This is a genomic window from Nodularia chucula CCY0103 (genome assembly GCF_963923915.1).
GTDB lineage: Bacteria > Cyanobacteriota > Cyanobacteriia > Cyanobacteriales > Nostocaceae > Nodularia > Nodularia chucula.
In genome coordinates this window covers 1-52081 of record NZ_CAWUOL010000025.1, presented here as the reverse complement: position 1 = coordinate 52081, position 52081 = coordinate 1, and the positions used below count along the sequence as shown (strand labels likewise).

Sequence of the window (52081 nt, the reverse complement as noted above, 5' to 3'; positions counted from 1 at the left end):
AAAACTACTATACCTGAATATGTAAAGTTTTGTAACGAGATTCAACATTTCTGTTACCCTATCAGCATTTATCTGCGTCCATCCTCTACCATCTGCGGTTAAATCTTATTTATTTCTAACCTCACACTACAAACTACATCCGTAGGCAAAATTTTCTATAGATATAGATGACCTGATTTGATATGCAGAGTATGATGTTCATAAATAGATAATTTAATGATATGTTGCCCAATATTCAGCAAGTTATAGAACACCTAAATATTGATATTGATCTATTTTGGGAAAAATTAGAATCAAGTGACTATAAAAAGCAACTTAGTCACATTGATAAAATTATTATTTGTCAATCTCTCTTAGGTGATTCTCGGCAAGAAATCGCCAGTAAATTGAATTTATCTGAGCAAAATATTAGAGACAGACTAAGTAAATATATTTATCCCAAAATTGCAGCCGCATTGCAACTTGAGCAAGAAAACATTGCCGGAAACTGGGTATTAATTCTAAATTGTTTACTTGATCCAAATAATATCTATAAATTAAATCCAGCACCCCAATTAAATAATGATAACTTCCAAGGAAGTTTTGGCAGACAAGTATTTTTATATCCACCTCACCAAGAAATTGTCAAATTACAAATCTCCGGCACAAAATTTTATCAACAAGGACTATATTATCAAGCTGCAAAGTGTTTTATTTGGTCTTGGAAGCAAGAAAGAGAAATCTATCAAATTGGTAATCCTGAAATTTTAATTTACATTAATAACAGTTTACTTGAATATAAACAAGCTCTTTTAAAATCTAGAAATATTAAAATTTATACTGTAGCTGTGGTTGTACCATTTCATCACAATCAAGGTCATATCGCTGCGGAAATTTTGCGAGGAATTGCCCAAATTCAATTACAAGTCAATTTACCAATTTTTGATAAACTTTCTTTAGATCAAGAAATAAATTTAGATGATATTAAACCAGAGATATTTTTTAATCTCAATCAGACAAATAGTCCCATAGCCTTAAAAATTCTCATTGTCAATGACCCGAATAATTTATATAATCCATACAACCAAACAGCAGAGACTTTAGCCACTTTAGCCTCTAAATTAAATTTAATCGCTGTGGTTGGTCATTACTCCAGCGAAATGACGGAAAAAGCACTACAATTTTATTCTCAGCAGGGGTTGGTTTTAGTCAATTCTAGTAGTACATCTAATCAACTTTCTCACATATCTCCTGGTGAAAGTTTATCTTTTTTTCGACTGACTACTCAAGACAATATCAATGCTTTAGGTTTAGCTAGTTATTTGCAAGCCACATTTGCGGTAAAAGGTGTAAAAAAAGTCGCAATTATATATAATCAAAATAGTAGTTATAGCCGTTCTTATAAAAAGAGTTTCCAATCAGAGTTAAGCAAATATCCAGAACAGTTTCTATTTTTGGCAGAATGTGGCTATATTAGTGAAAACTATTATCAAATTCAAAGTTATTTAGAAAATCTCGCAGCCAATGATGTAGATATCATTATTGTGATTCCTGATGGTGGTTTAGAGCCTAATTCTTTAGATAATGCTGGGTTAATTAGTCGCTTAAATCTCAATCAATGTCTAATAGCAGGTTCAGCTACTTTTTACCAAGAAAATATTTTATATTGGCTACACGAACGACAGCAATATAATTTAATTAATCCTGATAAATGCCAAATTATTGCTTGTATTCCTTGGCATTGGCAAAGCCACGAAAATGGTTGTCATAGTGACAATAATATTTCCCAGCAGTTTTGTCAAATAGGGACTCAATTATGGGGCGAGGAAAATTTAACTTGGCGCAGTGCGACGGCTTTTGATTCTGTATTAATAATTATGAGAATTTTAGAAAGATATCCTATAGAAGATAGTCACTCTTTATTAGTACATAGCAATCAATATTTCAAAGAACAGCGTCAACAAGTCCAGGGAGTTACAGGAATTATAGCATTTCATGCCAATGGCGATCGCATCCAGCCACCCACAGAAATAGTCGGTGTCCAATGGAATGCACAACAGCAAAAATGGCAATGGAATTTAATAGTTCACAGATGTAGTTAAAAGATTCTACAGATGAAGTAGAAACATTCTTAATACCCTTGCTATGGTAAGTTTACAACATTCAGGAAATAAATGATGCTGAAATTTTTTGCAGACAGAGGCGGTACATTCACAGATATAGTTGCTGTCACCGATGATGAGCAAATTATTACTCAACTAGCCCAACATCCCCAAAGATTCTTAATAGTTCCCATACCCAACCAACAATGGGTAATAGTTTATAAACTGCTATCTGAAAATCCCGAACAATATCAAGATGCAGCCATCCAAGGTATTAGGGATATTATAAGTTTATCCAGTCAGGAAACCATCCCTACTACAGCCATAGAAGTAGTGAAAATGGGGACAACAGTTGCTACAAACGCCCTTTTAGAAAGAACGGGCGATCGCGTAGCACTTCTTATTACCAAAGGGTTTAAAGATGCCTTAAGAATTGGCTATCAAAATCGTCCTGATATCTTTGCTCGTCATATTATATTACCCACAATGTTATATGAGCAAGTCATAGAAGTAGATGAACGTTATAACGCCCAAGGGGAAGAATTAGAACCTGTAAATATTGCTCAAGTAAAACAGGATTTAGCCACAGTTTACCACACAGGTATTCGCAGTTGTGCCATAGTTTTCATGCATAGCGATCGCTACCCCCAACACGAAAAACAAGTAGCCCAAATAGCCGCAGAAATCGGCTTTACCCAGATATCCGTATCCCATCAAGTTAGCCCCTTAATGAAAATAGTTAGTCGAGGCGATACAACCGTAGTCGATGCCTATTTAACCCCAATTTTGCGGCGTTACGTCAACCAAGTAGCCAACCAATTACCCCAAGTCAAATTAATGTTTATGAAATCCGACGGCGGATTAGTAGCAGCCTCACAATTTCAAGGAAAAGATAGTATATTAAGTGGTCCTGCGGGGGGAATAGTCGGTGCAGTGCAAACTAGTAAAAGAGCCGGATTTGAATTAGTAATTACCTTTGACATGGGGGGAACCAGTACAGATGTTGCCCACTTTAAAGGAGAATATGAACGTCAACTAGACTCCGAAATTGCCGGCGCGAGAATGCGAGTTCCCGTATTAGCAATAAATACCATAGCAGCAGGTGGTGGTTCCATACTCTTTTTTGATGGTTCCAGTTACCGAGTCGGACCAGAATCAGCAGGGTCAAATCCTGGGCCAGCTTGTTACCGTCGTGGTGGTAAATTAACAGTAACAGATGCCAATGTCATGTTAGGTAAAATTCACCCCCAATACTTCCCCGCAGTCTTTGGAATTGAGGGAAATTTGCCCTTAGATAAACAAATTGTTCTGCACAAATTTAGCGAATTAGCCCAAGAAATTGCCCAAGTTACAAAAAATCAACGTACACCCGAACAAGTAGCAGCCGGATTTCTCGCCATAGCAGTAGAAAACATGGCCAACGCCATTAAAAAAATTAGTTTGCAAAGAGGTTATGACGTGAGTCAATATACCCTTTGTTGCTTTGGTGGTGCGGGGGCGCAAGTAGCTTGTTTAATAGCCGATACATTAGGCATGAAAACCATATTTTTGCATCCTTACGCCGGGGTTTTATCCGCCTACGGAATGGGATTAGCTGATATTAGGTCAATGAGAGAAGCCGGAGTTGAACAACCCTTAACTCCAGAATTAATTCCCCAATTACAGCAACTAATGAACACATTAGAAACCCAATCTCGAAACGAACTCACCTCAGAAGGTGTAAATGGTGCAGAGTCAATAGTGCAAAAACTTAACTTAAAATATGCAGGTACTAACTCCACCTTAAATATAAACTTTGCCTCAGAAATAGCAATCATGCGCCAAGAATTTGAAACAGAACATCAAACACGCTACGGCTTCATTCAACCAGAAAAAACCTTAATTATCGAATCAGCCTCAGTAGAAATAATTCAGGAAATGGATACACCAGAAGAACCCTTAATTAAACGTACCCGCCCCTTAAATCAACCACCCCAACCTGTAGAAACCGTAAAAATGTTCAGCGCCAATCAATGGCATCATGCACCAGTTTATCAGAGAGAAGACTTACAACCAGAAGATATAATTCCAGGTTCTGCCATCATCGTCGAAAAAATTAGCACAATTGTTGTAGAACCCGATTGGCAAGCTAGATTAACAGAACGCAATCATTTAATTTTACAACGTAGACATAGCATTTCCTAGTCGAAGAAAGTACACAATTATCTGCGTCCATCTGCATTTAATTATCACTGCTTTTCCCTCATTTGAATGGGAATTGCTATAAACAACTGCAACGATACCAAAAAATAAATACTGTGAGGAAATAATAAATGTCTAATTCTGCATCATTCCGCCAGCTTTGTCGCCAAGGTAAATTAGATACACCCACACCTGGATTAGCATTGGGATTTGTGCAAGCAAACTTAGTAGTCTTACCATACTCTTTAGCCTTTGAATTTTTACTTTTTTGTCAAAGGAATCCCAAACCTTGTCCCATACTTGATGTCACAGAAGTGGGAGACTTTGAAACTAAACTCATCGCTCCTGGTGCTGATATTAGAACCGACTTACCCCGCTACAAAATTTTTCATCATGGGGAACTAATTACAGAAACAACAGATATCCGTTCATATTGGAGAAATGATTTAGTGGGGTTTCTCATTGGTTGTTCATTTTCATTTGAAAACGCCATGCTAAATGCTGGTTTATCAGTTCGACATATAGAAGAGAAAAAAAACGTCCCCATGTATCAAACCAACATTGAATGTATTCCCACCCAGAAATTTTCTAGCCCTTTAGTAGTTTCCATGCGTCCCCTTCCAGCTAATCAAATTGTGCGAGCTGTAGAAGTAACTAGCCGATATTATAAAGCACATGGTTCTCCTATTCATATTGGCAATCCCGAAACCATAGGAATTAAAGACTTAGGCAAACCTGATTACGGAGATGCTGTCACAATTAAAGATAATGAAATCCCCGTTTTTTGGGCTTGTGGAGTCACCACACAAACTGCAATTCTCAGAGCCAAACCCGAACTAGCAATCACCCACTCACCCGGATATATGTTCATTAGTGACCTACAGGATGAATCACTAACATTTTAAGAATAGAAAATCCCCACTTTCCGCGTACCTTTGCGTTAAAAAAAACAACCATGTACACTACAAACCAACCCGATCCCGTCCGCCTAGAAATCTTCAAAAACCTCTATCAATTCATCGCCGAACAAATGGGAATAGTGCTGCAAAACACAGCCACATCAGTAAACATCAAAGAACGCCTCGATTTTTCCTGCGCCATCTTTGACACCTCCGGCTTATTAGTAGCCAACGCCCCCCATATTCCCGTACATTTAGGCTCAATGAGTGAAAGTGTCCGCAGCTTAATTAACGATAAAGGCGACACAATTAAACCCGGAAACGTATATCTATCCAATAATCCCTATAACGGCGGAACTCACCTTCCAGATGTCACCGCCATTACCCCGGTGTTCCTAGAAAATAATTCATCCCCTACTCCCCACTCCCCACTCCCCACTCCCCTCTTCTACGTCGCTTCTCGTGGACACCAAGCCGATATCGGTGGTATTACCCCTGGTTCCATGCCTCCCCACAGTACCACAGTAGAAGAAGAAGGCATTCTATTTGATAATTTCCTGTTAGTAAATCAGGGAAACTTTCAAGAAAATGAAGTAAGAGAATTACTGTTAAATCATCGCTATCCGGCGCGAAACCCTGACCAAAATCTGGCCGATTTTAAAGCTCAAATTGCCGCTAATACCAGAGGAGTCCAAGAATTAACAAAAATGGTAGCTCAATACGGTATTGAGACAGTGCAAGCTTATATGCAATTTGTCCAAGATAATGCCGAAGAGTCAGTCAGACGTGCTATCAATCTTCTTAAAGATGGGGCGTTTAGTTATGCAATGGATAACGGTGCAACTATTCAAGTTAATGTTATCATTAACAAAGAAAATCGCAGCGCCATTATTGATTTTACTGGCACATCTTCACAGCTAAATAGTAACTTTAATGCTCCCAAAGCAGTCACTCAAGCAGCAGTTTTATATGTGTTTCGGACTTTAGTGGATGATAATATTCCTCTGAATGCTGGCTGTCTTAACCCTTTAGAAATTATTGTACCGGTGGGCTGTATGCTTAACCCAATCTACCCGGCCGCAGTTGTAGCTGGTAATGTGGAAACTTCCCAAACCATTGTCGATGCTTTATATGCTGCGTTGGGTGTGATGGCTGGTTCTCAGGGAACCATGAATAATTTTACCTTTGGCAATCAGCGTTATCAATATTATGAAACTATCTGCGGTGGCTCTGGTGCAGGTGTTAATTTTCATGGTACTGATGGAGTGCATACCCACATGACTAATTCTCGCTTGACTGACCCAGAGGTTTTAGAAACCCGTTATCCTGTATTAGTAGAAAGTTTTAGTTTGCGTGCTGATAGCGGTGGTGAGGGTAAATATTGCGGTGGTAATGGGGTAGTTCGCCGTATCCAATTTTTAGAACCGATGACAGCCAATATTCTCTCTAGCCATCGTTTGGTTCCTCCTTTGGGGTTAGATGGTGGGAAACCGGGAAAAGTCGGACGGAATTGGATACAACGTCATGATGGTACGGTGGAGGATTTAAATAGTACGGCCACTGTGGAGATGGAACCTGGGGATGTGTTTGTGATTGAAACCCCTGGTGGTGGCGGTTTTGGAAAAGAATAGGGGGAAATTTAAGCAAGGAAATAACAATTACGTCCCTGGCTTTTGGCTTGATAAAGGGCTGCATCGGCTACGGAAATCAAATCTAAAGGAAGCATATCAGGTGTAGGGATGAATGTAGCGATTCCTACACTAAGGGTGACATATTCCAGGACAGCTGATGCAGTGTGGGGAATTTTGAGATTTTGAATGGCTTGATGAATTTCTTGGGCAATTTTCACAGCGCCATGAGTGTCAGTCTTGGCTAAGATGATGGCAAATTCTTCACCGCCATAACGGGCGGCTAAATCGCTACTACGTTTAACACTTTGTTGCAATACTTGAGCAACCAGACGCAAACAATCATCTCCGGCGGCATGACCATAGGTGTCATTATATTGTTTAAAATAGTCAATGTCGCATAAAATTAGTGATATAAAATCTTGTTTTGTGAGATGTTCTTGCCATAGAGAATCTAGTTTTTGATCAAAGCTACGGCGGTTAGGAATCTGAGTTAATTGATCGATCATTGCTAAGTTTTCTAGTTTCTGGTTGGCAATTTGTAATTGTTGATGAATTTCCGATTGCTGAATGGCAATACCAATCTGAATTGCTAATTGTTCTAGTAGTGAACTTTCCCAAGTTTGCCACTGGCGTGGGGCGCTGCAATGATGAGCAATTAATAACCCCCAAAGGTTATAACTTTGCATTATTGGTACAACTAATTTGGCTCTGACTTGGCATTTTTCTAATAACTTTAAATAACAATCACTAAATGCCATTGTGTAAATATCGGGAGTGACTTTAATCCTACCTTGTTGATATGACCCTTCTTGGGTTTCAACAAGGTAAGTGTCTGTAATTTCCATACTTAATATTGGTTTATATTCGGGGGATACAGACTCTGTGATAATTACACCACTCCAATCTGATTTAAAACGGTAGATGATGACTTGATCTGTTTGCAAAAAGTCGCGGACTTCGGCTACGGTGGTGTTTAAGATTTTATCTAAGTCTAAAGAATCGCGGATTTTTTGGGCGATCGCATAAATCATCCGTTCCCTTTCTACTTGCTGTTGCAGTGCTTGTTGAGCTTGTTTGCGAATGGTGATATCTGTAAATGATGCTAATACTGCATAGGGTGTTGATTGATTGGGTTTAAATAATGGTTGGGAATTAATGGACATCCATATCAGAGTCCCATCAGGTTTATGTACTCCCATGATCACGTTATTTTGGGGCTGGCCTGTGCGTAAGGTGACAATGGTGGGGTGGGTTTCACTGGGAAAAGGGCTACCATCTTCATGAATGCTGCGCCATCGGGGATCGATGGCAGTGCGCCCGATAATTTGCTCAGTTGTTAACCCTAAAATCATTTCAGCACTGTGGTTACAGGCGGTGATAGTACCATCGGCTTGATGTACGATAATCCCTTCTGTCATGGCTGTAATCACGGAGCGATAGCGTTCTTCACTTTCTCGAATGGCGATTTCTGCTTGGATGCGTTGGCTGATATCTTCAAAAATATACAGTCGCCCCCAATAGCGGTCTTGATGACCACGAATTTGGTTAGAAAAAAGACGAATTGTTCGCCCATCTACAAGTGGAATATGCTCCTCAATAATGGCACGATTTTCTAAGGATTGTAATGATTTACAGGTTTTAGTAAATGCTGGCAAATCAACTATTAATTTCAGACAATTAAGGATAACATCATTGTTATTAATTGCTCCTAATCGCATTTGGGTTTCTAAATGTTTAATGCCCCAAATTTCACAGAAGCGGTGATTAAAATAGAGAATTTCGTCGGTACGATTATCGACAACGAAAAATGCTAGCAAAGAAGTATCAGTCATGGCACGTAATAAGGCTTCTTGCCAGCGCAATTCCTCTTCTGCACGCTGTTGTTCTTCTAGGGCTACTTTTTGTTTGGTAATATCTTTTTCATTGACTAGGAGTAGAGATTTGCCTGTGATCGGGTCGAGGGTGCAACGGATATCTATACTATGCCAGCGTATTCCTTGGGTTGTACAAACTTGGGTTTCTACACTAAAAATTTCATTTAAATTCATGGCGGCGATCGCCTGTTCTCCGACATTCTGATCCACAAAATGGCGCACAAAAACGTTATCCCTATCACTGTGGGGTTGCTGGGTGTCTCCATAACAATTCAGGGCGGCCGCGTTTTGCATCAAGGGGACACCATCCATTGTGTAGAGAGAAATCATCAAGGTGGTGTGATGCAGTGCTTGTATACCTCTGAGAGTTTCTGGAGCGATATCATGACGCAGTTGGGGTGTGGCTTCTACTAGCATGGCCATGCGCCCATTTTCAATTTGCACTCCCGAAAGTAGACAGCACATCGCCACAGGTTTCCCTTGGGGATAAAATGTCCAGTTTTCCTTGATGGTTTTGCCTTGATGAAATTGATTCAGATAACTTTTGAGGCGAATTTGGGTAGCTTGTGAAACATCACTAAAATCTCTATTAAGTAATTCCTCTTGGTTGGCTGCATTCCATATATGCACAGATGCTTTGTTACCCCACCACATTTGCCAATTTTCAATATCATAAATCCAAATGGGTGTTTGTAATCGGTCAAATGCCATTAAATCGGCAACTGAGATATTATTTAATAATACTGGTGTGGCTGTGAGAATATGTTGATGATTTTGGGTTAAGTCTATTTTTTGGTTCGGAGAAATTGGCAAGTTTATGACTTGTTGATGCAGTTGTTTCTGGCTTTGGGCAATTGTTCGATGTTGTTTGAGTTGCTGGATAGCCTTAGCAATTTCTCTAGCTAAAAGTTGCAAAAACTCAATTTCTAAGGAACTCCATTCGCGGGGACTACTGCACTGTTGAGTAATTAGCAAACCCCATAGATGAGAAGGTGAAACGGAATTATCGTTACTTTTCGGATTATTCAGTAAAATAGGTACTACTAAGTTAGCTTTAACCTTAAATTTGGTGAATAATTCTTGGAAACAGGGATCAATGGGATGAGTATCAATATTATTAATAATACTCAACTGTCCAGCTAGATATTTCTGGAGCCATTTGGTTTGAAAACAAGAGTCATAAATTAATTGTCCTTGAATGGGTGTCCATTGAGGAGGGACAGATTCTGCTTCTACTATGCCATCACCATCTGGTAAAATACGATAGATAATCATGCGATCGCTTGCTACGGTATTTCTCGCTTCCTCGACAATCATTTTGAGGATTTCGTTCAATTGAGATGATGGGTAAATTCCCACAGATAGCATCCGCAGTTGAGACATGATTGACTGAAAGTTAACTTGACCACCAGGTAAGCGATTGAACATCATTAACAATGTAATTTATTTACCTTAACAATTGCGAAATTATTTATATAATTATTTTATAATTATATAAGTATGAATAACCCAAATATTATGGAAAGGCAAGCTAAACTTTACTATTTAATTACAACTTTACAACAAAAAATGGAGCGGTAAACAGGGCTTGCCTGGTCACCACTCCCTATTGACATTCCCGATTCCCCATTCCCTAAGCTTGAGGAGAAATTTGCTGTTCTTGCTGTTGTCCTGGTAACTGAACAGTGACAACTCTGGTTTTTTCTTCTTCGGCTTTAGGCATGGTGAGGCATAAAAGACCATTATTAAAATCAGCTTGGACTTGATCGTTTTGAATCCGACATGGTAGGGGAATTATTCTTTGAAATCTGCCATAGCGAAATTCAGAACGGCGCATCCCTCTTCTTTCTTGTTCCTTAATTTCCGATTTACGCTCACCACTGACAGAAACTGTGTCTGCGGCAACTTTTACATCTAAGTCTTGGGGATCAATACCGGGAATTTCCATCCGCAGTTTGATATGATCGGAGGTTTCTTCTAGTTCTGCTGGGGGTACAAATGTGAGTCTATCACCGATGATATCGCCAGTTTCACTAGTAGGTGTTATTTGCTCAAGTAGGCGATTCATCTGGCGTTGGATGGTTTCTATTTCTCTAAAAGGTTCCCAACGACTTAATACCATGATTTTTATCTCCAATTAATTAATGAGGTTTGTGAAATAATGCAACTCCGGGGGCAAACAGCCACAATAAAGCGCAAAATACGGTAAATAATACCTTCAGAAACTAGAATCTAGAAAATACTCTCAGGCTGATAGACTTAGCTTAAAAATCTTAATGTCTGTTTCCATCTGGCTCAGGTTGCATGATACTAATCAGATGAATCTCTCTCAAGAAGGAGTCAAAAATTGGCATAATAGGGACTCATTCTCGAAATCAATTAATGTCTGATCCAGTTTGGTTATCACAGTTGCAACAAAACCGGGCGATCGCAGTTATTCGCTCCGCAGATATGGGATTAGCTCACAAGATGGCGATGGCTGTGGTGGCTGGGGGAATGCATCTGATTGAAATTACCTGGAATAGCGATCGCCCAGGGCAATTAATTAGTCAATTACGGGCAGATTTACCACACTGTCTCATTGGTACAGGGACGCTGTTAAATGTCGCACAACTGGAAGATGCGATCGCCGCAGGGGCGCAATTTCTCTTTACTCCCCACGTTGACAGGTTGATGATTCAAACCGCAGTAGCCGCAAATATCCCCATTATCCCCGGTGCTTTAACTCCCACAGAAATTGTCACTGCTTGGAATTATGGTGCAACCTGTGTCAAGGTGTTTCCGGTGCAAGCTATGGGCGGTATTAATTATATTAAAAGTTTACAGGGGCCTTTGGGTAATATTCCTGTGATTCCCACCGGGGGAGTGACTTTAGAAAATGCTGAGGAATTTATCCAGGCTGGGGCGATCGCCGTGGGTTTAAGTGGTCAATTATTTCCCCAACATCTTGTCAAAGAAGAAAATTGGCAGGCGATCGCATCCCAAGCCCATATGCTTATGCAAAGATTACAACGAATTAGTAGGTAGGGAGTGGGAAGTGTGGGGAGTGTGGGAAGTGTGGGGAGTGTGGGAAGTGTGGGAAGTGTGGGAGGTGTGGGAGGTGTGGGAGGTGTGGGAAGTGTGGGAAGTGTGGGAAGTGTGGGAAGTGTGGGAAGTGTGGGGCGCAAGATTTTTAGTTTCCAATACCCAACTTGCACTGAGCGTAGCCGAAGTGTCCCCAGTCCCCAATCCCCAATCCCCAATCCTCAACACAAAAATACCAAGACAGTTTAATGTAGTACGAATAAACTATAAAAGATGTGAAATGTCTGAGTTAATTTTATTTTGGCATCGGCGAGATTTACGTATTTCTGACCATACAGGACTAACTGCCGCCAGAGAACAAAGTTCAAAAGTGGTGGGGGTATTTTGTCTTGATCCGCAGATTCTCAAACCAGATGAAGTCGCCTCAGCAAGAGTAACCTACATGATTGGCTGTTTACAAGCTCTACAACAGCGATATGCAGAAATAGGTAGCCAACTATTAATTTTGCGTGGCAATCCTGTAGAAGCTATACCAGCTTTAGCAGAGGCATTAAAAGCCAAAGGCGTATTTTGGAGTTGGGATGTAGAACCCTATGCTCAAACACGCGATTGCACCATCATTGATATCCTCAAAACAAAAGGTATTCAATTTCTAAAGGAAAATTGGGATCAGCTCTTACATTCCCCAGCAGAAATTTATACAGGTGGTAAAAGTCCTTACACAGTTTATACTCCTTTCTGGAAAAATTGGAGTAGCAAACCCAAAGCCCCAGCAGTCCCAACCCCCGAAAACCTCACCGGATTAACAGAGACAGAACAAAAAATCGCCCAACAAGCAGGAGTTATTCCCTTACCCACTGCCCAAGACTTAGGATTTATCTGGGATGGAGAATTAATTATTGCCCCAGGAGAAGCCGCAGCCGAGGAACAATTAGAGGAATTTACAGCCCGTACCATCACCGAATACCAAGAACAGCGTAACTTTCCCGGCGTTGATGGCACATCTAGACTGAGTGCAGCTTTAAAATTTGGCGTGATTGGGATTCGTAGAGTGTGGCAAGCCACTTTAGCAGCCCAAGAACAGAGTCGCAGCGAAGAAACAGCAGCCAGTATCCGCACATGGCAACAGGAATTAGCCTGGCGGGAGTTTTATCAACACGCCATGTATAACTTTCCAGCATTGGCTGAGGGTGCTTATCGGGATACCTTCAAAAACTTTCCTTGGCAAAATAACCCGGAACATTTCCAGGCTTGGTGCGAGGGTAAAACTGGCTATCCCATCGTTGATGCAGCCATGCGCCAATTAAACGAACTGGGTTGGATGCACAACCGTTGTCGGATGATTGTTGCCAGTTTTTTAACCAAAGACTTAATCATCAATCCTCAATGGGGAGAAAAATACTTTATGCAGAAACTCATTGATGGAGATTTATCTGCTAATAATGGCGGTTGGCAATGGAGCGCTTCCAGTGGGATGGACCCCAAGCCTTTAAGAATTTTTAACCCTGCTAGTCAAGCCCAAAAATTTGACCCGGAAGGTGAATATATTCGTCAATGGGTATCAGAATTGCGTTCTGTAGATACACAATATTTAGTTACAGGGAAAATTCCCCCATTAGAACTGCAAGGTACTGACTATCCTGCGCCAATTGTAGATCATAAAGTTCAGCAAGCCTTATTTAAAAAAATCTATCAACAGCAAAAAGAAATAGTTGACCTTTAACAGTTGGGTACTGGGGATTGGGGATTGGTTACTGGGTACTGGGTATTGGGTATTGGAAACTAAAAAATTTTCCCCCCACACCCCCCACACCTCCCACACTCCCCACACCTCCCCCACTCCCCTCTCCGAATGGGCATTAAAAATAACTGTCATAGCGATCGCATCAAGTCACCGTTGAGGAATAATCATAGAAGCATCTACCGATACCTTAGCGGCTTATGTCATCTCCACTTGACCGCCCATTAACAATTATACTTAAGCTCCCTTCCTCCCACCCAGAATTACTTACAGGATTGGATATCTGGCTAGGACTGGGTTTAATCTCGGATGCCCAGGTTAAACAACTATGCGAACAGTTTCTTTTCTGTCCAGTGGTATTAGAACCTGTATCTCTGCCTCAACGAAAGATATCTGTAACAGTTTCTGACCCTGTAAAAGCCGTACCTGTAATGGCCTTTGCATCTAGTAGCCCCGAACCAACTACCCCAGAACCACCCCAACCCAACTTTGTTTCCTCCATGTTGCAGTCCTTGGGGGCAGAGTTGAGTGTGCGTTGGCTACTGTTTTTAGGTTTATTTCTGGTTATCCTTTCCTCTGGCGTATTAGCTGCAAGTCAGTGGGATAGGTTCCCGGCGGCGGCACAATATGGCATTTTATTTGCTTATACCTTAAGTTTCTGGGGTTTTAGTGCTTGGGCGCAGAGACAAGATAATCTCAGGTTAACGGCTCAAACTTTGCTGATTGTGACTCTGTTGTTAATCCCAGTTAACTTTTGGGCTATGGACAGTTTTCGACTATGGCACAATCCCCTAGACTGGTTAACAGTAGCGATCGCATCTCCGACTCTGACATTTCTTACCGTTTTACTCTGCAAAAATCACCGTGTTTTTACCAACTTACCCACAGGGAAATTACCTTTCATTAATATTATCGGGTTAAGTTATTTACATTGGGGTTGGCAATTATCCCAGTTTCCCATAATTGCCATTTACGTGGCTATGATTGGCACAACTATTATTACTATTTATCACCATCGTCATCCACAGCAGCCCCCCACCATCTCACAAAATCCTGATACACCACCGCAGCAATTAGGTATCAGCTTATTTGGGGCTGTGATGGTTTATGGTTTGGCATTACTATTAATCCGCGCCATTTTTGTCCATCAGGTAGATGTGACTCAGTTAGGTTTAGCTATTGGCATTTGTGGCTGGTTGGTAACTTGGTTAGCACAACACAGAGATGCTGCATCCCCTTGGCAAACTTTGGGCGGGATTTTACTATTCATCGGTTGGTTAGTAGCGGTATTTACGCAACCTGCACAAGCCATACTTGTGAGTGCATTGGCTTTTTGGTATGTGGGTAATCGCTTAGAAAGATATAGTTTACCCCTTGACTTGTTGGCATTTTTTGCCCTTGGTTTACAAGCAGTTTGGCTGGGTTGGCGGTTAGTCCCCGCACAATTACAAAAGCAAGCAATATCTCTGGCTAGTCAAGTTACCCAGTTAGAAAATTCCCCTTCGATGTTACTGAGTGTAGTTTTATTCCCTTACTTAATTTTTATGGTGGTAATCACTGAAAGGTTACGTCACCAGCAAAAAACAGAATTAGCTAAATTTGGCGATATTCTTTGTCTGTTATTTGGGAGTTTTTTAACCACAATTTCCCTGGATAATTCCATACTGCGATCGCTCAATTTAATATTTTCTACCATCACTCTCGCCGTCATCACTCAACGCCGTTCCCCAGTTCCCATTCCCTTAGTCTATTTCACTCACATCATGGGAGTGTTGACACTGGGTTCCACAATTCATTGGCTATTACCTAATTTACCTTTACACATCTGGGCGGCAATTTTACTCGCTGTCATGATGGCAGAATGGGTATTTAGTCTAGGTGATGGTATCTGGCGACAAAGTTCATGGTACATCGGCTATGGCTTGGCTGCGCTCAGTTTTTATCTCCTATGGATGAATAACCAAATAGCTTGGGTTAACGATGGTATTCTGAATGATTGGGGAATATTATGGCTAACTACACCTTTAACTCTCACAGGTTTAGCTAGTCGCACCACTGGAGAACGCCGCAACATCAACACTTGCGCCAGTGCGATCGCTGTCTGCATGACTCAGTTATTAACTTTAGCACTGCCTGGAACCAGATTAATTAGTCTGGCTGTCGGGACGGCGTTGATGTTCGCCAATACTTATTATTTGCCATACAAAGCTAATGCGGGAATTACAGTAGGGTTTGGGTTGAGTTTAATAGCTGGTTTGCTGTGGGAGGGGATACCGGGAGTTCCTCAACTTACCTTGGCTGGGTGGTTAATTGTCGGTGCGATCGCCACATTCAGTTTATGGTTAGCCAGAACAGCCTTGAACCGCCGGAATAACCAGTTAGCAACAATATATGCAGTAGCCTGTAACCGATGGGCGATCGCATTATGTAGCACCGAATTATTAGCCATTACCATCCGTTCCACCTTACTCAATTCTTATATTGATCCCAACTTTTTATACATAATTTCCACAAGCATCATCTTAGCAGCAATTATTTATCGCAGTTGGCAAACCCCCACAAATTGGGCATTTTATGCCATTGGTTGGTGTGTAGAATTAATCATTGCCGACATCCTCACCTTTGGAGACAATTCCAGCCTCAAAATAGCCATAGCTAACATCGCCTTGGGTTTAATCACCCAACTTTTCGGAGAATGGTGGCGACGCAAACATCAATTACAAACCCTTCCCAGCAGCTTGCACATTTTACCCTTAATCTATGGTGCAATCAGTGTAGTCTTCCGCTTAGATAGCTTTACCGCCTGGACTGGTTTGTTTACCTTGGGTGTATCATTCATCCTCATTGGTGTAGGACGACGTAACACATCCCTGCAACCCCTGCTGTATTTAGGACTGATTGGCGTATCACTTTCCGCCTATGAACTGCTGTTTTATCAAATGTTTCAAAGCACAGGGGAAGCATTCGGTGATGCTTTTATAGCTATGTCAGCATTAGGCGCAAGCATCATGTATGCTTATCGCATCCTCACACCCTGGATCATCAGTTACTTAGGTTTGACACCCCAACAACTGAAAAACATCGCCCATCTCCATTGGTTTTGGAGTAGTAGTTTATTAATGGCCGCTATTTTCCTACCCATTGAAGTTAACCGTTTAGTAGGGTTAGGAACGGGAGCATTTTTAATTAGATATGCCGTTTTTCAAGGAAGGAACGCACCCCCTATTCCCAGCATCTTCCCGATGATTACCATAGGAGAACTGTGGGTTTACATCGGATTATTAGAAGTAGCCGCCATGCGAATTTATTGGCGAGAAACAGCAGTGGGACAGTGGTTAAGTGGTCCCTTAGTGCCTTGGAATGGTGCGATCGCCTGCGTTATAGCTTATATTTTATACATCTTACCCTGGGAAAATTGGGGATGGTCAAAAAGACCGTGGCAACAAGCAGCATATATTATTCCCATAGTAATTTTATGGGAAACCAGACTAGCAGTTTCCCCCATCACCTTACTCATCGCAGCAGGGTTTTATATATTCCTCGCCAAATTAGCTGAAAACATCCGTTTCACATACATCAGCATCGGATTAATTAATTGGGCATTATGGCGCTGGTTGAATAGCCTCAACCTCACTGATGCTTTATGGTACATCACAACCATCGGATTCTCACTACTATATATAGCCCAAGTAGATCCCCTATTGAAACTACCCCAAAATAAAACAACTCGCCACCTTGTACGCATACTAGCCACTAGCTTAATTTGTGGCTGGGCAACTTTCTTTAATCAACAGACACCCTTCATTCCTGGAATCTTCAGCCTAATTAGCATATTTGCCGGATTAGCCTTAAAAACCAGAGCTTTTCTCTACATTGGCACAGCCACCTTCCTCATCACTAGTAGCTATCAACTGATCATATTCAGCTTCAGCTATCCCTTCTTAAAATGGATAGTCGGCTTACTACTAGGTATTGCCTTAATTTACATCGCCGCCAACTTTGAAACCCGGCGCACACAAATCAACACTCTACTTCGCAGCATCAGTGATGAACTGCGAGAATGGCAATAGTGGGATTAGGGATTGGGGATTGGGGATTAGGGATTAGGGATTGGGGATTGGGGATTGGGGATTGGTAACAAATTTCTTCTCCCTGCACCCTGCAACCCTTTATCACCTAAAAATCCAGTTCCCCTCCTCGCTTGCGGTGAACCAGCGCTGCAGGCGGGTTTCCCACCGTAGGCGACTGGTGAACCCGAAGGGGGAGGGGTTAGGGGTGGGGTCTTATGTATGACACAAACGAGAATTTATCGACTTATATGTACACCATAGCCTTTACAAAGGGAGGGTTAGGGAGGATTCAAGCAATATTTCAATCAACTTTTTGAAACGAAAAAAGCATTAGGTGATAGATAACCAACTAACTTATAATCATGGCTAGATAAAAATGTGTATATCGGGTTGACATTGGCTTGAAGTATATCAAACTTATGAATTTCTACCAGGATTAAACGGGGTCTGTAACGAGTTATATTCAATGAATTGAGTATATTTAATTCCTCACCTTCAACATCTATACAGAGAAAATCTATTTTTTCTGGACATTGATTGTCATTTAAGATTTCTTCTAACTTTTCTGCTTTTATCTCAACTACCTTTGAGTTTTCCTCAGTTCGTTTATTACCTTCTAGTTTTGCATCTACCCCACTTATCAAAGTAGATTTTTCAGAAAAGAAAAACTTCACTATTTTATTTTCATCAGATACAACTTTCGCTAGAGATATATCTTTAGGACGAATTTTTTTGAAAGTTTTAATTAGTTCTGGATTAGCATCTATAGTAATTCCTTGCCATCCTCTTAAATACAACTTCCAAGTATTAGAATAAGCAATGGGATGATTGCAGCCAACCTCAACATAAAATCCTTGTTCTTTGTTTCCAAAGTAATTATCAAGGAATCTATCCTCACCAAATTGAGAAAAGCTAGATATTAAATATGGGTTAAATATTTTTTTGATAGCTTTGAAAATAACATGAGATAAGAAAATTGTTTTAGGAACTCTATTAATAAGCAGTTGTAATTTATGAGAAAGCATAGTATCTTATCTAATTTCCTACTACTAATCAAATAATATGGGGATATTGCTATGTAATTCTTTAGAGGATGTTTCAAAGGTCAAAGTGAGGCAAAAATTATGCGCGTCATCTAACCGCAATAGATATTATAGCAATATATAGCAACGTTAGGGTTTCAGTCCCCTTGCGGGGATTAGTTTAGCGGAAAGTTTAGGCGCTGCATGGGATGATTTAAATGATTGGTGTTTCAGTCCCCTTGCGGGGATTAGTTTAGCGGAAAGATAAAATTGTGATGTAATCAATTACATCTTCAAGGTGTTTCAGTCCCCTTGCGGGGATTAGTTTAGCGGAAAGGATAATGGTTTTTCCCCTCCGGTTCCCCTCCCTCATGTTTCAGTCCCCTTGCGGGGATTAGTTTAGCGGAAAGCTTTATGAATTTGTTTGTGAGGATTTGAATAATCCTCGGTTTCAGTCCCCTTGCGGGGATTAGTTTAGCGGAAAGTAAGATGTCGTAGTTTAAGTATAAATAGTAAGTAGGTTTCAGTCCCCTTGCGGGGATTAGTTTAGCGGAAAGTTTTTCTCAGCCTGGAACCTTAAATGTATCTGGTCAGGTTTCAGTCCCCCTGCGGGGATTAGTTTAGCGGAAAGTATAGGACACGTAACTTGGAAGGTGTCTATGCGCTGTTTCAGTCCCCTTGCGGGGATTAGTTTAGCGGAAAGAACGCAGCAGCTTCTAGTTCATAATCTAGATTAAGTTTCAGTCCCCTTGCGGGGATTAGTTTAGCGGAAAGGAGGACATCAAACTACAAGCCCAAGAGTTGCAGCGTGTTTCAGTCCCCTTGCGGGGATTAGTTTAGCGGAAAGTTTCAACCCGAACTTTGAGCCAAGCTCCGGATCTGGTTTCAGTCCCCTTGCGGGGATTAGTTTAGCGGAAAGATTGATTACTGCTTTCAAACAATTCTTTCTCTGCGTTTCAGTCCCCTTGCGGGGATTAGTTTAGCGGAAAGTCACTAGTCTTATTGTTGTTAGCTAGTGGTTGTGGTTTCAGTCCCCTTGCGGGGATTAGTTTAGCGGAAAGACCGCCATCTGAAACATAGTCTAGAAGGGGATTCTAGAACCGATTTTGGCAAAGGTGATCTAAAAACCTTGTTTCAGGATTCGGGAAATTGCCAACTGAAACTGATGAAACGCTGTAACTATTGAATTGTCAAGGTTCTGGGAATTTGGCAAACCCCCCAGGGTTTTCGACTTTACTATAGGTCTCCCAAAAATCCTAATAAACCAATCATATAATAGTTACTTCCTCTTGTCTAGTTAAGCATACAAGCCGCAAACCCATTGCCACTCTTGGATCAAACCTTCTCGCAAAGCAACTTGCGGCTGATATCCTAAAACTTGCTTCGCTTTAGACACATCAGCAGCAGTGTGACGCGCATCTCCCATCGCCCTAGAGATATAATTCTTATTAATGGGTTTCCCGACAATTTCCGCCATAGTATCCAAAACCTCAGCCAACACAACCCGGCTACCACCACCAATATTAAACACTTCCCCCACAACTTCCGGTACAATAGCCGCAGCTAAATTAGCAGCTATGACATCACTGACAAAAGTAAAATCCCGCGTTTGCAGTCCATCGCCATAAATGGGAATTGCTTCATCCTGCAATACAGCTTTAAAAAACTTATGAAAAGCCATATCTGGGCGCTGTCTGGGACCATAAACCGTAAAATAACGTAATGCCACAATGGGAACCCCAAAGTTTTTGTGATACAGCATACACAAACGTTCCGCCGCTAGTTTAGTAATACCATAGGGAGAAACTGGTTGCGGCGGTATTTTTTCATGGGTAGGTAAGGTTTCCGCATCCCCATAGACGCTGGATGTAGAAGCAAATACTAGTCTTTTCAGGTTTTCCGCATTCTTAGCAGCTTCTAATAAAACCTGTGTGCTACTAATATTCCGTTCTGTGTAATTCCGAAAACCTTCCCCCCAACTGGCCCTGACTCCCGCTTGTGCTGCTTGATGGTAAATCACCTCAACATCTTTGAGCAGTTCCTGTAAATCTAAATCCTGGATATCTCCGGTAATTAAAGTAAATTTAGGGTGAATCTGCAAATGTGCAATGTTTTTGTGCTTTAATCCAGGATCGTAATAATCGTTAAATTGATCAATACCAATTACTTCTTGTCCTTGTTGCAGTAATGCTTCTGCAAGGTGAGAACCAATAAATCCGGCGGCTCCAGTCACGATAGTTTTAGTCATAATTTTTATCTATAGAAATAATCAAAATATATAACCTTGAAATTGATCTGCGATCGCCACTAAAGTCCACTAGGATGTCATAATTTTATCAGGGACGCACGAGGAAATCAGTGAAAGTTTTAGTTGTCGGTAATGGTGGGCGGGAACACGCTCTAGCCTGGAAGTTGTTGCAATCTCCGCAAGTTCAACAAGTTGTCTGTGTACCAGGAAATGGCGGTACTGCAAGTTTAGAACGTTGTCATAATTTGCCCTTGGCTGTAGATGATTTTGCAGGAATTAGTACATACGCTCTGGAAAACAGTATTTCCTTAGTGGTAGTGGGGCCAGAAGTACCATTAGCCCAGGGAATCACAGATTACCTCCAAAGTCAAGGACTGATGGTATTTGGCCCTAGTAAAGCCGGAGCGCAAATAGAAGCGAGTAAGGCTTGGGCAAAATCCTTAATGGCAGAAACTGGCATTCCTACAGCCAAAGCTGCGGTATTTACGGAAGCTACAGCAGCTAAATCTTACCTAAAAACACAGAAAATCCCCATAGTGGTGAAAGCCGATGGTTTAGCAGCCGGCAAGGGAGTAATAGTAGCCACAACTATGGCACAGGCGGAAACTGCCATTGATACAATTTTTCAAGGAGAGTTTGGTACTGCCGGTAATGTGGTAGTCATAGAAGAATTTTTACTGGGGCAAGAGGTATCAGTTTTAGCCCTCACCGATGGAATTACCATTCGCCCATTGTTACCAGCCCAAGACCACAAGCGTATTGGAGAAGGTGACACAGGGGAAAATACCGGAGGGATGGGAGCTTACGCCCCTGCGCCCATTGCTACCCCAGAGTTAATGACTAGGGTACAAACAGAAGTTTTGGAACGGGCGATCGCCGGCTTAACAGCTAGAGGTATCGATTACCGAGGTATACTCTATGCAGGCTTAATGATTTCCCCCGACGGCGACATCAAAGTTTTAGAATTTAACTGTCGCTTTGGTGATCCGGAAACACAGGTAATTTTGCCATTATTAGAGACACCCTTAGAAGAGTTAATTTTAGCCTGTGTAGAGCAGCGTTTAGGTGCAATGCCCCCTATAGCTTGGAAATCAGCTACAGCTGCAACCGTAGTGGCCGCCTCCGGTGGTTATCCGGGGAAATATGACAAAGGCAAAGTAATTACTGGTATCCCGGAAGCAGAAACCGCCGGAGTCACAGTATTTCATGCCGGCACAAAATTACACCAAGAACAAATAGTCACAGATGGGGGCAGAGTATTAAACGTCACTGGTATAGGGGCAACTTTTCCCCAGGCGATCGCCCAAGCCTACAATGGCATAAAATCAATTCAATTTGACGGTATATATTATCGGCAAGATATTGGCCATAGAATCCTCTAAGGAGTGGGGAGTGGGGAATGGGAAGTGTGGGGAGTGTGGGAAGTGTGGGGAGTACAGGTAGGGTGGGGAGTGTGGGGAGTGTGGGAAGTGTGGGGAGTACAGGTAGGGTGTGTTAGGCGTAAGCCGTAACGCACCAAAAGCCTTGGGGAAGGTATATGAAGATGAAATTTGTCACGCCACTACAAATATTAATCCCATTAATCCCATCTGAAAATATGAGCGATCGCCAAGACTGCAAAGATCACTAAAACCACAGTATGATTAAGGTGTTGTATGTACCAGGGGTGAAATTACATCCAGATCATCGACCATCCCTGACTTCAACTTGCAACTAACATATTTATCGAAATAACTGTTAATTTTTTAGTTGTTGGGGTTGAACAACCGAAACTACTAACAACTGTGTTTAAAATGCTGGCTCCTTTAAAAACAATCCAAGAAGCAATTGCCAACTGGTGGTCAGAATTTACCCTCCAGACCAAACTTTTAGCCGTCGCCACCTTAGCAGTATCCTTGGTCATGAGTGGTCTTACCTTCTGGGCTGTGAATACAATTCAGCAAGATGCCAGAATGAACGATACCCGCTTTGGCAGTGACTTAGGACTACTACTAGCCGCTAACGTCGCCCCCCTCATCGCAGATCATAATCTCACCGAACTTGCCCAATTTTCCCAACGCTTCTACAGCAGCACCTCCAGTGTGCGTTATATGCTGTACGCCGACGAAACAGGTAAAATATTTTTTGGCATTCCTTTTTGGGAACCAGAGGTAGAAAACTCCCTCACCATTAAACGCCGCATTAAGCTACCAGAAGACTACAGCAACGACCGGGAAAAGCCAATGGTGAGGCAACACACCACCCCAGATGGCATAGTCACCGATGTCTTTATCCCCCTCATCGTTAATGAACAATACCAAGGCGTATTAGCCCTTGGCATCAACCCCAACCAAACCGCAGTTATATCTACCAATTTTACCCGTGATGTCACCATTGCCGTTTTTATCACCATTTGGGTCATGGTAATTTTGGCAGGAGTCATTAACGCCTTAACCATTACCAAACCCATCAAAGAACTACTCGTAGGGGTAAAACAAATAGCAGCTGGTAACTTCAAACAGCGCATTGACTTACCACTAGGTGGCGAACTGGGAGAAGTAATTCTCAGCTTTAATGAAATGGCGGAACGACTAGAACGCTATGAAGAACAAAATATAGAAGAATTAACCGCCGAAAAAGCCAAACTAGAAACCTTAGTTTCCACAATCGCTGATGGTGCTGTATTAATAGATAACAGTATGCAAGTGATTTTAGTTAACCCCACCGCCCGACGCATTTTTGGCTGGGAAGGCATAGAAGTTGAAGGGACTAACGTTTTACATCATTTACCCTCAGCAGTCCAAATAGAAATTACTCGTCCCTTATACGAAATGGCCGCAGGGGAATGTGAAAGCGCCGAGTTCCGGATTCATTTAAACGAAGCCACCAAACGCACCATCCGCATCCTCTTAACCACTGTACTCAACCTACAACGAGAAAGCATTAAAGGTATTGCTATTACCGTCCAAGATATCACCCGTGAAGTAGAACTGAATGAAGCCAAAAGCCAATTTATCAGTAACGTTTCTCACGAATTACGCACACCTCTATTTAACATCAAATCCTTTATTGAAACCCTGCATGAGTATGGGGAAGACCTGAGTGTAGAGCAAAGACAAGATTTTCTGCAAACTGTTAATAACGAAACCGACAGACTCACCCGTTTAGTTAATGATGTTTTAGACTTATCCAAACTCGAATCTGGACGCAGCTACAACTTTGGTGCAGTAGATTTAGCCCAAGCCATTGAACAAACCCTGCGAACTTACCAACTAAATGCTAGAGATAAAGGTATTGAACTAATTCAAGAAGTAGCCATTGACTTGCCATTAGTTCTGGGAAATTATGACTTATTATTGCAAGTTTTAGCTAACTTAGTGGGTAACTCCCTGAAATTCTCCGAATCTGGTGGTCAAGTAGCAATACGCGCCTACCAATTAGATCCTCAGTCTCACTCACATCTAGCCTCTGGAGAAGTGCGGGTGGAAATTTCTGATACAGGTATTGGTATCGCCCCAGAAGACCAACAAGCAATTTTTGACCGTTTTTTCCGGGTAGAGAACCGAGTTCACACCCTGGAGGGTACTGGCTTAGGCTTATCCATAGTCAGAAATATCATGGAAAGACATGGTAGTCACATGCATCTAGTGAGTGAGGTAGGGGTAGGTACTACCTTTTGGTTTAATTTAAATGTATTTCAGGAAGAATCCCAAATTTTAGTTGAATCTCCATCTGAAACCTTAACCAGACAAAGCTATCAGCAAGCAAACGCACAATAAACCTGCTAGCAGCAACCAAGACTGATGGCGTTGACTCCAGCTTTTCATCGTTCCAGTCCAACTGCTGGCTTGACGTTGCGTCTCTAATCTTAACTGGGTATCTGCTAAATTATCGTACAGGGTGCATTCTTTAGCATAAGGGCGTTGGGGAAAGTTGCAAGTATTATCAGCATGATATGTGCAGCTGTCACATAACGAGTCTTCCCCAGTCGCCCGGTGTAGGGGGATTCCTGGATGACCGTAAGCTTTCAGGGTAGTACGACAATAAGGACAACTAATCGCTTCACGATCAACCAGTTGATGGCAATGAGGACAAGATATTATAGCCACAACTTCAGCATCAATAAATAAACATCTTCATTTTATCTATTTATTACCCCAGTCCAGTAGGGTGGGTTAGACGGCGATTCATCATTAACCCGGATTTCTCACAAAGAAATCTAAAAAAGGGGTAAAAAACTGCCAAAATGTATATATACAAAGCATTTCAGCAGTTAAAAAGCATGACTAGGGTTATAACAGCTTGTATACTAAAAAACTTCACTTTTGAACAAGGAAATTTACCGCTATGAATAGAGAGTATTTAATAGATTTCTTGAAAGACAACTTATCCACAATAAAAAGTTATGGTGTAACTTCCTTAGCTTTATTTGGTTCTTATGCAAGAGATGAAGCAAAAAATACTAGCGACCTTGATTTACTGGTAGAATTTCAAGGAAAAGTTACCTTTGATCAATATATGGACTTAAAATTTTTTTTAGAAGATAATTTATCTTTATCCGTTGATTTAGTCACTAGAAAAATGTTGAAACCTCAAATTATTAGCTCTGTAGAAAAAGACGCTATTTACGTCGCGTAACTTAAAACTTTATTGTGATGATATTTTAATTAATTCTGATAAAATTCTCCGTCTTATTTTTCCTTAGAAGACGAAATTATTTAGGATATTATTAAAACTTAGTCCTTTAAAATCAGCAATTGTAAGCAGCCGAAGTAAGCCGAAGTGTCCCCAGTCCCCAGTCCCCAGCTTACTCTTCTAACTCAAAAACAGGACCAATAGGTTTACAAGTCCATTCGATTGTGTGCCAAGGATCACCACAGGTTGTACAACCACCAGAAATTGAGGATATCTCTTCATCATTAAGTTCCACAAATTCAACTGGGTTGGCTGGGAGCTGTTCTCGTTGTTCAGGACTTAAACTGTGGCGATATTCCTCGTCTTTCCAAGCGCGAATGATATCTGTAATCGACATATTGACCTCTTTGTACTGAAGATGGACACTCAAAACTTCTCCGTCTTCCTGAGATATTCCCTTGATTTAATTGGGGGCGGTTTTGACTACCTGGGATCACAGTCTGTTGACGTTCCACCCGCATAGTATCTGTTCCTACCTGCAATAATTTCGGGACTTTATCCGGTGTTAACTGTCCTTTCGCACCCCCCAACCCACTTAAATCTACTCCGGCTACTTGCGTATTTCCCCAGCTAATCTGCGGTAACAAACCAACGTGCAATACTGAATCTGCAACCATATCTCTATTGAGAATATCTGCTGCTGTCATTGATATCTGACTGTGCGGATGAAATAAAGATTCTAAATCAATTAAAATTGGATGTTCTCCAGCAGCAATCAAGTTTTCAAAGTGAAAATCTGTGGCTTCTAAGGCATATAATAAAGCTAAATAACCACCTTGACGCTGATAAAATCTCACTACTGCATCTGCGGAATCGCATGATTGGGGTTTGATAAATTCTACCCAACCATAATTATCTCGGTTGAGAATTTTTAAAGTGGCGAAAGCTGGTGCAAAACCTTTGTGTGCGTAAGTCCTAAGAGGTTGTTTGATAAGTTTTTAGCGGTAATTTTTATCACATTTTTACCCCCCTTAATCCCCCCTCCGCGCTTGCGGGGTTGGGGGTGGGGTGATATTATTCTGCTAATCGTAACTAATTAACCAGACATGATATAACAAATAAAATTTAGCATTTTATATTTCAATGAATTTATACGAACAACCATCTACTAGCTGCATTCCCGATGAGTTGAAAAAAACCAGTATATGTATCTAATCCTGTGTATCGATGATTGAAATTGCAGGAATGATCCGATTGGGTGAAGAGTGAAAATATGATGTTAAAAACTTTGTTGGCTTTATTTTTAGCAACACCAATAGTTGTGCTTTCTCCTGGTGTTTGGGCTAGTGAAATCGCAGAAATTAATACTTCTGCACCAGTAAATTCCGTCTCGCAATTATCTGATGTCCAACCTACAGATTGGGCTTTTACGGCTATACAATCTTTAATAGAAAGATATGGCTGTATCACAGGATATCCCGATGATACCTTTCGGGGAAATCGGGCTTTAACACGTTATGAATTTGCAGCCGGTTTAAGTGCTTGTTTAGATAAGATTAATGATTTAATTAATACAGGTAAATCTGATGTAGTTGAGAAGGAAGATTTCGTTAGTCTCCAAAAACTACAAACAGCATTTAGGGATGAATTAGCAACCTTACAAGGACGGGTAGATGCTGTAGAGTATCGCGCCGGAATTTTAGAAGGTCAGCAGTTTTCCACTACTACCAAACTTTCCGGGGAAGCAATTTTTGCCGTTACCGATGTTTTGAGTGGAGATAGTGACCCCTTTGGAGTGGGTGTAGGGAGAAATAATCCCATCTTTGCTAACAGAATCCGTTTGAATTTAATTAGTAGTTTTACAGGTAGAGATCAGCTAAAAATTAGACTACAATCTGGTAGCACTCCTCCCCCCCACAGTCAAGGCGGTTTGCGCTATGGTGCAGATGCTTTAATCGCGGCGTTAGGAAGTCAACAAACAACCCCAGAAGGGGGACAAACCTTTAACCAAGGCTTTTCTAATCAACTGGGTAATGTGGAACTGGGGACTGTGAGTTATGAGTTTCCTGTAGGGAATCAATTACGGGCTTTTGTGTTTGCAAATGCTGGTGAACACGCGGACTATTTACCCAATGTGTTTAGTGCAGTTGGTGATGGGGATGGCGGTTCTGGTTCCCTGTCTACTTTTGCTCAATATAGCCCGATTTACCGCATTGGTTCCCGAGGTTCGGGTCTGGGTTTAAATTATGCTTTGAGTCCGGCGATTAACTTGAGTTTAGGTTATTTGGCTGCCAATGCGAACAGTGGAGAAAATTTCACTGTCAATAACAGTAATGCTAGTACCACAGGCGGTTTATTTAATGGTTCCTATTCCGCTTTGGCACAGTTAACTATTGAACCTACGGAGAATTTAGCTTTTGGGTTAACTTATGTTAATGGTTACACTACGGGAATGCCTACTTTTGGTAATGATGTGGGGACAACTTCGGCTAATTCTCCGGAATTAATTTCGGATAATGGGCGACGCAGTAGCAATTCTTATGGTGTAGCCGGTTTGTGGCGAGTTTCTCCTAAGTTTGCAATTAATAGTTGGTTTACTTATACTAATCAACAAGGTAGATCCGCAGGGGTGGATAATGAAAGTGCTGATGTTTTCAGTTATGCGATCGCCCTAGCATTTCCTGATTTGGGTAAACGAGGTAATCTCGGTGGTATAGTTGTGGGTGTCCCTCCCTATGCAGAGATTTCTGGTTTCGTTCCTTTCTATAGACCATTGTTAGTTGGTGCAAACCGCGAGATCATCAGCGATATCCCTAATAGTGTCAAAACACCACTGCATTTAGAAGCTTTCTACAAATATCAATTAACTGAGAATATTTCTATTACCCCTGGTATAATTTGGCTGGTGGCTCCTAATCAAAACAGTAATAATCCTGATGTGGTTATTGGGACAATTCGGACTACTTTCAGATTTTAAATCAGCTTTTGCTTGATGAAGTAGGGGTGCATTTTACTTTTAGCGATCGCCAAGTACAAGCAGCTGTAATTCTATAATTGTTAAAATTCTACCATTGCAGCCCCCGACTTCAGGTATGGGCGTAATCGACATATTCACGTTGCATCTCAAATTTGAAAGCAGTGTTTGAGAAAAGAATTAAAATATAAAAAACTGAATTTGAGCAAGTGAATTAAAGCCGTGACTGAAAACGGGACAAGGCGACAAATCAGCAAGAGTAACACCTATTACGGTCTGCTGGGACTGCATCCTTCCGCGTCGGTAATTGATATCCGTCGAGCTTATTGGGAATTGAGTAAACAGTATCATCCAGATACTACAGAATTACCTGGGGCGATCGCTACTGCTAAATTTCAGCAAATTAATGAAGCTTACGCCACTCTCAGCAGTCCAGAACGGCGTTTAAGTTATGATACCAAAATTGGCTATTCTCGCTTTGGCGTGATTCAACCACCCACTGACTTAAACCACCCCGTGCGTAAACCTTACGATTACTCCAAATCCATGTACCTAGATGCCAGCGATCGCCCCTTATCAGCCGGAGAAATCTTTGTATTATTTGTGTTAGGCTTAACCCTATTGGGTTGTATATTAGTGGCGATCGCAGTAGCCGCAATTCGTGGTGACAGCACCATCCCCACCCAAATTACTCAAATTTCGCAACTCCTCACCACCGAACAATCAATTTTTACACTTAACTTAATTAGAAATTAAAAATTTTTAGTTGTTTTTTTGGGATCTTCCTATGATTAGTGCCGATAAACCTTTATACAGTCATCCTCTCCCACAAATTGAACAGTGGCTGAAAAATCAAGGCTGTCAACAAGATGCAAACGAGCTGCATTGTTGGCGTGTAGAAAGACCCAATTGGCAAGCAGAAATTTGGCTAGATATTGAACAAGTTACAGTCAGATATATCAAATCTAGCGAAAATAACCAAGATATCCAACGATCTTTTACCTATTCTCTCAGTCGCCAAGATATAGACCAAGCTGTATTTTCTGGCCCATAAAACAGAATGTACAGACTACCATTTGTGAAAACGCACCTAAGAGGATGTTTTAAAACTTTTGGGCGAATATAATATGGCTACGCTTCGCGTTAGCGATACGCTACTACACAGGCACGACGCGTAGCGGCTTCCCGTAGGGAAGTCCACCTCCGTGGACTAATGAGGAATTAAGGTTTTTAACCCGCGCAGGCGGGTTTTGTCTGTATAGCCGCGACTTCTAGTCGCCAGTTGACTTTTTAAACACTCGTAATACCTAAACTAAGCACATCCTGAATATGATCATTTGGGGGAGTTTGCGCCGCTAGAATTTGTTGATAAACCGCCTCATAACCATCAGTCATCTGTTTCAAACTAAAGTAATTGCTGACATACTCTCGGCAATCATAGCGGTTTAGCTGTGTTACTTGGTCAATAGCACTAATAAAATCTGCCACATTATTCACAAGAAAACCTGTTTTTCCGTGTTTAATTATCTCCACAGTAGATCCTAATTTCATGGCAATTACAGGTGTACCGGCTGCCATTGATTCCACCATAACTAAACCAAAAGGTTCTCGCCAAGTAATAGGAAAAAGAGTAGCTACTGCACCACCCATTAAAGCATTTTTTTCCACATGATTTGCTTCACCCAGATATTCAATTTGCCGACCATCAATGTGGGGCTTAATTTCTTGTTCAAAATATTCTTGGTCTACTAAATCTATCTTCCCGGCAATTTTCAAATGCCAACCAGCTTGTTGAGCAATATTTATAGCTAAATGTGTGCCTTTCTCTGGAGATATCCGCCCTAAAAATGCTAAATATGGTGGATTATCCGGCTGGGGATGAAACTTATAACTATTAACATCAATGCCATTATAGACCGTTGAGACATAATTTAACCCTAATCTGAGTTCCCTTTGAGCATGAGAAATACTCACAAAAGGTTGACGTTTGGCATATTGAAACATCTTCTCATTATCAGGAGTAAAAATACCGTGGAGAGTATGAACTGTAGGTGTTTTAATCAGATTGGCATAAGGTAGCGCCGCACAACAAACATGGGAATGAATAATATCAAATTCTGCCGCCCGTTCATAAACAAAACCTAGTTGTAACATTTCATAAATATTATGTTCCCTCACATCTGGATCAAGTCTTAAAGCACGGGGATGAACTGATACTAACTTTGCCAAGCTAATAGAATCTCCCGAAGCAAATAGCGTTACTTCATGTCCCCGTCGCACCAATTCATCAGTGAGTAATCCTACAACCAACTCTATTCCCCCATAAGCTGGAGGTGGGACTCTCTCAAGTAAGGGGGCAATCTGAGCAATTCGCATGACAAAACTCCTGCAAAATAACCGAAAAAATTAGATAGCTGCTTGCTATATCAGCAGTGCTGATAAATAACTGAATTAGCATTTTGAAATTAAAAACAATCAAAATTAAATAAATGTTTCCATTAGAATTGTATTACTTATTTACCGTGTCTTCTTTCTACCTTAGTGTTGATATTTTGCTGGGAATAGAAAATAAAATAGATTATTGATCATCAAATTTTTAGCTAATATAATTTAGACTTTTTCCCCGAAAATATCTGTTTGATTGGTCATTTTCTCAGGAAAAGGCTATTTTTTACATAAATAGTGCATAGGTTTTGTTAGCCAATTATTTTCTTGATCTCATCCTAAAGAAATAGTCTTATAAATAAAAGATATTCCTCACCCGAAATAGGGAATAAGGTGTAGAGAGGGAATATTGTAACTTGCCAATAGCTAATAAATAGTGTTGACAATATTAAAATTTTATGTTATATAGAACACGTTCATCAGTTATAAAAACAAATATCATCAACGTGAATATTTCTCCCTCCCAAAAAAAACCGCGTGTATCTTGTCAGGCGGTTTTTACGGTAGTTTTATCTCTCTTTATGTATTTGCCTATACTGGTACTGGGGTTTTATAGCTTCAACCAGTCAGCCTATAGCGCTGCTTGGCAAGGATTTACCCTGAATTGGTATTACAAATTATTCAATGATCAGCGCATCTTATCAGCCTTACAAAATAGTTTAATAGTCGCCTGTTGTGCCGTGACTGTTGCAGCTGTTCTGGGAACCTTAATGGCGGTAGGATTGGCACGTTATCAGTTTTTTGGTAAAAAATTGTATCGGGGTATTTCTTACTTACCCTTAATTATTCCAGATATTGCGATCGCCGTTGCCACATTAGTCTTTCTCGCCGCCTTCGCCATCCCCTTAAGCATCTGGACAATTATTGCCGCCCATGTAGTATTTTGTCTAGCTTATATCGCCGTTGTAGTGACTTCTAGACTCACAAATTTAGATCCCCACTTAGAAGAAGCAGCACTAGATTTAGGTGCTACACCAATACAAGCCTTCATCAAAGTATTATTACCACAATTAATGCCTGCTATTATTGCGGGATGTCTGTTAGCTTTTGTACTCAGTTTAGATGATTTTCTCATTTCTAGTTTCACTTCCGGTAGCGGTTCTAACACCCTACCAATAGAAATATTTAGTCGCGTTAGAACAGGAGTGCAGCCAGATGTTAATGCCCTCAGTGTTTTGCTGATTACAGGCTCTGCGATCGCCGCCTTTGGTGCAGAATTTATTCGTGCTTTTGATAACAATAAATAAGCAGAATAATGTACACAATTAACAGGATAAAGCACCCTTGACAAACTCAAGAGTTTCACAATATTATTTTCCTTGTGATCAAAATACATAATCTCAAAACTACTTCTATTTAAATAAAATTTAGAACGAAAAACTCAATCAAACTTCTGCATTTATATTTCCTCTATAAGTATATATGCAGATGTAGATTTGTTCAGCTATATTTTTCTAGATATATGTTCTGAATTTCAGATTATTCGGGCGAACTTTGGATAATATGCTACTTCCTCCTCATTATTATGCAAATTTGCCAAAATCCCAATTGCTCGAATCCATTCAATCCTGAAGAAAATAGATTTTGCATGAGTTGTGGACAAAGCAACTTTGGTCAATTTCTCAAAAATCAGTACCGCGTATTAAGGCTTTTAGGTGAAGGTGGATTTAGTAGAACCTATGCAACAGAAGACGTAGACAGATTAAACGCGCCTTGCGTCATCAAACAATTCTTCCCCCAAATACAAGGAACAATCCAACGGAACAAAGCAGCAGCATTTTTCAAAGAAGAAGCACGTCGGCTATATGACTTAGGAGAAAATCATACTCAAATCCCCAGATTGTTAGCCTATTTTGAACAAGGTTCCAGCTTATATCTTGTCCAAGAATTTATAGAAGGGAAAACACTTTTGCAAGAAGTGAAAGAAAAACCCTTTACAGAAGTGGAAATTTATCAACTTTTAATGGATTTATTACCAGTTTTGGAATTTGTTCATGGTGCTAACGTCATTCACCGCGATATCAAACCAGAAAACATCATTCGTCGTGACAGCGACGGTAAACCAGTATTAATTGACTTCGGTGGTGCTAAACAAGTCACCGAAACCACTTTAGCCAGACAAGCGACAGTTATTTATACCATTGGTTATGCGCCATCAGAACAAATGGCTGGTTTTCCTTGTCATGGTAGTGATTTATATGCTTTGGGTGTGACTTGCATCCGGTTGTTAACGCAATGTTTACCATCACAAAATACCTATGGTGAGATTCATGATCCTCTTTATGATCCCATGAATGGTAATTGGTTATGGCAAGCAGAGTTAGCAAAAAAAGGGATTACCATCAGCCCTGAATTAAGCCAAATTTTAAATAAATTATTAAAACATTTACCCAGTGAAAGATATCAATCAGCCGCAGAAGTTATTCAAGATTTACTAGCTAGTCGAAAATCTGCCGTAGAACCAAAAATTATTGATATTTCTTTATCTACATTAATTAAATTACCACCACCAAATAAACTGACACCATTACCCCCCTTAGAAACCTTTAACTTTGAAGTAGTGACTGTAGACACAGCAGGTAGAGAAGTTAACCGCGATTTTCCGCAGGCTAAATTTTTTGCGGAACAATTAACTCCCGCAGTCACACTGAAAATGGTGTTAGTTCCTGGTGGTAGTTTCTGGATGGGTTCCCCAGAGTTGGAAGGAGACGCTGATGAACGTCCCCAACATGAAGTAATTCTCAAACCCTTTTTTATGGGTAAGTTTCCCATAACTCAAGCGCAATGGAAAGCTGTAGCTACTTGTTTACCTGAAGTTAAACAAAGTTTAAATCCTCGTCCCTCAAAATTTGAAGGAGCTAATCGCCCTGTAGAAAATGTATCTTGGTATGACGCGGTGGAATTTTGCGCCCGACTCTCAGAAAAAACTGGGCGTGAATATCGTTTACCTAGCGAGTCGGAATGGGAATATGCTTGTCGCGCCGGAACTACCACATCTTTCCACTTTGGCGAAATGATTACTACTGATTTAGTGAATTGTAGTAGTGATAGTTATGGGATGGATGTGAAAAGCAAATATCGCAAAGAAACTACTGATGTGGGCAGTTTTCACGTAGCCAACGCCTTTGGATTATATGATATGCACGGGCAAGTGTGGGAGTGGTGCGCTGATACTTGGCACAATAATTATGATGGTGCGCCTGCTGATGGTAGCGCTTGGGAAGTTGGGGGTGATTTTCATCGTCGGCTATTACGTGGCGGTTCCTGGAGTTTTAGTGCAGAACTTTGTCGCAGTGCTAGTCGTAGCTGGAATGAGTCTGATGGTGGTTTGAGGATATGCGGTTTACGGGTGGTGTTTTCGGCAGATTAGCTGGAGAATGGGGAGTAGGGAGTAGAGAGTGTGGGGAGTGTGGGGAGTTATTTAACTGATATAGCAACCACCAAGGTAGTTAGTACATTCCCTGTTCCCTGTGAAGCAATATAAAATTGTGGTAGTTCATTTCCTTGTCAGGACTTTACTTTAGTCGTGACTAACTCACTACAAACCTTTAATTATTTACACCGTCCTACTGAGAAGATGTTAACTAAACGTAAGAGTCGCAGCATTGCAGCAGTTTTAGCTTTATCGGGTACGCTGACTATTTCCGGGTTACATAAGTTTTATTTGGGACAACCTTTTTGGGGTGTGTTGTATGTTTTGCTGTCCTGGACTCCGATTCCCAAGGTAGCTAGTGCGATTGAGGGAGTTTGGTATTTAGCACAGGATGAGGCGGCTTTTGATCGTCATTTTAATTTCGGTAAGTCAGCAGTGAAAGATGCACCATCTACGGTTAATCATGTGGAGGTGATGGCTAAGGCTTTGCGGGAGTTGGATACTCTGCGTCAAGAGGGTTTGATTTCTGAGTATGAATTTGAACAAAAGCGCCGCCAGCTGTTAGAGGATATTTCTTGATTTTAGAAATATGAATTGGCTACCTTTAAATTTAAAGTTGCAAAAACTGCGGGCGAAACTGCTGAATGATCCTTATTATCGCTTGCAGTCTGGTGAGGAAATTCAACTGGCGGTAAAGTTGGGGATGCGGATTGATGCTAATCAAGCGACTGTGGATGATTGGTTACGCTTACCTGGTTTGTCGATTCATCAAGCGCGATCGCTGGTGGAACTTTCTCGGTCTGGTGTTAAATTTTACTGTATTGAAGATGTGGCTGCGGCTTTATCTATACCCACCCAGCGATTGTCACCATTACAACCTCTGCTGAATTTTATTTATTATGACAATGAATCTTTAGATTATCCTAGTCAGTTGGTGAATGTGAATACTGCAACGGTGGCGCAATTAGTTAAAATTCCTTTTATGGATGTGTCTTTGGCGGAATTTGTGGTACAAAATCGGTTGTCATCGGGGAGTTACCGCAATTTGGCTGATTTTCAGCGCCGCTTGGATCTATCTGGGGAGGCGATCGCCCAATTGATGTATTTTCTCCAGTTTTGACCGGAACGTCACTAGTTACCCCTCTCCTGGCTTTAGCGTAGCGTCTCTCTCTGGGAGAAGGAGAAGGGAGAATTTGATGCTAAATAAAGCCTATGCGATCAAGAGGCCAAAAGCGAAATGCTGCCCTCCCAATGATGTTTTGTCTGGGTAAAAATCCCCAATAGCGGGAATCGTTGCTATCGTTGCGGTTATCTCCCATGACAAAAAAATTGTTTTCTGGAACTTGTACGGCGGGAAATGGTTGATTTGCAGGTTCGGCGATGTAGTCTTCTGTTAAGGGTTGATCGTTAAGGTAAACTTGACCGTCGTTGATTTTGAGTATTTTTCCAGGGAGGCCAATGACGCGCTTAATAAAGGCTTGGTCTTGGGGATATCCACGCTTTTGGAGTTCGGCGGGAGGCTGAAACACAATAATATCGCCATTGGTGGGAGGGTGAAAACGATATGAAACTTTTTCTACTACCAAGCGATCGCCTGTGTGTAAAGTAGGTAACATGGAATCTGATGGTATGTAACGAGGTTCGGCGATGAAGGTTCTGATCAGGATTGCTAAACATAGTGCGATCGCAATCAGAGTCAGATTTTCTTGCCAATTACTCCATCCTTTAGATGGGTTAGCTGCTGGTTTTACATCACTTTCGTGAGGATTCATAAGGATTTCAGCCAGTTTGAAACAGTGGAACAAATATAGCAGGGTGTGGGAGGTGTGGGAAGTGTGGGGAGTGTGGGGAGTGTGGGGAGAAAGACTGTTACTTCCCAATACCCAATCCCCAATACCCAATCCCCAATACCCAATCCCCAATACCCAATCCCCAATCCCCACAATAATTGTTAGCATTTTCAAGTTGGTAAGAATCAAATGACTACTATGACATCTACATTCTGGCGTTTTTCCTCCACTGTACTGACAACATTTTCCTTACTGGGGCTGACAGGTGCAGCAGCTGTTGATAGCAAAAATCAGGATGTAGAACTGAGAATTGGCATTGTGCAGCGATTTGGGGAGAATCCCAAAGTCAGGTTAGAACTGGAACCAACATCAGGCGATCGCTTACAGCTAAAATTTACAGAGAATAATCAACCAAAAACCCTACTCACCCAAAACCCAGTTAAACTGCAAACAGTCATGGAACCTTTACCCCAGGTGGAGGTAGAAGAGGTAGTGGTTTTAGGTACATATCGCACCTTTGAAACAGCAGAATACAGCGCTGAAAAGTGGCGATCGCAGGGTATAAAGGTAGAAATAGCCCAACCAGATCGTTGGCAAGTTTGGGCGAAACGCGATGTTTACAGCACTCCCTTACTGCGGCGCTTATTATTTCAGGGTGTGCAAGCTGCGGGAAAGGAAATGTCCTATATCAACACCCAGATTTTGCCAGAAGTCCCACGAGTCACTTGGGAAGTGGACGGTAACAGTTACAGTGCCGATAATTTAGAAATTAGCAGCAATAAAAACTTAATTCGGGTCAAAATCGGGGAAAACCTCGAAACTAATCGTCTATATCCCGGCGGGATGACTTTACAACCTAACGCCTATGGGACGTATACCTTAGTCAATGAAGTACCTTTAGAAAGTTATTTACGGGGAGTAGTACCCCACGAAATCGGCACAAATGCCCCCAACGCAGCTGTGGAAGCCCAAGCAATTCTCGCCCGCACTTATGCTTTAAGGAATTTGCGGCGGTTTGTCATTGATAACTATCAATTGTGTGCTGATACTCACTGTCAAGTTTATTACGGTTGGAGTGGTACCGCCCCTAGTACCGACAGGGCGATCGCCGCAACTAGAGGTATGGTTTTAACTTATGATAATCAGCTAGTGGATGCTTTGTATTCTTCCACCACTGGCGGCGTAACTGCCTACTTTAGCGATGTGTGGAATGGTGAAGATCGTCCTTATTTACGTCCGGTTGTAGATACTCCTAATGAGTTTTGGGATTTATCCCAGAAGAGTTTAGCGGATGAAAACAACTTTCGCAAGTTTATTAATAGCCAAGAAGGATTTAACGAAAGTGCTTGGAATACCTTTCGGTGGAACCGGGAAACCGCCATTGAAGATATTAATCAACTGTTAAAAAGATTCCTAGAAATCAAAAATAGTCCCTATGCCAAATTTAACACCGTTGAGGCTATGTCTGTAGTTCAGCGTAGTCGCAGTGGTAGGATTTTAGAATTAGCAGTTAAAACAGATATCGGCGTTTTTAGTTTAGAAAAAGACGAAATTCGTAGTGCTTTTGCTGCTCCCAGAAGTACCCTATTTTATATAGAACCCCTCAACAAAGGTACAACAGATTTATGGGGATATGCTTTTATTGGTGGTGGTTTGGGTCATGGAGTGGGCTTAAGCCAAACCGGGGCGCAAAATTTAGCTAAATTAGGTTGGTCAAATTCCCAAATTTTACAATTTTATTATCCAGGGACAGATATTAAAACTCTCAGCAGCCAAATCAAGTTTTAGAGATGGGGAGTGTGGGGAGTGTGGGGAGTGTGGGAGTATGACCTAACTTCTTTGGCGGTTGCGATCAATCAGTGAACAGCTAAAGACCAATGCAGGGGTGCAAAGGCTTACACCCCTATAATCTCAGCAGCAATTTTTATTTAGACAGTGAACTCTTAGTAGAGGTCTTCTTCTTTATTGGTTTCGATTGTACAGTCAGAAGTTGGGTAAGCTACACAGGTCAGCACATATCCACCTTCAATTTGGTCATCATCTAAGAATGACTGATCAGATTGGTCAACAGTACCCTTGACAATTTTACCAGCACAGGTTGAGCAAGCACCGGCACGGCAGGAAAAGGGCAAGTCAAGACCAGCTTCTTCAGCAGCATCGAGAATATAGGTATCATCCTCACAGTCAATTACTTGGTTTAGACCTTCGGCTTCGTTAATTAAGGTGACTTTGAAAGTAGCCATTAAGTAATCCTCTCTTATGCAAACGGCAGTATAAGTTATCCTGAAGCAAAGCACAGGGTTTTATTTATGAAATTAGCCACTAGTTTTTATTTGCTTCAATTCTGATACTACGAGAAAAATTACAGGTTTTAACTAGAAATTCACCGCGATTAGTAATGAAGTTGAGTTATTAAATAATCATAAGTTTAATTTATGTATTAAATCTTGGTAGAGAACAAGGGAGAATTTCCCCTATTCTCAGGGTGGGATGTGATAAACAGAACTGGTGAGAATCATGTATAATTCAGAAGCAGCTTTGGAAACAGGAAAAGTGCGTGTAGGGTTAGTGGGGACTGGATATGCAGCAAAACATAGGGCTGAGGCATTGGTTGCTGATCAACGTACAAATCTAGTAGCGATCGCAGGTCATCAGCCAGAAAATACAGCAGCCTTTGCCCAACAATATCAAACAGCAGCGTTAACTTCCTGGGAAGAACTAGTACAGCGCTCAGATATTGATTTGGTGGTGATTTCTACAATTAACCGCGATCATGGTGCGATCGCCCGTGCAGCACTGACACAAGGTAAACACGTAATTGTTGAATATCCCCTATCTGTAGATGTTAAAGAAGCTGAGGAATTAATCGCCTTAGCTAAATCCCAAAATAAACTCTTACACGTAGAACACATCGAACTCTTGGGTGGTTTACATCAAGCCTTACAGCAAAACTTACCCCAAGTTGGCGAGATTTTTTATGTTCGCTACAGCACCATCAATCCTCAGCATCCCGCACCCCGGAAGTGGACTTATAACCATGATTTGTTTGGTTTTCCGTTAATTGGCGCACTGTCCAGATTACATCGTCTCACCGATTTATTTGGTAAAGTCTTTGCCGTTAACTGTCATCAGCGCTATTGGGAAATAGAATCAGATTACTATCAAACTTGTTTTTGCATCAGTCAACTGTGTTTTGAAAATGGACTGTTAGCACAAGTGGTTTATGGTAAAGGTGAAACCCTGTGGCAACCAGAGCGTAAATTTGAAGTTCACGGCGAAAACGGTGGTCTAATTTTTGATGGCGACAAAGGAATGTTAATCCAGTCTGGGAAAACAACACCCATAGAGGTTGGAACCCGTCGGGGTTTATTTGCTAAAGATACAACTATGGTGTTAGATCATCTTTTTCATGGCACTGCTTTGTATGTCACCGCAGAGGCAAGTTTATATGCTCTCAAGGTTGCTGATGCTATTCACATAGCGGCAGAGACAGGTTTAACTATATTTATGAGCGATACTGGCGAAACCCATTTATGAAAACTGAACCAATTGTAATTTTATCTACACGGGAACTGGAAAAAATGCGTCAAGCCGGACGCTTGGCGGCGCAACTTTTACAGCACCTAGAGCCAATGGTGAAGCCAGGAGTCACAACTCTGCAATTGAATGATGAGGCGGAACGTTGGACACAAGCACACGGAGCCAAAAGCGCACCTCTGGGTTACAAAGGCTACCCCAAGTCAATTTGTACCAGTGTAAATGAGGTAGTTTGTCATGGTATTCCTAACGCCAGACAAATTCTTAAGGATGGGGACATTATCAATATTGATGTGACATTGATTGTGGATGGCTACCACGGTGATACATCTAAAACCTTTTTAGTGGGGACTCCTTCCCCCAAAGCCCAGAAGTTGGTAGAAGTAACTGAAGAATGTCGCCGTTTGGGGATTGCTGAAGTTAAGCCAGGGGCAAAAATTGGTGATATTGGTGCAGCTATTCAAGAGTATGCCGAATCCCAAGGATTTTCTGTGGTGCGGGACTTTGTGGGACACGGTATTAGTAATATTTTCCACACTGCGCCCGATATTCCCCATTATGGTACACGGGGCAAAGGTAAACGTCTCAGACCAGGAATGGTATTCACTATTGAGCCGATGATTAATGAGGGTACTTGGGAAGTGGAGGTTCTCAGCGATGGTTGGACAGCTGTGACTGGCGATCGCCAACTGTCGGCTCAATGTGAGCATACTTTAGCTGTCACAGAGGATGGTGTAGAAATATTGACCCTGGCTGATTAAGTAAGTCGGTGCAGTAAAACCAAACTATGTAAAGAAAAGTAAACAAGGCTCAAACTCTTTCTCACCCTGCTCCCCGCTCTGCCCGATTGCAATAATTATTTACGCGGTTTTCTTCTTCCTTCTTGGCTAAAGCAGCGCGATATTGAGCTTCATATCTGAGCCAAAATGCTGCTGTACTCCCCACAACCCGTTCTAGCTTCAGGGCTGTTTCTTCATTAAGAGGTGCTTTGCCGTTAATTAGCAAACTGATATGTTTGATACTATAGCCTAAACGCTCTGCTAACTGTGCTTGTGTCCAATCACGCTCTTCTAAGAAATCCGCGATCGCATCACCAGGGGAAGATACCCAATTGGGAGTAAAGGGACGGGTGGTCTTAGTCATGGTAAAAAAATTCTTCTTAATATCTCATCACTGATTCTGATGACCAAATTTAGCGGGGGACTTATGGCCTAACAGTTAAAGAATCTGCACATTCAGCTAATTAAGTTTTTAGGCTCTGTTTGACACTAGCTTTTATTTCGATTATTCTAGAAATATGAAAAAGTTAGATCAAAAAAACACAGCGCAGTATGCAGACATTTTTGCTGCACTGGGGTCAGAATCTCGATTGGAAATTATGCGATTGATGTTTGCAACTTACCCAGAGGGAATGACAGTAGGTGAGATTCAGGAGAAGCTGAAAATCCCGAACTCAACGTTATCACACCATTTAGAAAAGTTGCGAAATGAGGGATTAGTCACTTGCCAAAAAGATAAACAATTTCTGTGGTATTCAGCAAATGCTGAGACAATGGAGGATTTGTTGTCATTTTTGACTACAGGCAAAACCAAGCGCGATCGCATCCCGGAATCATTTGATCATACATTCATGCAGGAAGGGTTTATGATTGAAAAATTTTTTGCATCTATTTTTGAAAGACTCTTTGGGTTAATGTCTGAGAAGTTCTATCTCAAAGGGTTTGAGAGATTCAACACTTCTGCGATCGCCGTTATTAGTACAGCTCAAAGTGAATCCCGCCGCTTAAGTCATCAATATGTTGGCACAGAGCAAATTTTATTGGGATTAGTCAGTGAAGGTAGTAATGCTGCCCAGATTCTCAACTCTATGGGCGTAAACTTAGAAAATGCGCTGATAGAGGTAGAAAAAATTATTGGTAGAGGTAACAAACTGACACCTGTAGATATTCCCTTTACTCCCAGAGCCAAGCAAGCGTTGGAACTATCGGTTGCAGAAGCTCAAAAACTTGATCACAACTACATTAGTACAGAGCATTTGCTGTTGGGTATTCTCCGTGAAGGTGCAAGAAATATCGGACAAGGAGTAGCAATTCAGGTTTTGCAAAATCTGGGGGTAGACTTAGTTTCTTTAGAACAGCAACTACAAGCAGCTTTGAGTTGAGGATGGCGTAGAAATATTGACCCTGGCGGAAACCGTGCCACAGATAGACATGATCAAACCCATTAAGTAGGTCGGCGTAAATAATTAGGGCTTGCAATCAGGCAGGGAGCAGGGGGAGAAAGAGTTTGACCCTTGTTTACTTTTGTTTACATAGTTTGGTTTTACTGCACCGACTTACTTACCAGACTCTATTCTGCGATTTATTTTTGTGGCGGGTTTGATCTCAAACTGCTGTAACACCTTAGAGGGTAACTATGTGGAATAAACTTAAAAGTCTTGTATCTGATTATTTAAAAGGCGAGGAATTAGAAAGATACGAAAGTCTTTTGTATAATGAAACTGCCCCTTCTATAAAATCTTGTACAGTCTGTACAAAACAAGTATTCGACATCTATAGTCTTCGTGCGGGATTACCGTCTTCACTGTCAGGCAAAATCAGAGGATTTAACAAGCTACTGAAGGAGCTAGATAAAACCAAAGATAGCAAAATATTTATCCATCGCGTATCATCATCTAACAAAAAGTTAGTTATTTTTACAAATTGTGATATTACAAGAGTTATGGGTATACTTACATTTTCAGAGCGAAAATATGATGAAAAAAAATAATTTAGATGGCATAGAGCTAGTCATTACGATTACAAACAGCAATTTTGAGTTAACGTAAAATAAAGATTCTCCAGACCGTCATCATCTTCCCAATTTATTAGGAATACCCTCACAACCGCCGGGAATCGTGGCGCGAGTTTTTTCGCCCCCCCAAGCACAACAATACTGACGCGTGATTTCAGGTAGACGCTGGACATCACTGAAATCAGCATTCTCTACGACAGCGCCAGTGTATTCGCCAGTTTCATAGTTTGGTACTTCGTTGCGACTGCGGGGGGATGCTGTGGCCACTGAACCATAAAAAAAACGAGTCCCATTCAAATCAGCCCCACGGAGATTAGCACTGTATAGGATAGTCCGAGCCAGGTTAGCTTTGACTAAATCACAATTGCTGAGATTAGCACGAACCAGATTAGCTTCACTCAGGTCAGTCCACCGCAAATCGTTACTAGATAGGTCTGCGGCGGCTAACATCACCCCTAAATCTATTACCCGTACACCATCTAAGCGGTCTTCTTCATAACCCCCCATACCATCGAGAATGGCTCTACCTAAACGGCGATCGCGCTTTAAAGGAGTAAGTAATTTAGAACGGGAGAGAAAACGGATTATTTTTGCCTTACCACTACCATCTACACTGCTAAATATAGCTGCTGTACGTCCTTCGGCGATCGCCCGTTCTTGCGGCCAATCCTCTAATAATCCTTCTTCATCTAATACTAAATCTGAGACACCTTGAAAATAGGAATCGATAGTTTGCTGCTGGGTAATAATATTTTGCTGAACTGTGAGCAGATTTTGCTGAATTGTCAAGTCTTTAGAAATCACATATTGTCGCCATGCGACATAGACAGCAACAATCGCAATAGAAATTTGCCCTAAAGCCCCAAACCATTCTGCTAAAGTACCGGAAGCCTCCCAGCCGATTTGCTTCACCCACAGCTGTAAGCGATCGCCCAAACTAGTAAACTGAAATAAACCGATTATCCCCACTATTAGCCCCACAGAAGCCACGAACAGCGTTCTATCTTGGGACGAAAACCACTGTTGTACCACATATTGCCACCACGGTAACAACATTGTCAGAGATAACGCCAAAGTCATCAGCGTTCCCAACAGGCCGATAACCCAGTTATTGATGATCAGTCCTACGCCAGTAATGGCGATCGCCACCACAGTTAAAACTAAAGCTCTCGGCTTGACTGTGAATTTAGTAACAGTGTATTGCTGAATCTGAGAATGGGCTTGTTGTAAAGCAGTTTTATTTTGCGGAGATTGCAAAGAAGCAATTGTCGCTATAGATTCCTGTGCAGCTAGTGCATCCGGAGTTAAGTGATGTTCACCATTAATACCCTCAAAATCTTCTCTGGGTAAAGGCTCTGGTTCTGGTAAAGACGAGTGAGATTCAGTCATTATGCAGTGAATAAGGAGTGGCGAGTAGGCTTTAATGATATCAATCCCCATGCAATCATTCATACCACACCGCCCGTCAAACCCACCCCCAAGAATAAAACTGTTGTACCAACCCATTAAAATAGCAAGATTTTTATACTCACGCAAGAAACTGAAAGATTTTTCTCTTCAACATCATTTATTTATAAATATATAAAACCCATTGAAATAATCATCTATTTCAAAATAATAGCCAGTTACCATTTACCGAATTATGAGTTTAACGTCTCTAAAATCCAACTTAAAAACAGAAATCCGAGAATTTATCCAACTAGCAGTACCCTTAGCAACCGCTCAAGTAGCACAATCAATAACGGGTTTTGTAGACACAGTAATGATGGGTAGATTAGGACAAGAAGCTCTCGCTGCGGGTGGTTTAGCTTCCCTAACTTTTCTTGTGCTATCTTACACAGCAAGTGGTGTTGTGATGGGAATTAGCCCTCTTGTAGCTAAAGCTCACGGTGAAGGTAATAAAAAGCGCGTTTCTGCATTAGGACAACAGGGATTATGGTTATCACTGTTAATTGCTCTGCCAACAATGTTCTTAATTAGGCACATAGATGGTTTTATGCTTAAATTTGGGCAAGCAGTCAATATCGTTAACTTAGCCAAGAGCTACCTAGATATAATATTGTGGGGATTATTTCCAGTCGTGGGATTTGCAATGCTGCGGAGCTTTGTCTCCGGACTTTCTCAAGCTCGTGCGGTGATGGCAATCGTCATTGGAGGAACATTATTTAATATTACTGGAAATTACACTTTAGGATATGGTAGATTTGGCTTTCCTCGAATGGAATTAGCGGGTTTAGCTTTGTCAAGCGCTCTTGCTCAGTGGCTCATGTTTTTGGCTTTAGTAATTTATGTCCTCAAACACAAGAGACTTAAAAATTATCAAATATTTCAAAATTTACATCGCATTAAACTAACAATCATCCGAGAATTACTCTGGATTGGCGCACCGATAGGGATTGCTACAGCTTTAGAAAGTGGATTGTTTGCGGTTATTACTTATCTCATGGGTATATTAGGAACCGATGTACTGGCAGCTCATCAAATTGTTTTGCAAACAACAATGGTAATTTACATGGTACCTTTGGGGATGTCCTTTGCCGCAACAGTTCGCGTCGGTCAATGGTTGGGACAGAAAAACTTTGAAGGCATACTCAGAGCAGGTTATGTTAGTATCTCCAGTGCAGCAATATTCATGACATTAATGGCAATAGTGCTGTTAACTCATTCACAACAAGTTATTGGGCTTTTCTTAGATATCAACAATCCAGAAAATGCTAAATTGTTAGCCCTTGCAACTCCAATATTAACAGTCGCAGCTTTTGCACAAATTTTAGATGGCGTACAAAAAACTACTTATGGAGCATTGCAAGGATTACAAGATACTCGCGTACCAGTCATTTTAAGCTTAATATCTTTTTGGGGAATTGGTTTAACTGGGGGTTATATTCTGGGATTTCACCTCGGTTTTGGTGGTACAGGTTTGTGGTTGGGACAGTCAATAGGTGTCGCAATTTCCGCAGGATGTTTTATCTGGCGTTTTCGCAAGTTGTTATCGAAAAATAAAACTTAACCATTTTGGATTTTGCTTCTTTCATATACAGCATAATAAATTTTAAATCACAGTAGATAATTTCATGATATTCAACGCTTCCATTAGACCCAAAATCCCAGAAAAAATCGGGTAAAGGTGATGCCAAAAAACGAGTCTAAAATTATTGATTTGAAAAAAGAAAAAGATATTTTAAAGATTTTACCTTGCCAACCAGTATATTCCAGTCTTAATAGAGGCTGGAAAGGTATCCAACTTCTACATAACAGCTTACCAGCTTGGGAAAGTGTTGAACATTCTTATATAGAGCATTTAATTGATGTTAGCGAACTGACCCAAGTAGCTAAATCAGAGCGAGTATTTGAAAACAAAAGACAAGAAACTTCAGTTAGTACAGGAGAAGTCGCCATTATTCCTGCTTATACACCCCATAAACTAGCTTGTAACCAAGCAGGTAATTGTACATTTATAATTCTTAATCCATCTATTATTGCTCGTGTTGCTTACGAATCAATTGACCCTGATAAAGTAGAATTAGTACCTCATTTTGATAAACCTGACCCATTAATTTACCAGATTTGTTTGGCATTAAAAAATATATTACAAACAAACCCACAAGGAAGCTCTCTTTACGCTGAGTCAATGATGACAGCTTTAGCGGCATATTTATTGCAGCATTACTCTGGTCGAAAAGCAGTTAGACAAAATTTCAAGGGTGGGATAACCAAATATAAATTGCAGCAAGCTATTGATTATATCCACCAGAATCTAGCAGAACATATTTCCTTAGCAGCATTAGCTGAACAAGCAGAAATAAGTCAATATCATTTTGCGCGTTTATTTAAAGAAGCAACTGGTTTTGCTCCTTACAAATTTGTCATAAAGTGTCGAGTAGAACGCGCGAAAGAATTAATATTGCATTCCCAGTTAAATATTGCAGAAATTGCTTTAAAAGTTGGGTTTAATAGCCAAAGTAATTTTACGCAAAATTTCAAGCGTTTTACTGGGGTTACTCCTAAAAAATTCAAGGGTATACACTAATTTTTATATCTCATGCACCTGCTATTCTCCCCTCCTCGCTGGCCTACGGTGTACACGGTAGCCTTGAGAAGGGGAGGGGTTAGGGGGTTCAGTATTTTTTACTGATAAGCATCCATTGGTAGACAAGCACAAACAAAATTGCGATCGCCAAAAGCCGCATCGATTCTCCCCACACTTGGCCAGAACTTATGTTCACGAGTCCAAGGCGCAGGATAAGCAGCTTGTTCACGAGAATAGGGATGAGTCCATTCTCCCAAAATCAGACTTTCAGCAGTATGGGGTGCATTCTTCAATAAATTATCTTCAACATCCATTTTCCCAGATTCAATTGCCGAGATTTCCTCCCGAATCCCAATTAACGCCGCACAAAAACGGTCTAACTCTTGTTTAGATTCGCTTTCCGTCGGTTCCACCATAATCGTACCCGCCACAGGCCAAGAAACAGTGGGAGCATGGAAACCATAATCAATTAGCCGCTTGGCAACATCATCAATTTCGATATTTGCAGATTTTTTGAGCAACCTTAAATCTAAAATACACTCATGAGCCACCAAATCATTTTGCCCCTTATACAGCACCGGATAATAATCACCTAGCCTGTGAGCAATATAATTAGCATTGAGAATTGCCACCTTAGTTGCATCAGTCAAACCATCAGCACCCATCATGGCAATATACATCCACGAAATCACCAGAATACTAGCACTACCCCAAGGCGCAGCTGCGATCGCCCCAATTTGACCATCACCAGTAGCAGGTACAGCACAATGTCCAGGAAGAAACGGGACAAGATGTGCCGCCACACCAATCGGCCCCATACCAGGGCCACCGCCACCGTGGGGAATACAAAAAGTTTTGTGCAGATTTAAATGACAGACATCCGCCCCAATATCCCCAGGACGACAAATACCCACCTGAGCATTCATATTCGCCCCATCCATGTAAACTTGGCCACCGTGACCATGCACCACCGCGCAGATTTCCTGAATCCCCGCCTCAAACACACCATGAGTAGAAGGATACGTCACCATCAAAGCTGCCAATTGCTGACTGTGCTTCTCTGCCTTAGCTTGCAAATCATCCAGATCAATATTACCCAAACTATCACAAGCAACTGCCACCACCTTCATCCCACACATCACCGCACTGGCTGGGTTAGTTCCATGTGCCGACTCCGGAATCAAACAAACATTGCGGTGTCCTTCCCCACGAGTTTCGTGATAGCGACGAATCACCAAAAGTCCCGTATATTCCCCTTGAGAACCAGCATTAGGTTGTAAAGAAACTCCCGCAAACCCCGTAATTTCAGCCAACCATCCCTCAAGTTGCTGGAACAGAATTTGATAACCCCGTGTTTGTGACGGTGGCGCAAAAGGATGAATCTTGCCAAATTCCGCCCAAGTCACAGGAATCATTTCCGCCGTTGCATTCAACTTCATAGTGCAGGAACCCAAAGGAATCATCGATGTCGTCAAAGATAAATCCTTAGTTTCTAGCTGGTGTAAATACCGCAGCAACTCAGTTTCCGAGTGATAGCGGTTGAAAACAGGATGAGTCAGATAGTTACTACTACGGGGTAAGAGTACGTGAGAAGATGGAGATAATTCTTCTATAGTAAAAGGCAGATTATCAGTAACAGCGAAAACCTGCCAGAGGTCAATTAAATCCGCTACTGTCGTCGTTTCATCTACAGAAATCCCCACAGATTTCTCATCAAAAACCCGCAGATTAATGCCCCTTCCCTGACAACCTGCCAAAATAGCTGGTAGAGACTGTGTACCTAAGTCCACTCGCAACGTATCAAAGAAATATTCAGAACTAATCTGATAACCTAGACGCTGCAATCCTGCCGCCAAAGTTACAGTTAATCGGTGAATATTTTCAGCAATATTTCTGATGCCATCTGCACCATGATATACAGCATACATACCCGCCATCACAGCCAACAACACCTGTGCAGTACAGATATTACTAGTAGCTTTTTCCCTACGGATATGCTGTTCACGGGTTTGCAAAGCCAGACGTAACGCAGCCCTACCCTGAGCATCCTTTGATACTCCTACTATTCTTCCTGGAACCTGACGCTTATACTGTTCCTTTGTCGCAAAATAAGCCGCATGAGGTCCCCCAAACCCCAACGGAATACCAAAGCGCTGGGTACTACCCACAGCAATATCAGCACCAAATTCTCCCGGTGGAGTCAGTAAAGTTAAACTCAAAGGATCGGCTGCTACCGTCACCAATGCACCCTCAGCATGGGCTTTTTCAATAAAAGCGCGGTAATCGTAAATCGTGCCATCACTAGCCGGATATTGCAGCACAGCCCCAAAAATCGGTTCAGCAAAATCATAACTTTGATGATCCCCAACAATAATCTTAATTCCCAGAGGTTTAGCCCTAGTTTTTAAGATGTCGATAGTTTGGGGATGACAATCAACAGACACAAAATAAGCCTGAGCTTGACTTTTGCAAACACCATAACTGAGACTCATCGCCTCAGCAGCAGCTGTTCCTTCATCCAGTAAAGAAGCATTAGCAACTTCCAAACCCGTGAGGTCAATAATCATCGTTTGGAAATTCAGCAACGCTTCCAGTCGCCCCTGGGCAATTTCCGGCTGATAAGGAGTATAAGCTGTATACCAACCAGGATTTTCTAGAATATTGCGTTGAATCACCGGCGGGGTAACACAGTCGTAATATCCCATCCCGATGTATGAACGCCACACCTGATTTTTAGCAGCAATTTGTTTTAACCTTGTCAGTGCTGCATACTCACTTTGAGCAGGTGGTAAATTCAGCTTTTTTTGTAGTCGAATCCCCTGGGGTACTGTTTTATCAATCAGAGAGTCCAAATTATCGAAACCCAAAACCGCAAGCATTTGTTGGATATCATCAGAGTTAGGACCAATGTGTCGTTGTACAAAATTACCCAACTGTGAACTCCTTTGACTCAGCATTAGTTCGTCGCTTGATTTGGGAAGAGGTGCGTAATATACCACAAGTGGAACTCCAAACAGAACTATTTCATATTTTGCAACAAATACTCATAATAAGTGGGACTGATGTAGCAGGAAACAAGCTGCACAGGGGGTAATTGTCAGGGTTTCATTATCTGTTGGCTCTGCAAATTATACAGAGAGAAGAGGAGAAATTTGCTGGAAGTCCCCCTTAAAAAGGGGGGATTTAGGGGGATCAGATCCACTTGTGTGTACACCGTAGCCATCCCCACATTTCTCTATTCGCCCTCTACTAAAGCGCGATACTCATCCGCAGTCAAACTATCCAGCACTTCATCTGCATCATTCACACGTACTTTTAATAACCATGCTTCCCCATAAGGGTCATCCGCCACCTCTTCAGGAGATGCAATTAAAGCCTCATTGCGTTCTATGACTGTACCGGTCACTGGTGCATTCAGGTCTTCAACAGCCTTCACAGATTCAATAGTGCCAAAAGTTTCCCCCTTGGTCAGTAATTCACCAATATCTGGCAGTTCCAAAAATACGACATCCCCCATTTGCTCTACAGCAAATTCAGTAATGCCAATAGTACCAATTTCGCCATCTAGCCGCACATATTCATGAGTATCCTGGTATTTTAAATCCTGTGGATATTCAAAAGACATATCAGTTTTCCTTCGAGATGAAAATATTAGCGCCCCAAAGTTATCTCAGTTATGGTTGGTAATTAACCAGCGTTGAGATTGAGTAACTCAAAACACATTATCAGCTGCTGACACGATTTTTTGACCGATAAAAGGGACGTTTTACGACAACCCCTGGGTAAGTTTTACCCCGGATGGCAATTTCTAGCTGTTCACCAACCTTTGTTAGCTGGGTAGGAACGTAAGCTAAGGCTATGGGATAACCCAGTGTAGGCGATAAAGTCCCACTGGTAATTTCTCCCACAACTTCACCTCCTGATAGCACTGGGTAGCCATGACGGGCAATATTCCGCCCTTGCATTTGTAAGCCGATTAATCGTTTCTCTACTCCATCAGCTTTTTGCTGCGCTAAAACTTCTCGACCGAGAAAGTCACCCTTGGTATCCAGGTGAACCAACCAACTCAAACCTGCTTCTAGGGGTGTGGTGGTATCATCAATATCTTGTCCATAAAGTGCCATTGCGGCTTCTAGTCTTAGGGTATCTCTCGCACCGAGTCCGCAGGGGGTAACGCCAGCTTCATGGAGTTTTTGCCACAATTCCACTCCCACATCTGCATCTAGCATCACTTCAAAACCATCTTCACCGGTGTAACCTGTGCGGGCTATAAAGGCAGGTTTATCTAGTATTGTGGCGGAAAGATGACCAAAGGCTTTGATTGGTTGCAAGTCTTCTTTGACTAAGGGCTGGAGATATTGAACTGCTTTTGGCCCTTGGATGGCAATTAACACTTTTTCCGGTGATAGGTCTTGAAATTCTACCTGATTTAAGTCAAGTTGCTGCAATAGCCAGGATTTATCTTTGTCTGTGGTGGCTGCATTCACAACAATTGCGGCTTGTTGTTTACCAGTATCATCTTCACCTTGATAATAAACAATGATGTCGTCAATTATTCCCCCTTGGGGATTTAATAATACAGTGTATTGGGCTTCACCTGGTTGTAAGCGATGCAAGTCTGAAGGGACTAAAGGCTGAAGTTGGTCAATTAGGTGTTTACCTTGGAGGGTAAATTTGCCCATGTGGGAAATATCGAACATCCCGGCGGTACTTCTGACAGCTTCATGTTCCTTGCTAATACTAGTAAATTGTACAGGCATTTCCCAACCACTAAAGCTGGTAAAGCGGGCTTTGAGTGCTGCACTGCTTTGATATAAAGGGGTTCGTGCTGGGGTTTGGGTGATTTCTTGTTGATTAGCCACAGGTATTTTTGCGATCGCACTTCAATACTATCTATATATCCTAAGTGATGGTTTTTGACACTCCCACCGCTAATCGAGCTACCTGTAAGGTTTAATAGTTAATAGTCCAATTGTTGAGATTTATTAACAAAAGATTATGAAGTATTGGCAACTACTGGCTAGCTGTATTTTAGCTATGGTTCTGTTTTTCTTTCCCCTATCGGCTGAAGCTGCTAGTTCTTCTAGCATTACCCGTTCAGTCGGTGAAGAACTGGAAGTTAAGGATTACTCCGGTCAAAACTTAGTAGGTTCTGAATTTACCAATGTGATTTTAGAGAATACTAATTTTAGCAATGCTGACTTTCGTGGTGGCGTATTTAACGGTTCTCTGTTAGAGGGAGTAAATCTGCATGGTGTAAATTTTAGCGATGGTATCGCTTATCTGACGCAGTTTAAAGATGCAGACTTAACTGATGGAGTATTCACCAACGCCATGATGTTACGTTCTGTATTTGATCATGTTGACATCACCGGAGCTGATTTTACTAACGCAATTTTAGATGGAACGCAGATTAAAAAACTTTGCACTCAAGCCAGTGGAGTAAATTCTCAGACTGGTGTCGATACGCGGGAATCTTTAGAATGTAGAAGTTAACTTTAAATATACCAACCGCTAAGAGGTTGTTTGATAAGTTTTTAGCGGTAAGTTTTATCACATTTTTACCCCCGTTAATCCCCCTTTACCAAGGGTGGAAACAAGAAAATCCAGTTCCCTCTCCTTTGCAACTACCGTGTACACACATCCTGATCCAAAAAGGGTTTCCAGCCCTAAAAACCGAATTTCACTGTAAATCCGGTTCCCCACCTCCTGTAGGCTACGGTGTACACACAAGTAGAAGTAAACTACTAGGGG

General features: G+C 41.4%; 39 protein-coding genes, 2 pseudogenes and 1 CRISPR repeat array. Of the genes and pseudogenes, 26 read left to right on the top strand and 15 right to left on the bottom strand.

The window, feature by feature from the left end; translation table 11 throughout:
• Nucleotides 1–221: 221 nt before the first annotated feature.
• The 4 genes from ACM0OP_RS09795 to ACM0OP_RS09780 all read left to right on the top strand — a co-directional run bounded on the left by ACM0OP_RS09795 (nt 222) and on the right by ACM0OP_RS09780 (nt 6792).
• On the top strand, nt 222–2081 hold the full coding sequence (locus ACM0OP_RS09795) for an ABC transporter substrate-binding protein (RefSeq protein WP_414528214.1): 1860 nt from the start codon (nt 222–224) through the stop codon (nt 2079–2081).
• A gap of 75 nt (nt 2082–2156) precedes the next feature.
• A complete protein-coding gene (locus ACM0OP_RS09790) occupies nt 2157–4265 on the top strand; it encodes a hydantoinase/oxoprolinase family protein (protein WP_414528219.1) in 2109 nt (702 codons plus the stop codon).
• A 128-nt stretch (nt 4266–4393) separates the two neighbouring features.
• Complete coding sequence (locus ACM0OP_RS09785; RefSeq protein ID WP_414528213.1) at nt 4394–5167, top strand: putative hydro-lyase; 774 nt, start codon at nt 4394–4396, stop codon at nt 5165–5167.
• Between the two features lie 50 nt (nt 5168–5217).
• Nucleotides 5218–6792 carry a hydantoinase B/oxoprolinase family protein gene (locus tag ACM0OP_RS09780; protein ID WP_414528212.1) on the top strand — a complete coding sequence of 525 codons (1575 nt, stop codon included), beginning with the start codon at nt 5218–5220 and terminating at the stop codon, nt 6790–6792.
• A gap of 8 nt (nt 6793–6800) precedes the next feature.
• Here the strand turns inward: ACM0OP_RS09780 and ACM0OP_RS09775 are convergent, their stop codons facing one another.
• Together ACM0OP_RS09775 and ACM0OP_RS09770 are read right to left on the bottom strand one after the other, a co-directional pair.
• Complete coding sequence (locus ACM0OP_RS09775) at nt 6801–10097, bottom strand: diguanylate cyclase domain-containing protein (RefSeq protein ID WP_414528211.1); 3297 nt, start codon at nt 10095–10097, stop codon at nt 6801–6803.
• A gap of 202 nt (nt 10098–10299) precedes the next feature.
• Nucleotides 10300–10788 carry an Hsp20/alpha crystallin family protein gene (locus tag ACM0OP_RS09770; protein ID WP_414528210.1) on the bottom strand — a complete coding sequence of 163 codons (489 nt, stop codon included), beginning with the start codon at nt 10786–10788 and terminating at the stop codon, nt 10300–10302.
• Between the two features lie 260 nt (nt 10789–11048).
• Here ACM0OP_RS09770 and ACM0OP_RS09765 point away from each other — a divergent pair, with 260 nt between their 5' ends.
• From ACM0OP_RS09765 to ACM0OP_RS09755, 3 genes are all read left to right on the top strand, one after another.
• Nucleotides 11049–11693, top strand: a complete 645-nt coding sequence (locus ACM0OP_RS09765; RefSeq protein WP_414528209.1) for a bifunctional 4-hydroxy-2-oxoglutarate aldolase/2-dehydro-3-deoxy-phosphogluconate aldolase — start codon at nt 11049–11051, stop codon at nt 11691–11693.
• Nucleotides 11694–11970: 277 nt separating this feature from the next.
• Nucleotides 11971–13413, top strand: a complete 1443-nt coding sequence (locus ACM0OP_RS09760) for an FAD-binding domain-containing protein (protein ID WP_414528218.1) — start codon at nt 11971–11973, stop codon at nt 13411–13413.
• 218 nt (nt 13414–13631) lie between these two features.
• Nucleotides 13632–17501: a DUF2157 domain-containing protein gene (locus tag ACM0OP_RS09755; RefSeq protein ID WP_414528208.1), complete on the top strand. Its 3870-nt coding sequence runs from the start codon at nt 13632–13634 to the stop codon at nt 17499–17501.
• 305 nt (nt 17502–17806) lie between these two features.
• Here ACM0OP_RS09755 and ACM0OP_RS09750 read toward each other — a convergent pair whose 3' ends face one another.
• Nucleotides 17807–18526, bottom strand: a complete 720-nt coding sequence (locus ACM0OP_RS09750) for an FkbM family methyltransferase (RefSeq protein WP_414528207.1) — start codon at nt 18524–18526, stop codon at nt 17807–17809.
• 152 nt (nt 18527–18678) lie between these two features.
• Nucleotides 18679–19584: a CRISPR direct-repeat array (repeat unit 37 nt; unit sequence GTTTCAGTCCCCTTGCGGGGATTAGTTTAGCGGAAAG).
• 236 nt (nt 19585–19820) lie between these two features.
• On the bottom strand, nt 19821–20771 hold the full coding sequence (locus ACM0OP_RS09745; RefSeq protein ID WP_414528206.1) for an NAD-dependent epimerase/dehydratase family protein: 951 nt from the start codon (nt 20769–20771) through the stop codon (nt 19821–19823).
• Between the two features lie 110 nt (nt 20772–20881).
• Here ACM0OP_RS09745 and purD point away from each other — a divergent pair, with 110 nt between their 5' ends.
• Both purD and nblS read left to right on the top strand, forming a co-directional pair.
• Entirely contained in the window at nt 20882–22153 is a 1272-nt protein-coding gene (gene purD / locus ACM0OP_RS09740) for a phosphoribosylamine--glycine ligase (protein WP_414528205.1), read from the top strand.
• 411 nt (nt 22154–22564) lie between these two features.
• Complete coding sequence (gene nblS / locus ACM0OP_RS09735; RefSeq protein WP_414528204.1) at nt 22565–24529, top strand: two-component system sensor histidine kinase NblS; 1965 nt, start codon at nt 22565–22567, stop codon at nt 24527–24529.
• On the opposite strand, the gene ACM0OP_RS09730 is transcribed toward nblS, so the two are convergent.
• Nucleotides 24491–24859 carry a hypothetical protein gene (locus tag ACM0OP_RS09730; protein ID WP_414528203.1) on the bottom strand — a complete coding sequence of 123 codons (369 nt, stop codon included), beginning with the start codon at nt 24857–24859 and terminating at the stop codon, nt 24491–24493. The two genes, nblS and ACM0OP_RS09730, sit on opposite strands and share 39 nt — an antisense overlap.
• Nucleotides 24860–25097: 238 nt before the next feature.
• Here ACM0OP_RS09730 and ACM0OP_RS09725 point away from each other — a divergent pair, with 238 nt between their 5' ends.
• Nucleotides 25098–25388 carry a nucleotidyltransferase family protein gene (locus ACM0OP_RS09725; protein ID WP_414528202.1) on the top strand — a complete coding sequence of 97 codons (291 nt, stop codon included), beginning with the start codon at nt 25098–25100 and terminating at the stop codon, nt 25386–25388.
• Nucleotides 25389–25557: 169 nt separating this feature from the next.
• On the opposite strand, the gene ACM0OP_RS09720 is transcribed toward ACM0OP_RS09725, so the two are convergent.
• On the bottom strand, nt 25558–25782 hold the full coding sequence (locus ACM0OP_RS09720) for a mersacidin/lichenicidin family type 2 lantibiotic (RefSeq protein WP_414528201.1): 225 nt from the start codon (nt 25780–25782) through the stop codon (nt 25558–25560).
• Entirely contained in the window at nt 25718–26377 is a 660-nt protein-coding gene (locus ACM0OP_RS09715) for a type 2 lanthipeptide synthetase LanM (protein ID WP_414528217.1), read from the bottom strand. The genes ACM0OP_RS09720 and ACM0OP_RS09715 overlap by 65 nt, the downstream gene beginning before the upstream one ends.
• A gap of 281 nt (nt 26378–26658) precedes the next feature.
• Here ACM0OP_RS09715 and ACM0OP_RS09710 point away from each other — a divergent pair, with 281 nt between their 5' ends.
• The 3 genes from ACM0OP_RS09710 (at nt 26659) to ACM0OP_RS09700 (ending at nt 29413) form a co-directional block, all read left to right on the top strand.
• On the top strand, nt 26659–28362 hold the full coding sequence (locus ACM0OP_RS09710; protein ID WP_414528200.1) for an iron uptake porin: 1704 nt from the start codon (nt 26659–26661) through the stop codon (nt 28360–28362).
• Nucleotides 28363–28581: 219 nt separating this feature from the next.
• Nucleotides 28582–29115, top strand: a complete 534-nt coding sequence (locus ACM0OP_RS09705; RefSeq protein ID WP_414528199.1) for a J domain-containing protein — start codon at nt 28582–28584, stop codon at nt 29113–29115.
• A 31-nt stretch (nt 29116–29146) separates the two neighbouring features.
• Nucleotides 29147–29413 carry a DUF3143 domain-containing protein gene (locus ACM0OP_RS09700; protein WP_414528198.1) on the top strand — a complete coding sequence of 89 codons (267 nt, stop codon included), beginning with the start codon at nt 29147–29149 and terminating at the stop codon, nt 29411–29413.
• Between the two features lie 236 nt (nt 29414–29649).
• Here the strand turns inward: ACM0OP_RS09700 and ACM0OP_RS09695 are convergent, their stop codons facing one another.
• A complete protein-coding gene (locus tag ACM0OP_RS09695; RefSeq protein WP_414528197.1) occupies nt 29650–30735 on the bottom strand; it encodes a glycosyltransferase family 4 protein in 1086 nt (361 codons plus the stop codon).
• A 590-nt stretch (nt 30736–31325) separates the two neighbouring features.
• Here ACM0OP_RS09695 and ACM0OP_RS09690 point away from each other — a divergent pair.
• From ACM0OP_RS09690 to ACM0OP_RS09675, 4 genes are all read left to right on the top strand, one after another.
• Nucleotides 31326–32051: an ABC transporter permease gene (locus tag ACM0OP_RS09690; protein ID WP_414528196.1), complete on the top strand. Its 726-nt coding sequence runs from the start codon at nt 31326–31328 to the stop codon at nt 32049–32051.
• A 278-nt stretch (nt 32052–32329) separates the two neighbouring features.
• Nucleotides 32330–34174 (top strand): bifunctional serine/threonine-protein kinase/formylglycine-generating enzyme family protein, encoded by a 1845-nt coding sequence (locus ACM0OP_RS09685; RefSeq protein WP_414528195.1) that lies wholly within the window; start codon nt 32330–32332, stop codon nt 34172–34174.
• Between the two features lie 207 nt (nt 34175–34381).
• Nucleotides 34382–34756: an NINE protein gene (locus ACM0OP_RS09680; RefSeq protein ID WP_414528216.1), complete on the top strand. Its 375-nt coding sequence runs from the start codon at nt 34382–34384 to the stop codon at nt 34754–34756.
• 10 nt (nt 34757–34766) lie between these two features.
• Nucleotides 34767–35297, top strand: a complete 531-nt coding sequence (locus ACM0OP_RS09675) for a helix-hairpin-helix domain-containing protein (protein WP_414528194.1) — start codon at nt 34767–34769, stop codon at nt 35295–35297.
• Nucleotides 35298–35376: 79 nt separating this feature from the next.
• Here ACM0OP_RS09675 and lepB read toward each other — a convergent pair whose 3' ends face one another.
• Nucleotides 35377–35949, bottom strand: coding sequence for a signal peptidase I (lepB, locus tag ACM0OP_RS09670; RefSeq protein ID WP_414528215.1), 573 nt, complete (start codon nt 35947–35949; stop codon nt 35377–35379).
• A 207-nt stretch (nt 35950–36156) separates the two neighbouring features.
• On the opposite strand from lepB, the gene ACM0OP_RS09665 reads away from it, so the two are divergent.
• On the top strand, nt 36157–37755 hold the full coding sequence (locus ACM0OP_RS09665; protein ID WP_414528193.1) for a SpoIID/LytB domain-containing protein: 1599 nt from the start codon (nt 36157–36159) through the stop codon (nt 37753–37755).
• A 155-nt stretch (nt 37756–37910) separates the two neighbouring features.
• Here ACM0OP_RS09665 and ACM0OP_RS09660 read toward each other — a convergent pair whose 3' ends face one another.
• Nucleotides 37911–38210: a ferredoxin gene (locus ACM0OP_RS09660; protein ID WP_414528192.1), complete on the bottom strand. Its 300-nt coding sequence runs from the start codon at nt 38208–38210 to the stop codon at nt 37911–37913.
• Between the two features lie 274 nt (nt 38211–38484).
• On the opposite strand from ACM0OP_RS09660, the gene ACM0OP_RS09655 reads away from it, so the two are divergent.
• Nucleotides 38485–39504: a Gfo/Idh/MocA family protein gene (locus ACM0OP_RS09655; protein ID WP_414528191.1), complete on the top strand. Its 1020-nt coding sequence runs from the start codon at nt 38485–38487 to the stop codon at nt 39502–39504.
• Nucleotides 39501–40265, top strand: coding sequence for a type I methionyl aminopeptidase (map, locus tag ACM0OP_RS09650; protein WP_414528190.1), 765 nt, complete (start codon nt 39501–39503; stop codon nt 40263–40265). The genes ACM0OP_RS09655 and map overlap by 4 nt, the downstream gene beginning before the upstream one ends.
• Before the next feature lie 61 nt (nt 40266–40326).
• Here the strand turns inward: map and ACM0OP_RS09645 are convergent, their stop codons facing one another.
• Nucleotides 40327–40647: a HigA family addiction module antitoxin gene (locus ACM0OP_RS09645; RefSeq protein ID WP_414528189.1), complete on the bottom strand. Its 321-nt coding sequence runs from the start codon at nt 40645–40647 to the stop codon at nt 40327–40329.
• Between the two features lie 154 nt (nt 40648–40801).
• Between ACM0OP_RS09645 and ACM0OP_RS09640 the strand changes: the two are divergent.
• The 3 genes and pseudogenes from ACM0OP_RS09640 to ACM0OP_RS09630 form a co-directional block, all read left to right on the top strand.
• A pseudogene (locus tag ACM0OP_RS09640) lies at nt 40802–41059 on the top strand (ArsR/SmtB family transcription factor); the annotation flags it as partial.
• Between the two features lie 138 nt (nt 41060–41197).
• A pseudogene (locus tag ACM0OP_RS09635) lies at nt 41198–41647 on the top strand (Clp protease N-terminal domain-containing protein); the annotation flags it as partial.
• A 272-nt stretch (nt 41648–41919) separates the two neighbouring features.
• Nucleotides 41920–42273 carry a hypothetical protein gene (locus ACM0OP_RS09630; protein WP_414528188.1) on the top strand — a complete coding sequence of 118 codons (354 nt, stop codon included), beginning with the start codon at nt 41920–41922 and terminating at the stop codon, nt 42271–42273.
• 81 nt (nt 42274–42354) lie between these two features.
• Here the strand turns inward: ACM0OP_RS09630 and ACM0OP_RS09625 are convergent, their stop codons facing one another.
• Nucleotides 42355–43686 carry a pentapeptide repeat-containing protein gene (locus tag ACM0OP_RS09625; RefSeq protein ID WP_414528187.1) on the bottom strand — a complete coding sequence of 444 codons (1332 nt, stop codon included), beginning with the start codon at nt 43684–43686 and terminating at the stop codon, nt 42355–42357.
• A 253-nt stretch (nt 43687–43939) separates the two neighbouring features.
• Between ACM0OP_RS09625 and ACM0OP_RS09620 the strand changes: the two genes are divergently transcribed.
• Nucleotides 43940–45307 carry an MATE family efflux transporter gene (locus tag ACM0OP_RS09620; RefSeq protein WP_414528186.1) on the top strand — a complete coding sequence of 456 codons (1368 nt, stop codon included), beginning with the start codon at nt 43940–43942 and terminating at the stop codon, nt 45305–45307.
• A 120-nt stretch (nt 45308–45427) separates the two neighbouring features.
• Nucleotides 45428–46327, top strand: a complete 900-nt coding sequence (locus ACM0OP_RS09615) for a helix-turn-helix domain-containing protein (protein WP_414528185.1) — start codon at nt 45428–45430, stop codon at nt 46325–46327.
• A gap of 98 nt (nt 46328–46425) precedes the next feature.
• Here ACM0OP_RS09615 and gcvP read toward each other — a convergent pair whose 3' ends face one another.
• The 3 genes from gcvP to gcvT all read right to left on the bottom strand — a co-directional run bounded on the left by gcvP (nt 46426) and on the right by gcvT (nt 51189).
• Nucleotides 46426–49284, bottom strand: a complete 2859-nt coding sequence (gene gcvP / locus ACM0OP_RS09610; protein WP_414528184.1) for an aminomethyl-transferring glycine dehydrogenase — start codon at nt 49282–49284, stop codon at nt 46426–46428.
• A 278-nt stretch (nt 49285–49562) separates the two neighbouring features.
• Nucleotides 49563–49952: a glycine cleavage system protein GcvH gene (gcvH, locus tag ACM0OP_RS09605; protein ID WP_414528183.1), complete on the bottom strand. Its 390-nt coding sequence runs from the start codon at nt 49950–49952 to the stop codon at nt 49563–49565.
• A 100-nt stretch (nt 49953–50052) separates the two neighbouring features.
• A complete protein-coding gene (gcvT, locus tag ACM0OP_RS09600) occupies nt 50053–51189 on the bottom strand; it encodes a glycine cleavage system aminomethyltransferase GcvT (RefSeq protein ID WP_414528182.1) in 1137 nt (378 codons plus the stop codon).
• Between the two features lie 136 nt (nt 51190–51325).
• Between gcvT and ACM0OP_RS09595 the strand changes: the two genes are divergently transcribed.
• Nucleotides 51326–51823 carry a pentapeptide repeat-containing protein gene (locus ACM0OP_RS09595; protein WP_414528181.1) on the top strand — a complete coding sequence of 166 codons (498 nt, stop codon included), beginning with the start codon at nt 51326–51328 and terminating at the stop codon, nt 51821–51823.
• Nucleotides 51824–52081: the final 258 nt, after the last annotated feature.

Excerpts from the sequence above, each read along its gene's own strand:
- ACM0OP_RS09685 (WP_414528195.1), top strand. The coding sequence starts at position 32,330 with ATGCAAATTTGCCAAAATCCCAATTGCTCGAATCCATTCAATCCTGAA.
- ACM0OP_RS09750 (WP_414528207.1), bottom strand. The coding sequence starts at position 18,526 with ATGCTTTCTCATAAATTACAACTGCTTATTAATAGAGTTCCTAAAACA.
- ACM0OP_RS09595 (WP_414528181.1), top strand. The coding sequence starts at position 51,326 with ATGAAGTATTGGCAACTACTGGCTAGCTGTATTTTAGCTATGGTTCTG.
- ACM0OP_RS09625 (WP_414528187.1), bottom strand. The coding sequence starts at position 43,686 with ATGACTGAATCTCACTCGTCTTTACCAGAACCAGAGCCTTTACCCAGA.
- ACM0OP_RS09765 (WP_414528209.1), top strand. The coding sequence starts at position 11,049 with ATGTCTGATCCAGTTTGGTTATCACAGTTGCAACAAAACCGGGCGATC.
- ACM0OP_RS09780 (WP_414528212.1), top strand. The coding sequence starts at position 5,218 with ATGTACACTACAAACCAACCCGATCCCGTCCGCCTAGAAATCTTCAAA.
- ACM0OP_RS09795 (WP_414528214.1), top strand. The coding sequence starts at position 222 with ATGTTGCCCAATATTCAGCAAGTTATAGAACACCTAAATATTGATATT.
- ACM0OP_RS09770 (WP_414528210.1), bottom strand. The coding sequence starts at position 10,788 with ATGGTATTAAGTCGTTGGGAACCTTTTAGAGAAATAGAAACCATCCAA.
- ACM0OP_RS09725 (WP_414528202.1), top strand. The coding sequence starts at position 25,098 with ATGAATAGAGAGTATTTAATAGATTTCTTGAAAGACAACTTATCCACA.
- ACM0OP_RS09710 (WP_414528200.1), top strand. The coding sequence starts at position 26,659 with ATGATGTTAAAAACTTTGTTGGCTTTATTTTTAGCAACACCAATAGTT.
- ACM0OP_RS09645 (WP_414528189.1), bottom strand. The coding sequence starts at position 40,647 with ATGACTAAGACCACCCGTCCCTTTACTCCCAATTGGGTATCTTCCCCT.
- ACM0OP_RS09660 (WP_414528192.1), bottom strand. The coding sequence starts at position 38,210 with ATGGCTACTTTCAAAGTCACCTTAATTAACGAAGCCGAAGGTCTAAAC.
- ACM0OP_RS09690 (WP_414528196.1), top strand. The coding sequence starts at position 31,326 with ATGTATTTGCCTATACTGGTACTGGGGTTTTATAGCTTCAACCAGTCA.
- ACM0OP_RS09675 (WP_414528194.1), top strand. The coding sequence starts at position 34,767 with ATGAATTGGCTACCTTTAAATTTAAAGTTGCAAAAACTGCGGGCGAAA.
- ACM0OP_RS09790 (WP_414528219.1), top strand. The coding sequence starts at position 2,157 with ATGCTGAAATTTTTTGCAGACAGAGGCGGTACATTCACAGATATAGTT.
- gcvH (WP_414528183.1), bottom strand. The coding sequence starts at position 49,952 with ATGTCTTTTGAATATCCACAGGATTTAAAATACCAGGATACTCATGAA.
- ACM0OP_RS09665 (WP_414528193.1), top strand. The coding sequence starts at position 36,157 with ATGACTACTATGACATCTACATTCTGGCGTTTTTCCTCCACTGTACTG.
- ACM0OP_RS09700 (WP_414528198.1), top strand. The coding sequence starts at position 29,147 with ATGATTAGTGCCGATAAACCTTTATACAGTCATCCTCTCCCACAAATT.
- ACM0OP_RS09655 (WP_414528191.1), top strand. The coding sequence starts at position 38,485 with ATGTATAATTCAGAAGCAGCTTTGGAAACAGGAAAAGTGCGTGTAGGG.
- map (WP_414528190.1), top strand. The coding sequence starts at position 39,501 with ATGAAAACTGAACCAATTGTAATTTTATCTACACGGGAACTGGAAAAA.
- ACM0OP_RS09755 (WP_414528208.1), top strand. The coding sequence starts at position 13,632 with ATGTCATCTCCACTTGACCGCCCATTAACAATTATACTTAAGCTCCCT.
- ACM0OP_RS09615 (WP_414528185.1), top strand. The coding sequence starts at position 45,428 with ATGCCAAAAAACGAGTCTAAAATTATTGATTTGAAAAAAGAAAAAGAT.
- ACM0OP_RS09680 (WP_414528216.1), top strand. The coding sequence starts at position 34,382 with ATGTTAACTAAACGTAAGAGTCGCAGCATTGCAGCAGTTTTAGCTTTA.
- ACM0OP_RS09745 (WP_414528206.1), bottom strand. The coding sequence starts at position 20,771 with ATGACTAAAACTATCGTGACTGGAGCCGCCGGATTTATTGGTTCTCAC.
- ACM0OP_RS09720 (WP_414528201.1), bottom strand. The coding sequence starts at position 25,782 with ATGTCGATTACAGATATCATTCGCGCTTGGAAAGACGAGGAATATCGC.
- ACM0OP_RS09785 (WP_414528213.1), top strand. The coding sequence starts at position 4,394 with ATGTCTAATTCTGCATCATTCCGCCAGCTTTGTCGCCAAGGTAAATTA.
- ACM0OP_RS09630 (WP_414528188.1), top strand. The coding sequence starts at position 41,920 with ATGTGGAATAAACTTAAAAGTCTTGTATCTGATTATTTAAAAGGCGAG.
- lepB (WP_414528215.1), bottom strand. The coding sequence starts at position 35,949 with ATGAATCCTCACGAAAGTGATGTAAAACCAGCAGCTAACCCATCTAAA.
- gcvP (WP_414528184.1), bottom strand. The coding sequence starts at position 49,284 with ATGCTGAGTCAAAGGAGTTCACAGTTGGGTAATTTTGTACAACGACAC.
- ACM0OP_RS09620 (WP_414528186.1), top strand. The coding sequence starts at position 43,940 with ATGAGTTTAACGTCTCTAAAATCCAACTTAAAAACAGAAATCCGAGAA.
- nblS (WP_414528204.1), top strand. The coding sequence starts at position 22,565 with ATGCTGGCTCCTTTAAAAACAATCCAAGAAGCAATTGCCAACTGGTGG.
- ACM0OP_RS09760 (WP_414528218.1), top strand. The coding sequence starts at position 11,971 with ATGTCTGAGTTAATTTTATTTTGGCATCGGCGAGATTTACGTATTTCT.
- ACM0OP_RS09695 (WP_414528197.1), bottom strand. The coding sequence starts at position 30,735 with ATGCGAATTGCTCAGATTGCCCCCTTACTTGAGAGAGTCCCACCTCCA.
- ACM0OP_RS09775 (WP_414528211.1), bottom strand. The coding sequence starts at position 10,097 with ATGATGTTCAATCGCTTACCTGGTGGTCAAGTTAACTTTCAGTCAATC.